This window comes from Paenibacillus dokdonensis (assembly GCF_004916975.1).
Lineage (GTDB): Bacteria > Bacillota > Bacilli > Paenibacillales > Paenibacillaceae > Paenibacillus_AQ > Paenibacillus_AQ dokdonensis.
This window is the reverse complement of sequence record NZ_STGQ01000001.1, coordinates 3,772,740-3,830,410: the sequence shown is the minus strand read 5'-3', so window position 1 is coordinate 3,830,410 and position 57,671 is coordinate 3,772,740. Positions and strand designations below refer to the sequence as shown.

At 47.8% G+C, this 57,671-nt stretch carries 46 protein-coding genes and 1 riboswitch (2 of these 47 cut by a window edge); of the genes, 27 read left to right on the top strand and 19 right to left on the bottom strand.

Annotated features, from left to right (window positions below; genetic code table 11):
• From pulA to E6W40_RS17665, 8 genes are all read left to right on the top strand, one after another.
• On the top strand, nt 1-930 hold the end of the coding sequence (gene pulA, locus E6W40_RS17700; protein ID WP_136606667.1) for a type I pullulanase. 1,413 nt of this gene lie to the left of the window's left edge; only the last 930 of its 2,343 coding nucleotides appear in the window; its start codon lies beyond the left edge, outside the window; the stop codon is at nt 928-930.
• Between the two features lie 75 nt (nt 931-1,005).
• Nucleotides 1,006-1,111, top strand: a riboswitch (TPP riboswitch).
• A 129-nt stretch (nt 1,112-1,240) separates the two neighbouring features.
• Nucleotides 1,241-1,939: a thiaminase II gene (gene tenA, locus E6W40_RS17695; RefSeq protein WP_136606666.1), complete on the top strand. Its 699-nt coding sequence runs from the start codon at nt 1,241-1,243 to the stop codon at nt 1,937-1,939.
• Entirely contained in the window at nt 1,936-2,769 is an 834-nt protein-coding gene (gene thiM / locus E6W40_RS17690; protein ID WP_136606665.1) for a hydroxyethylthiazole kinase, read from the top strand. Before tenA ends, thiM begins: the two co-directional genes overlap by 4 nt.
• Nucleotides 2,766-3,578, top strand: coding sequence for a bifunctional hydroxymethylpyrimidine kinase/phosphomethylpyrimidine kinase (gene thiD, locus E6W40_RS17685; protein WP_136606664.1), 813 nt, complete (start codon nt 2,766-2,768; stop codon nt 3,576-3,578). The genes thiM and thiD overlap by 4 nt, the downstream gene beginning before the upstream one ends.
• Nucleotides 3,575-4,264 carry a thiamine phosphate synthase gene (gene thiE / locus E6W40_RS17680; protein ID WP_136606663.1) on the top strand — a complete coding sequence of 230 codons (690 nt, stop codon included), beginning with the start codon at nt 3,575-3,577 and terminating at the stop codon, nt 4,262-4,264. Before thiD ends, thiE begins: the two co-directional genes overlap by 4 nt.
• 170 nt (nt 4,265-4,434) lie before the next feature.
• Complete coding sequence (locus E6W40_RS17675; RefSeq protein WP_136606662.1) at nt 4,435-5,922, top strand: carboxylesterase/lipase family protein; 1,488 nt, start codon at nt 4,435-4,437, stop codon at nt 5,920-5,922.
• Nucleotides 5,923-6,146: 224 nt separating this feature from the next.
• Nucleotides 6,147-6,599: a cupin domain-containing protein gene (locus E6W40_RS17670; RefSeq protein WP_136606661.1), complete on the top strand. Its 453-nt coding sequence runs from the start codon at nt 6,147-6,149 to the stop codon at nt 6,597-6,599.
• Nucleotides 6,600-6,792: 193 nt separating this feature from the next.
• Nucleotides 6,793-7,416 carry a 50S ribosomal protein L25 gene (locus E6W40_RS17665; protein WP_136606660.1) on the top strand — a complete coding sequence of 208 codons (624 nt, stop codon included), beginning with the start codon at nt 6,793-6,795 and terminating at the stop codon, nt 7,414-7,416.
• A 64-nt stretch (nt 7,417-7,480) separates the two neighbouring features.
• On the opposite strand, the gene abc-f is transcribed toward E6W40_RS17665, so the two are convergent.
• Nucleotides 7,481-9,382: a ribosomal protection-like ABC-F family protein gene (abc-f, locus tag E6W40_RS17660; RefSeq protein ID WP_136606659.1), complete on the bottom strand. Its 1,902-nt coding sequence runs from the start codon at nt 9,380-9,382 to the stop codon at nt 7,481-7,483.
• Between the two features lie 92 nt (nt 9,383-9,474).
• Nucleotides 9,475-9,624 (bottom strand): hypothetical protein, encoded by a 150-nt coding sequence (locus E6W40_RS29545; RefSeq protein WP_168928783.1) that lies wholly within the window; start codon nt 9,622-9,624, stop codon nt 9,475-9,477.
• A gap of 166 nt (nt 9,625-9,790) precedes the next feature.
• Here E6W40_RS29545 and E6W40_RS17655 point away from each other — a divergent pair, with 166 nt between their 5' ends.
• The 6 genes from E6W40_RS17655 (at nt 9,791) to E6W40_RS17630 (ending at nt 19,926) form a co-directional block, all read left to right on the top strand.
• Complete coding sequence (locus E6W40_RS17655; protein WP_136606658.1) at nt 9,791-10,861, top strand: undecaprenyldiphospho-muramoylpentapeptide beta-N-acetylglucosaminyltransferase; 1,071 nt, start codon at nt 9,791-9,793, stop codon at nt 10,859-10,861.
• A 138-nt stretch (nt 10,862-10,999) separates the two neighbouring features.
• Nucleotides 11,000-14,323, top strand: a complete 3,324-nt coding sequence (locus tag E6W40_RS17650; protein ID WP_136606657.1) for a DEAD/DEAH box helicase — start codon at nt 11,000-11,002, stop codon at nt 14,321-14,323.
• Between the two features lie 208 nt (nt 14,324-14,531).
• Nucleotides 14,532-15,518 carry a hypothetical protein gene (locus E6W40_RS17645; protein ID WP_136606656.1) on the top strand — a complete coding sequence of 329 codons (987 nt, stop codon included), beginning with the start codon at nt 14,532-14,534 and terminating at the stop codon, nt 15,516-15,518.
• Between the two features lie 507 nt (nt 15,519-16,025).
• Nucleotides 16,026-17,942, top strand: a complete 1,917-nt coding sequence (locus E6W40_RS17640) for a DUF2207 domain-containing protein (protein WP_136606655.1) — start codon at nt 16,026-16,028, stop codon at nt 17,940-17,942.
• 129 nt (nt 17,943-18,071) lie between these two features.
• Entirely contained in the window at nt 18,072-19,046 is a 975-nt protein-coding gene (locus tag E6W40_RS17635; protein ID WP_136606654.1) for a diaminopimelate dehydrogenase, read from the top strand.
• A 118-nt stretch (nt 19,047-19,164) separates the two neighbouring features.
• Nucleotides 19,165-19,926 carry an AAA family ATPase gene (locus E6W40_RS17630; RefSeq protein WP_136606653.1) on the top strand — a complete coding sequence of 254 codons (762 nt, stop codon included), beginning with the start codon at nt 19,165-19,167 and terminating at the stop codon, nt 19,924-19,926.
• 498 nt (nt 19,927-20,424) lie between these two features.
• On the opposite strand, the gene trhO is transcribed toward E6W40_RS17630, so the two are convergent.
• Nucleotides 20,425-21,324 carry an oxygen-dependent tRNA uridine(34) hydroxylase TrhO gene (gene trhO / locus E6W40_RS17625; protein ID WP_136606652.1) on the bottom strand — a complete coding sequence of 300 codons (900 nt, stop codon included), beginning with the start codon at nt 21,322-21,324 and terminating at the stop codon, nt 20,425-20,427.
• A 256-nt stretch (nt 21,325-21,580) separates the two neighbouring features.
• Between trhO and E6W40_RS17620 the strand changes: the two genes are divergently transcribed.
• Nucleotides 21,581-23,629, top strand: coding sequence for a methyl-accepting chemotaxis protein (locus tag E6W40_RS17620; protein WP_136606651.1), 2,049 nt, complete (start codon nt 21,581-21,583; stop codon nt 23,627-23,629).
• 37 nt (nt 23,630-23,666) lie between these two features.
• Here the strand turns inward: E6W40_RS17620 and E6W40_RS17615 are convergent, their stop codons facing one another.
• The 8 genes from E6W40_RS17615 to E6W40_RS17580 form a co-directional block, all read right to left on the bottom strand.
• Nucleotides 23,667-24,890 carry an MFS transporter gene (locus E6W40_RS17615; RefSeq protein ID WP_136606650.1) on the bottom strand — a complete coding sequence of 408 codons (1,224 nt, stop codon included), beginning with the start codon at nt 24,888-24,890 and terminating at the stop codon, nt 23,667-23,669.
• 132 nt (nt 24,891-25,022) lie between these two features.
• Nucleotides 25,023-25,868 (bottom strand): carbohydrate ABC transporter permease, encoded by an 846-nt coding sequence (locus tag E6W40_RS17610; protein WP_136606649.1) that lies wholly within the window; start codon nt 25,866-25,868, stop codon nt 25,023-25,025.
• A gap of 27 nt (nt 25,869-25,895) precedes the next feature.
• Entirely contained in the window at nt 25,896-26,798 is a 903-nt protein-coding gene (locus tag E6W40_RS17605; protein ID WP_136606648.1) for a carbohydrate ABC transporter permease, read from the bottom strand.
• 95 nt (nt 26,799-26,893) lie between these two features.
• Nucleotides 26,894-28,270, bottom strand: a complete 1,377-nt coding sequence (locus E6W40_RS17600; RefSeq protein ID WP_136606647.1) for an ABC transporter substrate-binding protein — start codon at nt 28,268-28,270, stop codon at nt 26,894-26,896.
• A gap of 310 nt (nt 28,271-28,580) precedes the next feature.
• Complete coding sequence (locus E6W40_RS17595) at nt 28,581-29,882, bottom strand: extracellular solute-binding protein (RefSeq protein ID WP_136606646.1); 1,302 nt, start codon at nt 29,880-29,882, stop codon at nt 28,581-28,583.
• A gap of 37 nt (nt 29,883-29,919) precedes the next feature.
• Entirely contained in the window at nt 29,920-30,903 is a 984-nt protein-coding gene (locus tag E6W40_RS17590; protein WP_136606645.1) for a substrate-binding domain-containing protein, read from the bottom strand.
• A gap of 6 nt (nt 30,904-30,909) precedes the next feature.
• Nucleotides 30,910-32,712 (bottom strand): cache domain-containing sensor histidine kinase, encoded by a 1,803-nt coding sequence (locus E6W40_RS17585; protein WP_136606644.1) that lies wholly within the window; start codon nt 32,710-32,712, stop codon nt 30,910-30,912.
• A gap of 5 nt (nt 32,713-32,717) precedes the next feature.
• Nucleotides 32,718-34,325 (bottom strand): response regulator transcription factor, encoded by a 1,608-nt coding sequence (locus tag E6W40_RS17580; RefSeq protein WP_136606643.1) that lies wholly within the window; start codon nt 34,323-34,325, stop codon nt 32,718-32,720.
• 196 nt (nt 34,326-34,521) lie between these two features.
• Between E6W40_RS17580 and E6W40_RS17575 the strand changes: the two genes are divergently transcribed.
• The 7 genes from E6W40_RS17575 (at nt 34,522) to pgmB (ending at nt 44,124) form a co-directional block, all read left to right on the top strand.
• Nucleotides 34,522-35,532 (top strand): LacI family DNA-binding transcriptional regulator, encoded by a 1,011-nt coding sequence (locus E6W40_RS17575; RefSeq protein ID WP_136606642.1) that lies wholly within the window; start codon nt 34,522-34,524, stop codon nt 35,530-35,532.
• Between the two features lie 107 nt (nt 35,533-35,639).
• Complete coding sequence (locus E6W40_RS17570) at nt 35,640-37,982, top strand: glycoside hydrolase family 65 protein (RefSeq protein WP_136606641.1); 2,343 nt, start codon at nt 35,640-35,642, stop codon at nt 37,980-37,982.
• Nucleotides 37,983-38,007: 25 nt separating this feature from the next.
• Nucleotides 38,008-39,324 carry an ABC transporter substrate-binding protein gene (locus E6W40_RS17565; RefSeq protein ID WP_136606640.1) on the top strand — a complete coding sequence of 439 codons (1,317 nt, stop codon included), beginning with the start codon at nt 38,008-38,010 and terminating at the stop codon, nt 39,322-39,324.
• A 107-nt stretch (nt 39,325-39,431) separates the two neighbouring features.
• Nucleotides 39,432-40,328: a carbohydrate ABC transporter permease gene (locus tag E6W40_RS17560; RefSeq protein ID WP_136606639.1), complete on the top strand. Its 897-nt coding sequence runs from the start codon at nt 39,432-39,434 to the stop codon at nt 40,326-40,328.
• A 14-nt stretch (nt 40,329-40,342) separates the two neighbouring features.
• A complete protein-coding gene (locus E6W40_RS17555) occupies nt 40,343-41,182 on the top strand; it encodes a carbohydrate ABC transporter permease (RefSeq protein WP_136606638.1) in 840 nt (279 codons plus the stop codon).
• Between the two features lie 36 nt (nt 41,183-41,218).
• On the top strand, nt 41,219-43,417 hold the full coding sequence (locus tag E6W40_RS17550) for an alpha-L-rhamnosidase-related protein (protein WP_136606637.1): 2,199 nt from the start codon (nt 41,219-41,221) through the stop codon (nt 43,415-43,417).
• A 38-nt stretch (nt 43,418-43,455) separates the two neighbouring features.
• Nucleotides 43,456-44,124: a beta-phosphoglucomutase gene (gene pgmB / locus E6W40_RS17545; RefSeq protein WP_211147021.1), complete on the top strand. Its 669-nt coding sequence runs from the start codon at nt 43,456-43,458 to the stop codon at nt 44,122-44,124.
• An 85-nt stretch (nt 44,125-44,209) separates the two neighbouring features.
• Here the strand turns inward: pgmB and E6W40_RS17540 are convergent, their stop codons facing one another.
• The 5 genes from E6W40_RS17540 to E6W40_RS17520 all read right to left on the bottom strand — a co-directional run bounded on the left by E6W40_RS17540 (nt 44,210) and on the right by E6W40_RS17520 (nt 51,382).
• Nucleotides 44,210-45,751, bottom strand: a complete 1,542-nt coding sequence (locus tag E6W40_RS17540; RefSeq protein WP_168928960.1) for a response regulator — start codon at nt 45,749-45,751, stop codon at nt 44,210-44,212.
• A gap of 1 nt (nt 45,752) precedes the next feature.
• Nucleotides 45,753-47,660, bottom strand: a complete 1,908-nt coding sequence (locus E6W40_RS17535) for a sensor histidine kinase (RefSeq protein ID WP_168928959.1) — start codon at nt 47,658-47,660, stop codon at nt 45,753-45,755.
• Between the two features lie 98 nt (nt 47,661-47,758).
• Nucleotides 47,759-49,438 carry a type 2 periplasmic-binding domain-containing protein gene (locus E6W40_RS17530; protein WP_136606634.1) on the bottom strand — a complete coding sequence of 560 codons (1,680 nt, stop codon included), beginning with the start codon at nt 49,436-49,438 and terminating at the stop codon, nt 47,759-47,761.
• Nucleotides 49,439-49,505: 67 nt separating this feature from the next.
• Entirely contained in the window at nt 49,506-50,393 is an 888-nt protein-coding gene (locus tag E6W40_RS17525) for a carbohydrate ABC transporter permease (RefSeq protein WP_136606633.1), read from the bottom strand.
• Between the two features lie 20 nt (nt 50,394-50,413).
• The gene (locus E6W40_RS17520) at nt 50,414-51,382 is read right to left on the bottom strand and encodes an ABC transporter permease (protein ID WP_136606632.1); all 969 of its coding nucleotides are present in this window, start codon (nt 51,380-51,382) and stop codon (nt 50,414-50,416) included.
• Nucleotides 51,383-51,665: 283 nt separating this feature from the next.
• Here E6W40_RS17520 and E6W40_RS17515 point away from each other — a divergent pair, with 283 nt between their 5' ends.
• Nucleotides 51,666-52,271, top strand: a complete 606-nt coding sequence (locus E6W40_RS17515; protein WP_136606631.1) for a pentapeptide repeat-containing protein — start codon at nt 51,666-51,668, stop codon at nt 52,269-52,271.
• On the opposite strand, the gene E6W40_RS17510 is transcribed toward E6W40_RS17515, so the two are convergent.
• Entirely contained in the window at nt 52,268-52,681 is a 414-nt protein-coding gene (locus tag E6W40_RS17510) for a GNAT family N-acetyltransferase (RefSeq protein ID WP_136606630.1), read from the bottom strand. The genes E6W40_RS17515 and E6W40_RS17510 overlap by 4 nt on opposite strands.
• Before the next feature lie 106 nt (nt 52,682-52,787).
• Complete coding sequence (locus E6W40_RS17505; RefSeq protein ID WP_136606629.1) at nt 52,788-53,537, bottom strand: SDR family NAD(P)-dependent oxidoreductase; 750 nt, start codon at nt 53,535-53,537, stop codon at nt 52,788-52,790.
• A 245-nt stretch (nt 53,538-53,782) separates the two neighbouring features.
• Here E6W40_RS17505 and tatC point away from each other — a divergent pair, with 245 nt between their 5' ends.
• A complete protein-coding gene (gene tatC / locus E6W40_RS17500) occupies nt 53,783-54,541 on the top strand; it encodes a twin-arginine translocase subunit TatC (RefSeq protein WP_136606628.1) in 759 nt (252 codons plus the stop codon).
• The gene (locus E6W40_RS17495) at nt 54,534-54,734 is read left to right on the top strand and encodes a twin-arginine translocase TatA/TatE family subunit (RefSeq protein ID WP_136606627.1); all 201 of its coding nucleotides are present in this window, start codon (nt 54,534-54,536) and stop codon (nt 54,732-54,734) included. Before tatC ends, E6W40_RS17495 begins: the two co-directional genes overlap by 8 nt.
• 70 nt (nt 54,735-54,804) lie before the next feature.
• Here the strand turns inward: E6W40_RS17495 and E6W40_RS17490 are convergent, their stop codons facing one another.
• The gene (locus E6W40_RS17490; protein ID WP_136606626.1) at nt 54,805-55,521 is read right to left on the bottom strand and encodes a hypothetical protein; all 717 of its coding nucleotides are present in this window, start codon (nt 55,519-55,521) and stop codon (nt 54,805-54,807) included.
• Nucleotides 55,522-55,674: 153 nt separating this feature from the next.
• Here E6W40_RS17490 and E6W40_RS17485 point away from each other — a divergent pair, with 153 nt between their 5' ends.
• Together E6W40_RS17485 and E6W40_RS17480 are read left to right on the top strand one after the other, a co-directional pair.
• Complete coding sequence (locus E6W40_RS17485) at nt 55,675-56,466, top strand: gluconate 2-dehydrogenase subunit 3 family protein (protein ID WP_136606625.1); 792 nt, start codon at nt 55,675-55,677, stop codon at nt 56,464-56,466.
• A 24-nt stretch (nt 56,467-56,490) separates the two neighbouring features.
• On the top strand, nt 56,491-57,671 hold the 5' portion of the coding sequence (locus E6W40_RS17480; protein WP_136606624.1) for a GMC family oxidoreductase. It continues 535 nt past the right edge of the window; only the first 1,181 of its 1,716 coding nucleotides appear in the window; its start codon is at nt 56,491-56,493; the stop codon falls past the right edge of the window.

The following is a 57,671-nucleotide window of genomic DNA, read 5'->3' as shown; positions in this document are numbered from 1 at the left end:
CGGAATGGTGAGCTGACGAACGGGGGAAGCCTGGAGGAAGCTGTGAAGCATTCAGAGCCATACCGAAGCGTAGACAGGGATTATTTGATGAAAAGCGAGTCCGTGAAGAGAGCTATTTTGGCTAATGGAATCGTGCTCACCTCGCAGGGCATTCCCATGATCCAGGCCGGCGATGAGTTGCTGCGCACGAAATACGGCGACCATAACAGCTACCGCAGCGGTGATCTCGTCAATGCGATCCGATGGGAGAATAAGCGGAGATTTAAACCCGTCTTCGATTATTATCGCGGCTTGATCGATCTTCGAAAAACACATCCTGCATTCCGCATGACTTCGAAGGAGCAGATAGAGAAGCATCTGGAGGTACTCCGCTGTCAGGATAACACGGTGGCATATATGCTGAAAGATTTTGCGAATGATGATGTCTGGAAAAATATCGTTGTGATCTATAATGCCAACCATCATGAGATTAAGATGGAGCTCCCTTTCTCCAAAACCGGATGGAAGATTGCGGTGAATGAGGAGCAAGCCGGAAACCAGGCGCTTGATTTTCTGGTGGATGAACAGGTGAGCGTACCGGAATTGTCGATGATGGTGCTGTTCGAAGAAGTCGGTGGTGTGCCGCGGCCAACCAAACGAGTCGAGGTGCAATACGAGCGTCCCGACGGCAAATATGACGGCTGGAACCTGTGGGTATGGGGCACCGGCCTCCGCGAACAGCGGGTTGATTTTGAACGGACGGAAAATGGCAGAGCCGTTGCTTCTTTTACTGTCCCGGCCTATGTGAAGAGAATCGGTTACATCGTGCGTCTGAATGATTGGGAAGCGAAGGATGTGGACCAGGATTGTTTTATTGAGCTAGGCCACAGCCAAAGTGCCATTACTGTTTTAATCCGCAGTGGTTCGGATGATTGGAAGAAGATCAGCTGATGGATCATGATGGAGAATGGGTTTGACAAGATGTATAAACGAAGCTAAAGTATAACGTGAAATCGAACTTCATATGAAATCCACTAGGGGAGCCGCGCTAAGAGCGGCTGAGACAAGGATGCTTGGACCCTTTGAACCTGATCCGGATCATACCGGCGTAGGGAAGTGGAGACGGACTTCACATGTTTCTGATTGATGTTTTTTTCATGATGACTAGGCGAAGCCGCTCCATTTCGGGGCGGCTTTTTTTGTATGCTGCCCCGGTGCTCCCTGTATGGATTTCATCCAAATGTATACGGAGGTGCTCTAAATGACCCGTTTTACCGAAGAACTCAGAAGCGCAGCGGATCCGATCTATCAAGCGATCTTTGATCATCCGTTCGTCCGGGGAATTGCCGATGGAACGTTACGAAAGGAACAGCTGATCCATTATGTGAAGCAGGATTTTGAATATCTGAACGCTTATATCCGAATTTACGGAATTGCGATTTCCAGATGCGAAGACCGTGCAATCATGGCTCTTTTTAATGAACAAATTTCGTTTATCCTCAATAGTGAAACGCATCCGCATCAGAACTTTTGCTGTGCTGCAGGCGTGACCTATGAAGAAATGCAAGGATTTCCTCTTGCCCCATCTGCCAATCATTATATCCGCCATATGCTTAATGTCGCTCATGAGGGAACACTGGAAGACATGATTGCTGCATTGCTGCCATGCCCTTGGACTTATACGGAGATTGGACAAAAATTGCTCAAAGAAGTGAATCCGGATGAATCCCATCCGTTTTATGAATGGATGCATTTTTACGGAGACAGGGAATTTGGAATTACGGAGCAGCTGCGCCGTCTGCTTGATGAGTGGGCAGAGCCTTTACCCCAGGCACGCAAAGACCGGCTGAAGGAACATTTTCTGACCAGCTGTCAGCTGGAATATATGTTCTGGGACATGGCCTTTGCCTTGGAGGCTTGGCCGGTTGACCTGCTGGAAGCAAAAGAGGTGGGACGATGATCTCTGATATGCAGCATCTTCCCCGCATCGTCAAGCAGCAGCGGCCCCTCGTACATAACGTGACGAATGTGGTCGTCACGAATTTCACGGCAAACGGACTGCTTGCAGTGGGTGCGTCACCCGTAATGGCGTACGCCCGCGAGGAAGTAGCAGATATGGCCAAAATAGCGGGTGCCTTGGTGCTGAACCTGGGCACGCTTAGCGCAGAGTTGGTCGAAGCGGCCATTATCGCGGGGCGCTCGGCAAATTTGCATGGCGTCCCTGTGCTCCTTGATCCTGTAGGGGCTGGTGCCACCCCATTCCGGACGATATCAGCTCTGGAGATATTGCGGGAAGTCCGCATCTCCATGGTGCGCGGCAACGCAGCGGAGGTCGCGCACTTGATCGGTGAAGCAGCTGTCATCAAGGGGGTCGATGCGGATGGTCTTGAGGATGAAGCTCCGGTTGATCTTGCCGCGCGGGCTGCAAATCGGATGGGCACCATCGTTGCCATTACAGGAAAGGAAGATGTGATTACGGATGGCATGCAAGGCTATGTGATCCGTGGAGGACATCCGATCATGACTCAGGTAACAGGCACGGGATGTCTGCTGACCTCCATCATGGGTGCGTTTGCCGCCGTAGAACCTGATCTGCTGACAGCTGGAGCTGCTGCTTTGGCTTTTTATGGTGAGGCTGCAGCACGCGCTTATCAGGCAGCCGGCTACCGAGGACCCGGCAGCTTCCAAGCGGCATTCCTGGATGCCTTATCCGAAATAGATCAATATCCGGTTTCGGAAGAGGCGGTAACCTGTCACCGGATTTCCGCGGGAAGGGGATTCTTGCAATGAGCATAGCCAGAGCATTGACGGTTGCAGGCTCAGATAGCGGCGGAGGCGCAGGGATTCAGGCAGATATCAAAACATTTCAGGAGCTGAATGTGTTTGGAATGTCGGCTATTACGGCAGTAACGGTTCAAAATACGCTCGGTGTCCATGGCGTATTTCCTTTAACGGCTGCGGCAGTAGCAGAGCAGATCAACACAGTTGGCACAGATTTGGGTGTCGATGCCATTAAGACAGGTATGCTGTTTAGCGCTGATATTATCGGGGCTGTAGCTGACCAGATTGAAGCTTTCGGATGGAAGAATGTTGTTGTTGATCCCGTTATGGTGGCGAAGGGAGGGGCGGAGCTGCTGCGCAAAGATGCTGCTGATGCGCTGAAGAACAGACTTCTACCGCTAGCTCTGATAGTCACACCTAATATACCGGAGGCGGAAGCACTCGCGGGCATGCCGATAACGACCATGGAAGACCGCCGTGAAGCGGCCATAAAGATATCCGAATATGGTACGCGTACGGTCGTCATTAAGGGTGGTCATGATCCAGTAACGGACAAAGTCGTGGATCTGCTGTATGACGGACACTCATTCACGCTGCTTGAAGGCGGGAGAATTGCAACAAGGCATACTCACGGGACAGGCTGCACTTTCTCAGCAGCCATTACGGCAGAACTCGCTAAAGGTACGAACATGATGCAAGCCGTCCATACGGCCCGGATTTTTATCCAGGCTGCAATTGAGGATACGCTTGGAATTGGAGAAGGCAATGGGCCAACGAATCATTGGGCATACAGCCGCAGAAAGGACTCTGTCCGATGAGCCGTCTTGAAGTATCTCAGTTAAAGGACTCTCTGCGGCTTTATCTTGTGCTCGGCAGTGCAAATTGCAAGATTGATCCCGCGATCGTGGTGGAGGAAGCGATCCGCGGCGGAGTTACGCTGGTACAATTTCGTGAAAAGGGCGGGAATGCACTAAAGGGAGCTGAGAAGGAGGAGCTTGCGAGGCGCATTCAAACCGTATGCCGCAGATTCGGCATCCCGCTTATCATCAATGATGATGTTGACCTCGCCATTGCAATCGATGCCGAGGGAGTTCATATCGGACAGGAGGATGAGCCTGCGGATCAAGTGAGGAAACGAATCGGAGATAAAATATTGGGATTATCGGTTCATTCCATGGAGGAAGCAGAGCTCGCGGATCATCGGATCGTGGATTATTTGGGTGTTGGACCGATCTTTCCGACCTTGTCCAAGGACGATGCCCGGCAGGCTCAGGGAACTGGCGTGATCCGGGAAATGAAGCTGAATAAGGTGACGCTGCCTATAGTAGGCATTGGTGGAATTACGATTGAGCGTGCTGCGGAAGTGATCCATGCTGGAGCAGATGGAATTGCCGTGATTTCCGCGATTACGGGGGCGGATGATCATGGTGCCGCAGCGCAGAAGCTTGTCTGCGAGGTTACCGCTTCTTTAGAACGGCGGGGCAGTTCCCTTTCACATCAATAGGATGATCCAACAGAAATAAGATGAAGGATCTGCCGTGAGGCAGGTTCTTTTTTTATATAGGGCAATCTAGATGTATCTGATAGAAATCAACCGTCAGGTCGACATTGGGTTAGCCTTAAAATTGGTGGTAATATGAAAGTACCATATTTCATTCAGAAAGGATGTTAGGTTTGGACGATCTCATCATTCGCATACATAGCGGTGTAATACAAGGAATTAGACAGCACGGAGTAAAAACATGGAAGGGAATCCCGTACGCTGAACCACCTGTCGGTGAACGGAGATTTCGGAGACCTGCTCCCGTCCAGTCATGGCAGGGAACAAGAAATGCGGATACCCCGGGTCCTCTTGCACCTCAGCCGGTGGACCCGGCAGGAGGAGCCTTCGGTCTGAAGCGCGGTGATATTCCCCAGTCGGAAGACTGCCTGTATGTCAATGTCTGGGCGCCGGATCATCCGTCGAAGGAGCCGCTGCCGGTCATGGTATGGATACACGGTGGAGCTTTCGTTACGGGTGGCGGCGGTCTGCCGATCTATGATGGTTCTGTACTCGCAAGGCGGGGCGGCTTGATTGTTGTCACCTTGAGCTACCGGCTTGGTCCGCTTGGATTTGCGCATTGGGCACCTTATGCCAATGGAGAAGAAGACGGGTATGTCAGCAATGCCGGACTGCTGGATCAGATCGCGGCGCTGGAGTGGGTTCAGGGCAATATAGCCGCTTTCGGCGGGGATCCGCAGCAGGTGACGGTATTCGGTGAATCGGCCGGCAGCATGAGTATTGCGGCACTATTGGCGATGCCCGCGGCTAAGGGGCTGTTCAGCCGGGCTATTATGCAGAGCGGTGCTTCACAGGCTATTCCGGATCAGCAGGGACGGCTTCTGGTGAAGGCATTGCTTGATATGCTTGACGTATCGGACGATGGATTGGAAAAGCTCACATCTGTGCCGACCGAAGAGATTTTGCGGGCAGGGGACAGGCTGAAACAGGCTGCAGGTGCCAGTGCAGTCATGCTATTTCAGCCTGTTATTGACGGTAAGGAATTACCCCTTTCTCCTCTGCAGGCAATCTCCCAAGGTTCAGCGGCTGGAGTAGAGATCATCATTGGTATTAACAAGGACGAAGGGGCTCTGTTTATTAAGGATGGCGCACCGCTCTTATCTATGGAGGAAAATGCCAAAGCATATACTGCAATGACGGGAACGCCAGAAGCAGCTTCTTGGATTGAAGATTATGCGGTTACGGTTGAAGGCCAGCGTCAGGCGATGACGGATCTGTACTTCTTAAGATCAGCACTGCTATTTGCCGATGCCCAGCGCAGTCACGCGTCAGTGTGGATGTATCGCTATGATTTTGCAATGATTCCCGGACATCCTTTGCTGGGCAAAGCATTCCATTCAGCGGAAATTCCATTTGTGCTTAACAACTTGGAGCTTCTTCAAGCAGCGGGGCTTCCTGTCGATGAGAGAATGCGGGCTATGGCTGAACAGATGCAGGATGCATGGGTGGCTTTTGCGAAGAGAGGTAATCCGTCAACGGAAACATTGGAATGGCCAGCTTATGACAGCGACAAGCGTTGGACCATGCTGTTTGCTGAAGAAAGCCGGGTTGATGCGGATCCGGAAGCCGGAAAACGGCGTAAGCTGACAGCAGGAAACTAAACCATATGAACAGGGTGGACAAGCGCGCACAGCAGCTAGTTTTTGAAAAAAGGAGAAAAAACGGGGAATCATAAATGAAGGGGCTAAGCACCTTCATCATAATTGGAATCTGACGATTTACAACCTTGTACCACATTTGATAAAGTAAATGGCAGATTCCCTGTCGGGACAGGGTTACTTACATGAGGATTTTGCAAAATCCTGACACAGAAAGAAGGCAGAACATGACTGAGACATTATTGTCCCCCTTGATAAAGACATTGGATCTTCAGCCCCATCCTGAAGGCGGCTGGTACAAGAGGCTTTGGGAGGCGTCGTTTGAAATACCCAAGGAAGTACTGGATCCCAAATATTCCGGCCCCCGTCCGGCAGCGACATCCATTTATTTTTTGCTGCATCCGCAGGAATTTTCCAAATGGCATCGGGTTTACTCCGATGAATTATGGATGTGGCATGCTGGAAGTCCGCTGATGCTTGCGCTTGGCGGCGACGGAGAGGACCCGGCTGAGCGGCAGGAAATCATTCTCGGCATGGATTTGGAAAACGGCCAGGTTCCTCAGGCCTTGGTTCCGGCCAATGTGTGGCAGGAAGCCCGTCCACTTGGAGATGAACCGGTTCTCGTGTCCTGCGTTGTATCTCCGGGTTTTCATTTTGATGACTTTACCATGATTGACTAAACTAGCCATTCTACTGTTTATTGACAAAAACCCTGCTGTGAGCATTTCGCAGCAGGGTTTTTGCGTAAAGATAAGCCTTATGGGGAATCCTTTCTGGCAGAAACGTTTGTATTGTCTCTGGAATGGGTAATACATAGATATGCCGTCTAACTTGCGGCAACAGATATGCAACTATCAAAGGAGGTTATTCAAGATGTCATCTCATTCACTTACAGCAGAACGAAGAAACGACAACAAACATTCGAGCTTGCGCAACCTCAGAGAAAGCGGTCGTATTCCCGCCGTTGTGTACGGATCACAAACCGAGAACATTCCGCTTAGCGTGGACGCTAAGGAACTCGTGAAGATTGCCAGAACGGGCCGTACGGAAATGTTCAAGCTTAAAGTAGAGGGCTCCTCTGATCTGAATGTTATTATCAAGGATTTCCAGAAAAAAGGCGGGGTATGGAGCCACGTCGACTTTTTGCAAATTTCCGCTAATAAGCCGCTTAAGGTTCGTGTTCCGATTGAATTCCACGGAACTGCGGAAGGAACCAAGTCGGGTGGCGTGATTCAGCATCTGGAAACAGAACTTGAGGTTGAAGCATTACCGGCGAACCTACCAGCTTCCATCGAAGTGGACGTTAGCCATCTGAACATGGGCGACAAACTTGTGGCATCAGAAATCAAGCTGCCTGAAGGTGTAACGTTGATCGCTTCTCCTGAAGAGCTGATTGCACATGTAACTGCTCCTCGTGCGGTTCTGGAAGCACAAGGCGATGAGGGAACCGAAGAAGAAGCAGCTCCGGAAGCTTCTGCAGAAGAATCGAAGGAATAACTTATAACGTTAATATACATGTCTAAAAGCCCGGCCATTTGGCCGGGCTTTTTATTAAATGCATTTATTCCGCGGAACTCATCCAGGCTTCGTACAGTTTCTGAATCTGTTCTTTTAGCTGTTCGCTCTCCTCATGAAGCTCCGCAAGTTGTTTTGCATCGCAGGCGATGGTCTCATCCATCATCTGCGTTTCCAGCTCCTGCAGCCTTTGCTCTGCTTCCAGGATATCCTTTTCCGAGTATATCGGTGCGGATTTTGGTGTGGACAAGCGTTGCTTCCCGGAAACGGGGGCGGAAGGGACAGTCTTCGCTTCTGGTATCACTTGTGCATTTTCATAACGTGTACGTGTTTGGTATTCATCAAATCCACCCGCGATCATCCGCAGCTTCCCCTGCTCCAGATTCCATATCGTATCGGCGAGCCGGTTTATGAAATAGCGGTCGTGAGATACCGAAAGGATGGTCCCAGGAAACTCCTCTAGTGCTTCCTCGAGCACCTCCCGGGAGTCAATATCCAGGTGGTTGGTCGGTTCATCGAGAATCAGCAAGTTTGGCTTCAGTTCCATCAATATGGCAAATCGCAGACGCGTCCATTCGCCTCCGGAGAGGCTGGAGACACCTTTGAACACATCGGCTCCATAAAACAGAAAACGTGCAAGCTTGCCACGGGCTTCTCCTTCTTCGATCCCTGCATGCTCACGATAAAATTGAAGCACAGATTGCCGCGTGTTCTCCGGATGCTCCTGCTGAGCTAGATAGCCTATAAGGACGCGGGAGCCCAGGGTAATGGCTCCTTCTGAAACTTCTTCTTTCCCAAGAATCATTTGAAGCAGTGTGCTTTTGCCGCAGCCGTTTGGCCCCAGGAGCATGACGGTTTCCCCGTAACGGAGCAGTCCGTTGACATCGTGGAACAGGTAACGGTCCCCGAAAGCTTTACCCACTTGATCAAAGAGAAGCACCTGCTTGCCGGATCGGTCATCCTGCTGCAGTTGCAGATCCATTTTCTTGCGTTCGAGCAGAGGCCGTTTCAGCTTGACCATGCGGTCCAGTGCTTTCTGCATGGATGCTGCCCGGCGGTGGAAGCCCGCATTCGGCGGATTGGCCTCGTTACCCCATTGAATCAGCTGTTTGATGCTCTCCTGCATTTGCTTAATCTTTTTCTGCTGTTCCTGGTAATGTGCAATCTGCAGCAGGAGACGTTCTTCCTTTTCCTTTTGATAACCGCTGTAGTTGGTATGATAGATGAGGGCTTCTCCATCCTCGATTTCAATTACTTTGGTTACGAGCCTGTCGAGAAAGAAACGGTCATGAGAGATAGCCAATACGGTACCGTTATATTCAGCGAGAAACTGCTCCAGCCATTCAATGGCGGCCATGTCCAGGTGATTGGTCGGTTCATCCAGCAATAGGACATCAGGCTTTTCAAGCAGCAGTGCCGCCAGTCCAATTTTTGTTTTCTCCCCGCCGGACAGGGAGGGGAAAGGTTGCGAAAACTGCTGGAAGGGAATGCCCAGTCCGCCTGCCACACGGGCGATGGCAGACTCGATCTCATATCCGTCTGCTCTTTCGAACAATTCCTGCAGCTTGCCGTATTCCTCTAGCAAGCTTGTGAGGATTGCGGGATCACCGGCCTCGGCAGGATTTGACATGAGCATTTCCAGCGAGCGCATCCGGCTCTGCCATTCGAGTACGGCTGCAAAAGGCCTGAGAAGCACTTCATACACCGTTTCTTGAGCGGATGCCTCCGGAATCTGCGCGAGGAGACCGACACGCGCTCCCTTTTGGATAGCAATGCTCCCTTGATCGGGGGCATCTTCTCCCTTTAATAAATGGAATAAGGTCGTCTTGCCGCAGCCGTTGCGTCCAATGAGAGCGGCCTTTTCCCCATTTGCAATTTCGAAGCTGATATCTGACAGCACCAACTGGGCGCCGTGGTATTTTTGCACATTTTTACATTGAATCATCATTGTTTTTCCTCCATAGATGCCGGAACTACAGAAAAAAAGCCGCAGGGAAATGTCCCTGCGGCTGAACGTTCAACGCTTATTTTCCGTTGAAGTTAAGGTAGGAGCGGCATTTCACATTTTTTTAGAACAACCGGATATTTAAAATTGGACAGACGGATCCCGTTGAGTGCTGCTCTGTAAAAAATGCCGGATAACGTCATCGGAAGCTGATCAATCCGGTTGTTCGAAAAATGTTGTGCCACTGCTACCTCACCTCCTGTTTAAAAAAGTTATGTTTATTCTATATGTTTTGCCCTCAGATAGCAAGGGGCAGTCATCAGGCATGGGTGAAGGAGCCACCGGTACTTATATAAAATTCAGCTGTATAATACAATAAAATAACAAGAAGTCAACGAGCAGGAGGTACTTATGAAGAAGGTTATGTTTACCGGCGGCGGCTCCGCAGGCCATGTTACCGTTAATATGGCGTTGATGCCGCTTTTTCTGGATGAGGGCTGGTCTGTGGAATATATAGGTTCTGCACAGGGAATTGAGAGACAGCTTGTCAGCTCCCTTCCCAATGTGGACTATTTTCCAATATCAACAGGCAAATTGCGCAGGTATTTGGACTTTCAAAACATGAAGGATCCGTTCAAGATCGCCAAAGGAGTATTTCAAGCCTATCGATTGATAAACAGACGGAAGCCGCAGGTGTTATTTTCAAAAGGGGGATTCGTATCTGTTCCGGTCGTCATAGGGGCATGGTTAAATAAAGTACCTGTTATCATTCATGAATCAGATATTACGCCCGGCCTTGCAAACCGTATATCCATTCCGCTCGCGGCTGCCGTATGCACGACTTTTCCAGAAACAGCAGAACAAATCAGCAAGGCAAAAACTCGCTATGTAGGTGCTGTTATTCGAAAGGAACTTCATCAGGGTCATGCGGATAAAGGAAGAAAGTATTGCGGATTTCATGCGAATAAGCCTGTTCTTCTGATTATGGGTGGAAGCCTCGGAGCCCGTAAAATCAATGAAGCCGTCAGAACTGCTCTCACAGATCTCTTGGAGCGGTTCCAGATTGTCCATCTATGCGGAAAAGGTCAGTTGGACACGAGTATAAGACTCAGTGGATACCAGCAGTATGAATACATAAACGAAGAACTGCCGGATGTTTTAGCTATGTCTGATATGGTGATTTCCCGGGCTGGTTCCAATTCCATATTTGAGTTTTTGTCGCTTCAAAAGCCAATGCTTCTCATTCCGCTGACCAAGCAGCAGAGCAGGGGCGATCAAATCCTGAATGCTCGTTCTTTCGAAAAATCCGGATACTGCAAGGTTTTGGAAGAGGAAGAGATGACCGTGATTTCTCTTGTTGCTGGCGTGATGGAAGTATATAACAAACGTGAAGGTTTCATTGGCAATATGAGAAAAAATAAACAATCTGAAGCCCTTTCCTCTGTATTCCAATTAATCAAGGAGACGGCAAGACATAGATAAATGAGGGAACGGGAGTTCTCTATTTTTCGCTTCCTTTGATCTGTTTATGGTATATTGAAAAGATAATCAAAATATTAAGGCAGGCTTTCTTTTGCTCAATTTATATAGGAATATGGATATTTCGGAAAGGACAGATACATGCTGGCATTTACCGCTCAACGAATCAAGACTCTTTGCGGAGTCACAGGCTTCAAACGCGGAGAGACGATGGTAGAGCAGGGACAGGTTATGGTATTGGAACGCGACGAAGAGGAGCGCTGCCAGAAGGCTGTTGTGCAGGACCAGGAGGTCTTTCATGTTCATATCGATATTGACGGGGCAGATTTTAGTGCGGAATGCGAATGTGCCGCATATGGGGGTTACTATCCGTACTGCAAACATATTGCAGCCGTGATGATCAACATGCTTGAGGAAGAGAAAAACGGAGTGGAGGAGGGCCATCGCAGAGGCGAGGTATTGCCCCTTCCCACACCCGGTATTACTTCCCGTGATATCCGTCTGGCTGGTGGCTTAATTGAATTGTTTGACAAAGCTGCAGATCACAATCGCATCAAAGCGGGGCAGCGGCTAGCAAATGCCCTGAAGGAAACACTCAGCGTCGAATTTGTTTGCAAAATTACGGATGAATACCTGCCCGATCCCAAGTTCAGGATTGAAATGAAGGTAGGACTGAAACGGCTGTATGTCGTGCAGAACATTCGGCAGCTGCTGCTTCATATCGAGGAAGGAAAGCAGCTTCCGTTCACCAAGCTGTTCACTTACGATCCAAGCCTGCATACATTCCGGGATGAGGACTGGTCAGTCATAGAACAACTGATGTGTATCGCAGACAGCGAATTTGCTTATGACGAGACGGGGAGGTTCTACGGCGGTTTCTCATCTTCCGGGAATCAGCGTCTCTTGACCGTACCCCCTCTTGCCTGGGGGGCGTTGCTGCCGCGTTTGATTGCCGCAGAAGCTCTTCTGGAGCGGGACATCGGCGAACCGGTCCTGATGGTAGCGGCAGAGGACAAGCTGCCAATCTCTTTTGAAATCAGCAGTGGAAACGGCGATGCTTACGGTCTTGAAATTCGGGGACTAAAAAAGGTCATGGTGATGAACGCCTACAGTTGTGCCGTTCTGGAAGGGAAGATATTTCTTCTTGCGGAACGGGAGCTTTATCTTCTGTCGGAGATGAAGTCTATGCTGTACCGCCAGGATCATACCAAGATTCAGGTTTCCCCTCATCAAATGGATGCCCTGATGGAAAGGGTTGTTCCCGGCCTCCGTAAAATCGGAAGAGTATCGGTGGATTCGGCTATTCGTGACCGAATTGTGCAGCCTGCACTGTCTGCCAAGCTTTATCTGGACCGGGATGAAACATCCCTTTTCGCCAGAGTGGAATTTGTGTACGGTGGGATTGTCATTGATGCGCTCGCCGATGATTGGGAAGCTCGCAAAGATATAGACCTGATTTTGGTAAGAGATACGGAAAAGGAGAAAAGGCTGCTGGACATGCTGAATGCGAGCGAGTTTATCCGTTTCGACAAGGAGTGGTCGCTCGATCTTTCCGAGGAGGAAAGCATGTACGATGTGTTATTCCATATGCTGCCGAAGCTTGATGCCTGGGTTGAGGTTTACGCAACGGACAGAGTAAAACAGATAATGCATACGGGCCGAAAGGCTCCCAAAATCAAGGCGGATACGGACCAGACGACGAACTGGCTGGAGATCAGCTTTGAGCTGGACGGAATCAGCGAAAAGGATATCCGCAAGATTCTGCTGAGCATTGTGGAGAAGAAGAAATTTTACCGACTTCCTGAGGGATCATACCTGTCGCTTGAAGGCGATGCCTTCCAGTTGTTCGGTGAGCTGTACGATGAGATGGGAATGAAAAAAGGGGATATCACCGGCAGCCGAATGCAGCTTCCTGTATTCAGGGGACTCCAGCTTAGGGACCGAGATAGCGGCAGTCTCCAGCTCGGAAAATCACTGCGCGGTTTGCTGGATCATATGCTGCGTCCTGAGCATGGGGAATTTCCTATTCCGGCAGAGCTTACTAATGTGCTTCGTGATTATCAAAAGGAAGGCTACCAGTGGCTAAAAACGCTTGGATCATACCGCTTTGGCGGAATTCTGGCGGATGATATGGGGCTGGGAAAAACGCTTCAGAGTATTGCTTTTATTCTATCAGAAATTCGTGAGCAGCCGACGCGTCAACCTGTGCTGATTGTTGCCCCTGCGTCGCTCGTCTACAATTGGGAAAATGAGTTTCACCGGTTTGCTCCAACCCTTAACATTCAAGTGGCTCTGGGAGCGAAGAAAGAACGGAATGACATGCTTTTGCGTATGGCGGATGCGGAGGCAGGTCCTGAAGCGGATGATGAAGACAGAGACAACATGCCTGACTATGATGCGGATGTCATCATTACATCCTATCCATCACTGCGCAAGGATATCCGAATCTACCGGGAAATGACATTCAGTACACTGATTCTGGACGAAGCTCAAGCCATCAAAAATTCATCTACCCAAACGGCTCAGGCTGTGCGGGAAGTAACGGCAGGGCGCAGATTTGCGCTGACCGGAACGCCAATTGAAAATTCCGTTGATGAGCTGTGGTCCATATTCGATGCTGTATTTCCGGGGCTCTTTACCGGACTTAAAAACTTTCGTGGTCTCTCGCGTGACCGGATAGCACGGATTGTGCAGCCCTTCATTCTGCGGCGGCTGCGTGCTGATGTGCTGGAAGAGCTGCCTGAGCGGATCGAGACGGTGCAGCAGTCCGAGCTCAGCAAGGAACAGAAGAAGCTCTATGCTGCATATCTGGAGGAATTTAAGGAAGAAACGATGCGTGATCTAGAATTCGAGGGCTTCCAGCGGAGCCGGATGAAAATATTGGCCGGTATTACGAGACTTCGCCAACTGTGCTGCCATCCTGCCTTGTTTGTTGACGGCTATGAAGGTGAGTCCGGGAAGCTGCAGCAGCTGCTGGAGGTTGCCCAGGATTGCCTGGACAGCGGCAGACGAATAATGATTTTCTCCCAATTCACCAGCATGCTGCGCATGATCCGGAGTGAGCTCAGCAAGCTGGGCATTCCGGTTTTTTATCTCGATGGACAGACACCGGCCAAAGAACGTGTGGATACCTGTGCACGCTTCAACAGCGGGGAGAATGATGTGTTCCTTATTTCACTCAAAGCCGGAGGTACGGGACTGAACCTTACTGGGGCGGATACTGTTATTTTATATGATCTATGGTGGAATCCAGCTGTTGAAGAGCAGGCTGCAGGGCGGGCTCACCGGATGGGACAGAAGAATGTCGTTCAGGTCATCCGGTTGGTGACGAAAGGTACGGTGGAGGAAAAAATGCTGGAGCTCCAGAAACGGAAAAAAGATTTGATTCGCGAAGTGATGGAGCCTGGCGAAGAGGTGCAGACTGCACTCTCGGAACAGGAAATCCGCGAGCTGCTTGCTCTGTAAGAACTGCTCTGCATAAATAAGGAGGAAAAATCCTGTTTCGACATTGGGTTTTTCCTCTTTTTTGTTCATATGTAATCGAATTATTTTTCCTTATAAGGATTTGTGAAGGATTTCCGGAGGGAATGGCGAAATTTACCTACATAGCACTAGTATATTTGACCTATTATCTGTGATCAATTCATGGATTTGTTGTGAGGAGAAGAATGATATGGGATATAGATACGATGAAGCGGCAGTGTCAGGTGTATCGTTCATGCAGCCATTTCTCGACCGTAGAGTCCAAAGCAGCGCTTGTTTGAAACGTCAGGAGTTGATATTCAAAAGAAATGTCAGACAAAAAGAACAGGCTGATTGGAGCGAAGCCGAGAAATCGGCGTTTGAAGTTGAATGGTACGAAAATCAGTTGGAATGGATTACATCCATCCATCAAATATGCGGGGAACCGATTTCTTGGGATCAGATTGCGGCCGCGGCTGCGCCGTTCCGAAGAGGAGAGGCGGGACCGCGCGAAAAGCTGGCCGAGGAGAACTACAGGGATTTCAAACCGACACGGATGCAAAAGCTTCTGAAACAGGATGCCGGAATGATGCAGGAGCTAAGTGATCAGATAACGCAGGCCAGAGAGCAGGATCAGCAAGATTATCTGCAGTGGAAAAATCTGACGGATTTTGCCCACAGCATTCTCGAGGGAAACCGAACGGCATACCTGCGTGTGCTTGAAGAAATGGCTCCGCTGGAAGATCTGCTGACCTTGGGAAGCGGTCTGGAGTTTAACGTTCTGAATGCGGCCGCAGTAGAGGTTGAGATGGATGTGAACTCAGGGCAGATGATTCCAGTAGAGTCGAAGCAGCTGACTGAGGAAGGGATCCTGACGGCGAGTCCGCTTAACATAGAGGAACAGCATGAAATGGAGCGTAAATATGTATGCGGTTCCGTATTGCGGATTGCCAGGGAGCTGTTCGCCGTGCTGCCGCTGGATACGGTACTCGTTCATGCCAGGGATACGAAGGTTGTACGGGATACGGGGCAGGAGGAATATGTGACTGTGCTCTCAGTTGAATTTGAACGGGGCATGTTGTCCAATGTGGATATGGAGCAGGAGGCATGTCCACAGCTGCTGGAGCAATTTCGACATCATATCAAATACGATTCTTCCACAGGCTTTGGTCCGGTAGAGCAGCTGACATGGCCCTGAAAAAAATAAATAATCACGCCGCTGTTTTGTGGTATTTAGCCTGATAGGTATATCAGAGAGGCAAATACACACATGGCAGCGGCTTTTTTACGGTAAAGCAGACCATGATGAGAATGATTTGAAAAGTCTGCAGGTCATGATCGGACCGATTCACCGTACTCTGATTATTCACGGCTTCTGTTATAAACAGCTCACGGATGTGAAACAGGAAATTTTGGAATGCTCACCTATGACCGTGTGCCTAAAGTTCGGTTTGGGCAGATCCCAATATTACTATGAATCGATAATGCGGTTAACCCGCCAAACTGCGTCCCTGTACCGCTGCAAAAGGAATGAATGCAGTGTGCGGGGCTTTTCTTTTTTGGTGTTTGGAAGAGGATGGTTGATTATCGCATATTGGTACCTTATCCTCTTGATTCACCATAGGTATCATTTGTTAATATATAAAGAAACATTAAATAAAACCAGAGAGAAAAACACCGAGAGTACTGGAATAGGAGTGAGTGGATGAAGAAATGGATGCTGGCGATGGTATGTCTTGTTTTCATATTGGTCATGACAGGCTGTGGCGACAAAAAAAGCTTCTCCATGGATCAGGTTGATACGAGAGCTTATGTCATGCCCGATGGGGATTTATATGTGGAGGAATTATTCACATACAATTTCAAAGGCAATTTTCAAGGCACCAGCAGGTATATCGATCAGGGCGAACAGAATGGGATCGAGTTTTTTGAAGCCTATGTTCCGCCGCCAGGCAAGAAGCTGGGTGAATTCAACGATGAAAATCTGGAGCCCCTGAATGTGAAATGGGATGGAGATAACGATACTTATTATATTTACAATGCTGCTAATGATGAGATGAAGCAGGTCTATTACCGGTATCGCATCGACCAGGCTGCTGTTAGATATAGTGATGCAGGTAAGCTGGATTATAGCTTTTTTAAGAAAAGCAATCAGGACATTCATCATGTCAAAGTAGATGTATATCTGCCGTCTGATTACAAAAAATCCGATGTGCATGCCTATCTGCATGATCGAACGGGAGGAAGTATTACGACCGCAGAAGAACCCGCGGTTCATTACGAAAACGAAAATCTTTCGAAGTATGGGGATGCCCAGATGCTGGTCCTCTTCCCGCAAGATCAGTTAACTCAAATGAAAAGTAACCAGAAGGATATATCTCTAAAACAGCTGCTCGCGAATGAACAGAAGCGGGAAGACCGGATGCAGCTCCGGGAGGGGAGAATGCAGGAAGCGGTTAAGGTCATTCAGGTGCTGACAATTATTTCCCTTCTGGGTTCAATTCTGTACCTGTTGTCATGGAAAAGAATATCAGCCTGGTCAAGCCGCCGTCAGGTTACCAAGGATGAGCTGGAGAAGCTGGATCCCCTGTTGAAAACGTATATTCTTCGCAAGAGCAAGCTGAAGCAGAAAGACTTTATCGCAGGCCTTCTGTCCCTGCGCAGGCGTGGACTCGTTACGGTCCGGGAAGTGCCGTCATCAAAACGTTTTTTGGAGGAGCCGACAGCGCCGGACACAACTCTGATGTTCACTTTTCAAGGTAATGTGGAGCAGCTGAATGAGGCCGACCGTCTGTTGGTCGAATGGCTGTTTAACGAGGAAAATGTATTCCGGCTGGACTCCGTCGCAGGGCCCACATTTAAAGAAAAGCAGGATTCGAAGCTGATTGCGCAATACCGCAAAAAGTCGGAGGAGCATGCCAAGCAGTTTAGAACTTGGAGCAAAACATTAGCAGACACAGAGCCATATGCGGAAGAGGTGCGAACGAACAAGCTGCTCAGACTGCTGATTCCACTGATGGTTATCATTCTTTATCTTATGCTGATTTATCTTTACTACGTGGATGTCGCTTCCCGCTTAAGCATACTCCTGACTGCTATTTTTCTGGGCGCCGGAGGGATTTGGACCTGCCTCAAATATAAATCCAAGCTATGGATTCTGCTTTACCATGCTGCCTGCTTAGCGGTCGGAACCCAGATCGTCCATGAGGAAGCTTGCAGCTCCTACATGCTTCTAGTTATATGTTCCGCATTCTTCGCCGCGCTTCTTCCGAGATACCTCATGTCCAGGAAGACACAGCAGTATCGGTATGCTCTCAAGACTTGGAGAAGAGAGCTTGGACGAGGCAGAGATACAGCAGAATGGGATCCGGCCCATACAGAACGGGATGCAGAACACGCTGTTCTGCTTGGTGTCATTCCTCGATATGTAAAGCGGATGAAGGAAGAGGGCAATACCGCAGCTTACGCCGCTGCCATTCCTCTTTTATTCAGCGCCGATATTCTGTCGTCCATGATGTACACGCAAAGTCATCTCGGCTTCATTGCTTCGAGTTCATCGAACTCCAACAGCAGCAGCTTCAGCGGTGGAGGAGGGGGCGGTGGAGGTACAGGGGCTTTTTAGTCCCTGTATTATTATACGGAAAATTTGTGCTTTTTCTCACATCGGATGACATGTATCCACAAATCTGTTTATAATAGAAAACAGAAAGAATGAGAAAAGACACTATATTGAGTGCTTTGGGAGGATTATATGAAACAGATTACGGTAGGTATTGTTGGATACGGAAACTTGGGCAAAGGTGTGGAAAAGGCGATCCGTCAAAATCAGGATATGCAGCTTGAAGCCATCTTCACCCGCCGCGAGCCAAAGGGCGTAGAGGCTGGCGTGCCTGTTGTACATATTTCGGAAGCGGAAAAATACATCGGTAAAATCGATGTGATGATTCTATGCGGTGGTTCCGCTACAGATTTGCCAGAACAAGGTCCGGAGTTTGCCAAAATGTTCAACACGGTCGACAGCTTTGATACGCATGCGCGTATTCCTGAGTATTTTGCTACTGTGGACGCGGAGGCTTCTGCAGCTGGGCATGTTAGTGTCATCTCTACGGGCTGGGATCCAGGTCTCTTCTCACTGAACCGGATGCTGGCAGAGGCTATCCTGCCTGAAGGCAAGGAATATACCTTCTGGGGCCGCGGCGTCAGCCAAGGGCATTCCGATGCGATCCGCCGCGTTGAAGGCGTAAAAAATGGCGTCCAGTATACCATTCCTGTTGAAGATGCGGTTGCCAAAGTACGCGCCGGCGAAAATCCGGAGCTGACCACCCGTCAAAAGCATTTGCGTGAGTGCTTCGTGGTGACAGAAGAAGGAGCGGATCAAGCCCGCATCGAAAAAGAAATTAAAGAAATGCCAAATTACTTCTCTGACTATGACACAACCGTGAATTTTATCAGTGAAGATGAGCTGAAGGCTAACCACTCCGCTATGCCTCACGGCGGTACCGTGCTGCGCAGCGGACGCACTGGTGAGAACAGCACCCAAATCATCGAATTCGGCCTGAAGCTGGACAGCAACCCTGAATTTACTGCCAGCGTACTGGTAGCTTATGCTCGTGCGGCTGCGAAGCTGTCTGCACAGGGAGATAAAGGCGCCAAGACCGTATTTGACATTCCGTTTGGACTGCTGTCGCCTAAATCTGCAGAGCAGCTCCGCAAGAAATTGCTGTAATTTTAACTGGACAAGTCGTATCAAGGGCATCATTCCATCCATAATAAGGTTGGATGATGTCCTTTTCTGATCATGTATACAGTGTGATAAGTAAGAGACATAAGGAGCTGAAGTCCTCATGTTAGACCCGCGTTCATTATATTTGCGGAGTATGATGCTGAAAAGGGAGGAGGTACCTTCCTTCCGGACCTATCCCTTTAGTCTGCCGGCAGTTCACGATTTCTACAGTCTCTCGTTTCAAAAGCCGGTGACATTCATTATCGGGGAGAACGGATCGGGAAAGTCTACGCTTCTTGAGGCGATGGCTGTTGCCTGGGGCTTTAATCCTGAAGGTGGAACGCTGAACTTCTCTTTCGAAACCAAGTCATCACATTCGGAGCTGTACCGCTATATGCGGCTCGCCAAGGGAGTAGTTCGTCCACGGGACGGTTTCTTTTTTCGTGCGGAGAGCTATTATAACGTGGCAACCAACATTGATCAGCTCGATGCCGAGTGGGGATCCGGACCTCTCATCAGGGATTCATATGGCGGCAAATCTCTTCATGAACAGTCTCATGGCGAATCTTTTTTCGCGACCTTTATGAATCGTTTCGGAGGTCGGGGACTTTATCTCATGGACGAACCGGAGGCAGCCTTGTCGCCCCTGAAGCAGCTGTCTATGCTGACGCGCATGCATCAGCTGGTCACCAAACAGTCGCAATTCGTGATCGCTACGCATTCACCGATCTTGATGACTTACCCGCATGCCGAGATCTGGCTGCTGGACGAAGAGGGTATGCGCCAGGTTGCTCTGGAGGAAACAGAGCATTACATTATTACCCGGAAAATGATGAATGACCGTGAGCAAATGCTGGAGATTTTGCTGGAGGAAGAGACATAGAGTTGTATGCGAAAAGGCTGTCCCGTAACTAACGGGACAGCCTTTATTTTTGTAGTGTACATATTGCTAAGAAGTTAACATTAGAATGAAATGGCTCTTTAAATAGGACTTAGCGCTTGATGAGACGCTCCGAGTACGAAACGTTCCTACAATCGCTGTTGTCATCAAATTTCCTGAATTAATTTATCTGAAGTAGAAATTTGATGACAAAGGCGACCGCTACGCTTTTTCGGAATCGTTTCGTTCTCTCCGCTACTATGCGGTACTACCGAATGCTATAAAGAATGGGTATTCTCGAAGTAGCGAAGAGGACAGACGAATGCGGACAAGCGGCAGCGGTCGCCTTTGTCTCCGGATTGACAACAGCGATGGGAGCATCGTCTGACCTCGCAGCGCTCCAAACGCTCCACATGCTCCAAACAAAAAACAGGTGGCCATCCCGAAGGAATCAAAACATTCCCACAGTACAGCCACCTGATTATTTAGCGAACTTGTAATTTACGCCTGCACAGCCAAAACAGCTTCTCTGCACTCATCCGAGCAGAAGGATTGATGCTCTTCTTCACAATCGGTGCAGCAAACATGCTGTTTGTTACATACCGGATTCGCACAATTGATGTAACGGTCTTCTGTTGTGCCGCAGTGAAGGCATTTGGCGATAATCGTATCCTCTTCCGTGCGGTTGATCGGCACCGAAATGCGCTCATCGAACACGTAGCATTTGCCGTCCCATAAATGGCCTTGAACCTCAGGGTCCTTACCATAGGTGACAATGCCGCCTTCCAACTGGGATACATCCTGGAAGCCTTCTTTAATCAAGAAGCCGGTCAGCTTTTCACAGCGGATGCCGCCTGTGCAGTAAGTGAGTACCGTTTTGTCCTTGTATTCACTCATGTTGTTGCGAATCCATTCAGGGAACTCGCGGAACGAACCAACATCAGGACGGATGGCGCCTCTGAAATGGCCGATTTCATACTCATAATCATTACGGCCATCAATGACAACAACGTCTTCCTTCTGCAGCATTTCATGCCATTCTGCCGGAGACAGTCTCTTGCCACCGATGACATTGGGGTCAAGCTCTTCTTCATAACGGAAAGTGACCAGTTCCTTCTTGTAGCGCACAAAAATTTTCTTGAACGCATGTCCTTCGGACTCATCGATTTTGAAGACGGTGTCGGCGAACAATGGATTGGCCTTCATATCATTCATATATTTTTCGGTTTGTTCCACAGTGCCGGACAAAGTTCCGTTAATGCCTTCCGAAGCTATCAAAATGCGTCCTTTGACGCCAAGATCCTTACAATATTGAAGGTGCTCAGCTGTAAACTGTTCTGGATCAGGAATGCTTACAAATTTATAATATAGCAAAATACGGTAATCATTGGATGCTGTCATTATTTTTTCACCTGTCTTGTAAATTTATCATATTTCATTGTAGATGAATCTGCCGCACATAGTCAACTTAAAAAGTATGGAACATTTCCATTATCGGCAACGAAACAAAGGTTTAATCGATTTCGAATGAACGGATCGGTAAGAGAATAATTTCAAGAAAATGAAGAAGATAATCCATAGAGAGCGCCCGTAAAGACCGATATAGTAAGATTATACCATTTAAATAGACTGTACGGTAATATAGGGGGACTTGCCAATGCATGGGAAATCTATAAGAGAACCGTTCCGATGGAACCCGCTGCGGTCAATCGGAACGAAGATTGCGCTGATTATTGTCGCAGCCATCATTGCTTTTGTGGCGGTTACAGGCGTAGTATCTTATCAAATCTCCAAGAGAGCGTTAGAACGTGAAGTCACCAGTGCTTATCTGGAGACCGCTTTGCAAACGAGTCAGAAGCTCGATTTTCTGTACAATTCATTTAATAAGATTTTGCTGCAGATGATGGTCGACAAACCGATGCAGAATACAGTCCTTGAAATGTTAGATCAAAGGGATAATCCTGCTGAATATACGCAGCTTGCGGATACACTGGATACCATACTGCAATCGTACATGTTTTCAGATACTTATATTACTTCCATTGAAGTGCTGCAAACCGATGGGACGATCGTTCCAACGCTATCCGGACTCCTGGCGAGTAAAAATTACAGCAGTGAAGACTGGTTTAAGAAAATCATGGGGAGCGGCGGACAATCCGTTTGGATCGATCACAATCTGGATGGAAACCGGAATACGAATCCGACCATTACGCTGGGCAGAGTGATTTCCGGGGAAGGAGTATCCACCGGATATTGTGTCATTCTTATTGATATCGACCTGGCAGCCATTAAGGAACAGGTAGAGAATGTGCATATGGGTGACGGAGGCGCCATTCAGGTCATTAGCCCCCAGAACCAGATTATTTACAGTAACGCATCCTCACAGCTTGGTAAAAAGTCCGGTATTTCACTTCCTCCCGAAGGGATGAGCAATCCAAAGTATTCTTTTCTCACTCCGGATAAATCCAAACAGGTTGTGATGGCTAAATCAGAAACGAACGGATGGTTCACCATCGGAATGATTCCGGTGAGTGAGATGCTGAAGGATACAAAGCTGATTTTCCAAGCAACGCTGTGGGTGGTTGGCTGTGCGTTTATTCTGGCTATTCTGATGGGCTGGCTGGTGGCCAGAATGATTGGTAAACCGCTAAACAGTCTGCGGGAGCTGATGAAACAGGGGGCCGACGGCAACCTGCAGGTCAGAACCAATGCGTCATCGAAGGACGAAATCGGCCAGGTAGGCAGAAGCTTTGATGAAATGATGCTGCATTTAACCGATCTAGTGCATCATACAGGAGACTCTGCTGCTGAGATGCTGGCAATGGCTAGTGAACTTTCTCATGTATCCCTGAATACAGAAGAGACTGCAAAGGAAATTGCATCTGCCACCTCAGATATCGCCAAAGGCGGCGAAGGGCTGGCAAGCGATGCAGAGCATGGCAAACTGTTGGCGCAAAGGTCTAAGGAACAGACGGCAACCCTTGTCCAGACCAGCAGGGAAATGCAGAATCTTGCGGAGGATGTAAATGGAACCAGCCGTATGGGAACGGAGTATATGGACGAGCTGATTCAGAAAACCGGGGATATGGAGGAACGAATTAGCTCCATCACCGGCAAGGTTTCGAAGCTGCAGAAAAGCACGGAGTCTATTTCCGAGGTACTGGAAATGCTGACACAATTGATGAAGCAAACAAACGTATTGTCCCTGAATGCTACGATTGAAGCAGCCAGAGCGGGGAGTTATGGCAACGGCTTCAGAGTGGTGGCTGACGAAATACGTGCCCTGTCCGAGCAGGCCAAGCGGTCGGTAGATGCCGTTGGTCAGATCACAGAAGCCATTCAACAGGATATAGAGGAAACCGCCTTGGTGTTAAGTGATTCAAGCCCTATCTTTATGCAGCAAATCTCATCGGTGAAAAACGCCGACATGCTCTTTAATCAGGTAGGTTCGCAAATGGGTGAGCTGATGAGTCATTTAGCGCTTGTTAACAGTTCTATCCTTGATCTGGAGCAGTCCCAACTGCTGCTGTCAGATGCGATGATGGGTGTCAGTATCGTATCGGATCAATCACTGGCTACCTCTGAAGAAGTAGCATCACTCAGTAACGAACAGCTTGGCATCAGCACAGGTCTGGTTCATCTGTCCAAGAAGCTTCAAGTACTTTCCGGAGTGTTAAAAGACTCCCTGTCCCGGTTTAAGATTTAACTCCGGGCGGGAGTCTTTTTTTCGTTTATAAACCAATCTACACTGTCATTTGCTCGGTTTTACTGGAGTTAGGTGTTTGATTCATTTTACTGTTCTCACGTCCGGCAAGCCTCTGGAATACAGGGATAGCGACCAGGCACGCAATCGTGATCATCACGATGATACCGAAGGCCATGCCCCGCATTTCGGTCAGCGAAAAGGTCAGGCTTAGCAGCAGACAGCGTGTAAATACGAGAATACATTCTCTCCACACGAGAAAGGTTCGCTTGGTGGCGGGGCTCAGATGCTTGATATATTTGAACTGCTGCGCGTTCCATACGATAGAAAAGTAGAACATGCCGACGGAGGTAAAGACATTGGATGCGATCAGCATGATGGGATTGTGAAGAAGAGCGATCAGAAACCCGAAGGCAAGCAGCAGCGTCCCTATCCAAAGCCACTTCATTTCATTGAATTTGATACGGCGGTACAGCAAAAGTCCAAGCAGGGAAGACAGGGTATAGAGTAGATTCAATAATGAAATCCATAGTTTGTTCTGTGTGACGGAAAAGGTGAACAGAAGGGCGAACAAATTCTGAAACTGGAGAAAGATTCCGGCTGCAAGCAGCGAAAGCAGAACCCATTTGGCACCAGGATAGCCAAAGGCCGATCGGAAGCCTAAGGTATAGATAGGTTCACGTATCTCGATGGCCGAAGCCTGAGGGGGCAGATAGATCCGCGGCATTCTCGACGAATAGATAAGCATCACAATGATAAAGATCAACATTGTAATAAATGATCCCCTATAGCCAAAACCTTGGATGACCGCAGCAGAAAGGATGGGAACGGCCATATTCAGCGCCTGTGATGTAATATTAACAGCGGCAAAGTAGGGCGCGAGCTCGTTTTCCTTTCCCTGCATGGCGATTCCTAAGTTCTGCGAGGATTGGGAAAATCCGAACATCATGCCAACCGGAATCCCGAGCAGCGTGATCCAGAGCAGCCGGTTATCGAGATGAACGGTCATTAAATAGATGAACGCCAAGGCTCCGCATACAGCTGATATCGCAAGCAGCACCCGGATGGAATATCTGTTGATGAGCTTTGAGGCTAGCGCAAACGTCAACCCCCAGCATATGTACATGGACAGATTATAAAGGGAAACTTCACCGATTCCATGATTGGACTCCCATATATACAAATTAACGAAGATGGCGATATATATGGAGATGATCGAGCTGATGATGTTCATGATCAGCAGTTTTCGTATATCGTTTGACACGTTGCCCGCTCCCTTTTCATGATGGAGATAAATGTAAATTAAGCCCCGAAAAAACAATAACCTTAGCATGGATTCACCAGACTAAGGTTTGTTCAATATGATATTCATGGCTAGTAATCAGCCGTATTCCGGCTATTTCACGGCGCCTGCCGTAATTCCGCTGGCAATCTGCTTCTGGAAGAACATATACATAACCAGTATAGGAACGATCGTGATAAGTAGTCCTGCAAAGAGTGGACCCCATTCCGTACGGTATTGCATCTGTGCCTGCATCATAGCGATGCCGACAGGCAAGGTGTAGTGTACAGGATCATTCACCAGTATGGTTCCGATGATATATTCATTCCATATATTCAGAACATTGACGATGCCGACGGTGATCAGTCCAGGCTGGGAAAGAGGGAGCATAACTCTGAAAAATATTCCGTAGTATGATGCACCATCAATAGAAGCCGCTTCTTCTAATTCCTTAGGCAAGCTCTTGAAAAAACCAACCAATACGAAGATACCAAAGGCGATCAGGGTAGACGCATATACCAGAGTCAGACCAAAGGAAGAGTTCGTCAGGTGCATGGAATTTAACAAGAAGAATAAAGGAATCAATGCCAAGCTGAAAGGAATCATCATGGAAGAAATATACAGCAGGAAAAGCGCAGAGCTTCCTTTAAAAGGATAGCGTGCCAAAACATAAGCGGTTGAGGCTGCCAGAAACAATCCTAGCAGAGTCGAACCAAGGGTAACGACAACCGAATTCGTGAAGTACGTACCGAAGCTGAATTCGCTCCACACATAAGTAAAGTTACTCCAGAGCAGCGGGAAGTCCGGCAGCGACCATGGCATTTTCCGGAAAAATTGATCGTTGTTCTTAAGGGCATCCAGCAGCGTCCAAAGAAGCGGATAAAGAACGGAAATTCCCCATATCACTAGAATGGCATAGAATATGATTTTGATAATCGGGTTTGAAATGCCTGATTTCATAATTGGTTCCTCCTGGGCATTTGGAAATCAGCTGACCTCAATAGTTTCCTGATGCATTAATTTTTGCATGATAACGGTTGTAATGAGTGAAGCGATCAATATCAATACGCCGATAGCTGCACCATAACCGAAGTGGTACTGGCTAAACGCCATTTGATATAGGTAGGAACCCATGACCTGTGTCGAATTGTCGGGTCCGCCATTTGTCATAATCAAAACGATGACAAAGGATCCGTTTAGCGTTGTCATCATAATATTCAAAATAGATACTTTCATTTGCTCCCAGATCAGCGGCAGGGTGATGTAACGGAACTGTGTCCATTGACCTGCGCCTTCCAGACCCGATGCCTCATAATAGGATTCCGGAATGCTTTGAATGGCTGCGATCAGGAGAATCATATAAAAGCCGATCCCGGCCCAGATGGCCGGCGGCAGCAGCATCCAAATCGTATGATTCGTGAAGCCGAGCCAAGTAATGTCTACCTTATCCTTCGTAAACAAGGAGAGGAAAGAATTCAAAAATCCGATCTGAGGGTTATAAATGAAGTTCCAAAGTACGCCGATAACGACAACGGAAATAACATTCGGAATAAAAAAGATGGACCGAAAAAAATTCGAAAGCTTAAAGCGAAACCGGGTCAATGCTATGGCAAAAAAGGTTGCCAGAATCATAATGCCGATAATTTTCCCGATGACGAGGAAGTAATCATTGCCCATCGCGTTCCATACAATGGGGTCGTGAATCATTTCTTTGAAGTTGTCCAGACCGATAAACTTTTTGTTATCCGACGATCCGGACCAGTCAAACAATGAATAATACATCGCCTGTGCAACGGGATATATTGTAAACACGCAGAAGAACAGAAACGTAGGCAGTATGAAGGTTGCGATAAACAGGTTACGCTGCCACTTGGTTGTTCCCAATTTCATCCGGTTAAACCTGCCTTTCCAAAATAATTTAAGGAGGATGACCGAAGAGTATATCCTCGTCATCCTCCGTCTCTATCGTCTGTAGCTATTTATGATTATTTAGCTGCCTTTTTTGCTACTTCTACTACACGTTCAACCCATTGTTCTGGGGTGATTTTGCTGATAGTCAAAGCGTCGGTAGCATCCTGCATTGCTTTATCAACATCGGCGTTGAACGTGATGGCAGGTACAACGACAGTGTTAGCATCGGTCAGGTATTTAGCTGCGTCTTTAACATGGCTAGGCGCGTTGGAAGCACTGATATCGCCTTTGATGTTGGAAGGAGCGCCGCTAAGCTCTGCCCATTGGGAAGCTTGAGCTTTGGAGAATACGAATTGTAAGAATGCTTTTGCTGCATCTTTGTTTTTCGCATTTTTCGCAATAGCTACGTTAGCCGTGGAAGTGTTCGCAACGACTTTGCCGCCGGCATCTTGAGTAACCGAAGGAATGAAGCCGAAGGAGAATCCGCCTGGAATGTCTTTAGCCATTTCGTTTGGCAGCCAGAGGCCGTTCGGAATGAAAGCATCTTTATGCTGCAGGAACAGCATTTGGGAATCCGTATGGTTGATTTGGATGGAAGCTTTGTCAATGAACCCTTTATCGCGAAGCTCCACGATTTTTTTCAATGCTGTCAGCACGGCTGGTTGTTGGAACGCTTCGACTTTGGAAGCAGCCATGTCCTGAAGGATTGAAATGTCGTTGTTATTAGCAGAAACGATAGCCGGATACAGAATAGCACCGTTGATGTAATAAGGATATTTACCTGTATGGATGAAAGGTGTCGTTCCGGCGGCTTTGATCTTATCGCTCACAGCCAGGAAGGACTGCCAGTCGGTTGGCTCTTCCCATCCTTTTTCTTGAAAGAGTGCCTTATCCCAAAATACGCCCCAAGAGTTTAGTACGAGAGGGATGTCAAACACCTTACCGTCAAACTCCTGAGCAGGTTGTGCCAGAATATCCGTGATTTTCTCACCATCGATATTTTTGGCATCCTTCAGCCAGTCGGTCAGATCTTCGAGCTGTCCGTCTTCAACCATTTGGCGGTCGTTCAAGTTAGGTCCGTCGATGTATACGAAATCCGGCGGATTGCCTCCAACCCAGCGGGGCTTCATTTGATCGTTGATTTTAGGGCCGCCGCTTTCTTTGATCTTCAGATCCGGGTTTGCAGCTTGGAAATCAGCGATGACTTTCTTCCACCATTTGTCGCCGTAACCGCCAACAAAGTACTGGATTTCAAAATCACCTGTCAGTTTCTTCGCGCCGTCGTCAGTTGCTGTTTTCGTTCCTTCATCCGTTGTTTTAGCCGGTTCTTCTGATTTTGCGGGTTCCGGTTGTTTGGTAGCTTCGTCTTTGGAACTTCCGCAGCCTGCAAGTGGAGCTACAGCCAACAAAGCCGCAATACCCAGCGCAGCCAATCTTGTTTTTGAAACCATAAAGGCTAACCTCCCTTAGATAATGTTCAACGCTATATTTGTCTACTGTCTTGAATTACAGCGCCTACATTTATCATAGTGAGACTGGACGTGCGGCTCCATCGAAATTCTTCCACGAATTCTTTGTTATTTTCTTTTCTCGAAAATTTTCCGTATAAATCTACTCATAACTTATTCGGGACAATCCAAAATAGAAGGGATGCTGAAAAAAGCTCGTAAGAACACGAAAAAAGAGCCGGACGTTTGTCCGGCTCTTTTAGAGATTCATGAAGAATGCAGCGTATGAAGAACGGTCGATAGATGCCTTTCCTTACTGCCGATGATGGCTTTTAATCTCCTGCTGCTCCTCTTCGGCAAACTTCTGAAGCTGATCCAACGCCTGCTGGGGCGAAACATGATCATGGAGGACCGCATCTCCCATTTTCCGTGCCGTATCCATCACGGCTTGCCATTCGGGCTGTTGGATTGGATAGTAGCTCGCGCTTCGCAAAGCGGCTAAATCTGCCTTCATATCCATATTGGCTGATCCCAAACGCTCGCCCGTAAGCTGAGTTACAGGCAAGAAGCCTTCTTGCTGGATAATTTCCTCATAGATCGGGCTGGAGTACAGATAGTCCAGAAATTTGGAAAGGGCCTGCTTGTTCGTATGATCGGTTTTGAAGGAAACCAACGTGTCTTGGACACCAAAATTAATCGGCTTGACCCCATCCTTTACGGGGATCGGTCCTTTATCGTATTCTAAATCCGGAAATTCACGGGGAACGACCAAATTGAAATAATTACCCGAGATCATCATCCCAAGCTTCCCGTCACCAAGCACGCGCTGCTTCTCGTCCCGGGTGGTCACTGTTGGATCGGAATCGGTTAAGCCTTCAACATACATGTCCCTTAGGAAAGTCAGTCCTTCCACATTTTCAGGCGAATTGATGGTCCACTTTCCGTCTTTGATCCAGCCGCCGCCTGCGCCGAGGAAAAAGTATGAGAGATAGGCCTGGATTTCATTGTCGGTCAAATCAACCCCAAAGCCACGGGCCTTGCCGGTCTTTTTGATTTTGCCGGCATCCACTTTAAGCTCGGACCATGTTTTCGGAGATGAGGCAATGCCCGCTTCACGGAAGAGTTCCTTATTGTAATACAGCTTTCGGGTCGAAGATACATAAGGAATGGCATACTGCTTTCCGTTCCAGCTGTCCAGCTTCAGCAGATCAGGATAAAACTTGTTCTTCAACTCGGGTGAGATGATATCATCCATGTCATTCAGCAGACCATCATTGGCGAAATGAGTGTAGACATTCGTATTGAGGAGATCCGGCGGCTGATTTTTGCTGATCATGGTGGTATAGATGATATCGAGAATATCCCAGTTCGCAACCTGAAGGTTAATCACGATATCCGGATTTTTAAGCATGAAGTCCTGTACCAGATTTTCGAGCAGTGGTCTGGTTTGCGAGCTGTATTCCGATGCCACAAAGTTAATGAGCGCCGGCGGATCCTCTTTTGGCTTCACTGTTTGTTTAGATTGATCCGTGCTTGAGCAGGAGAGGAGCATTGGTGGTATGACCAAGAGGAAGAAGGATAACTTTGCCAGGCTGGTTAGCAGGCGGGAGTTCATCTGGCTCACACCCCTTTCTTTTAGGATCCATGGATGGTTATTTATCGATAAAAGGGAATAACAGCTTTTGATTTTCCTGAGAATACATATTTTCCTTCGTAACAACGATCGAGTTCGTGTAGGTTACCGGCTTGACCCTTTTTCCGTCCAGAAGATCCAGCACGGTCTGTACTCCCAAATAACCGATGTTGAACGGCTGCTGTACTATGGTCGCATTCAGCGTATTTTCCTCCAGCAGGCGAATCTCATAAATAGATGTATCGAAGCCAATGAGCTTGACAAGACCGGTTTTATTGGCATCTTTAATGGCTTTGGCAGCTCCCAGTGCCGCCGATTCGTTCAGGGCGATAATCGCGTTCAGATCACTATGATCTTTCATCATCATTTTGGCAATCATATAGGCGCGTTCCTCGGAATCTGAGCAGTAATAAGTGCCGTATACGCTTTCAGTATAGGGGAGAAGAGCCTTGTGGACACCTTTTTCCCTCTCCTTGGATACACCCGAAGTGACGAAATCACTGATGATGACCGATTTAGGATGGTTTGCGGTCTGCTCTAGCGTCACTTTTCCTGCCTGCATGCCTGCAGCAATATGGTCATTGGAGACTATGGCCGGGGCGGCGTTCAGACTAACCGGTGTATCAATGATGACCAGCGGTATTTTGGCCTCTTGAATCTTATTTAATTCCGTTGTGACCCGGTCATCATTGATCGGTGCGATCACGACAGCCTGCGGTTTTCGCTCCAGAACCTCTTCCAAAAGCCTGATTTGTGCTTCGATATCGGTTTCCTGAAGCGGGCCGGTAATCGTAATTTCTGCTCCGGATACCTTGGCAGCCGCTTCGGCCCCGGCACTTACGGTCTGCCAAAAATCCGAATGGATATTATGCTCCTTAAGGATCACTGTGATATTGCGCTCCTGCTCCGGAGTCGGGATAAACAGCTTGAAGTACAAAATGATATAGACAACAGATGCAATAAAAATGATTGTCATGAGTAGAGTGGCACGTTGTATTCGCATAGGCTGCTACTCCTTTATTTTCGGAATGGTGATGGTCACGGTCGTACCCTCTTCCGGCTCGCTCTGGATTTGAATACCATACATGCTGCCAAAGAACAGCTTGACCCTCTCGTTCACGTTACCGATTCCGATTCCGCTTGTCGTCTTCGTTCTGTGCTCTTTGTCATGTATCGTCCAGATGCCTTCCAGCTGTTCCGGAGTCATGCCCATGCCGTCATCCTCGACTTCAAAAATGATAACCTGATCCTTCTCGCACCCGCGAATCGTAATTTTACCCGGTTCCGCCTTATTGCGCACGCCATGGTAAATCGCGTTTTCCACAAATGGCTGCAAAAGGATTTTCAGGGTCTTGTAATGCATAATATCTTCAGAAATATCGATCTCGTATTCAAGCTGCTCGTCATACCTGATTTTCTGAATCAAAAGATAGTTGGTGATATGCTCCACTTCCACCCGGATGGGAACAAGCTCCTTATCCTTGGTAATGCTTGCACGGAAAAGCTTTGCCAAAGCCGAAGTCATCAGTACGACTTCTTCATTCTTTTTCTGTTCGCCCATCCAGATGATCGAGTCGAGTGTATTGTACAGGAAATGGGGATTGATCTGAGATTGGAGGAGCATAAGCTCGCTTTTTCTTTTGCTTTCCTGATTGTTGATGATCTCCTGCATCAAATTCTTGATCTGCGCGAGCATCAAATTGAAAGAACGTCCGAGCTGGCCGATTTCGTTAATGGGTTCAATATTGGTCCGGACATCGAAATTGCCTCGTTCAACCTTCTTCATATCACGCTGCAATATCCGCAAAGGCTTGGACATGCGGTACGATAGGAACAGTGATAATAAAAGTGAAAAAAGGATACCGATAATGGCGTACATTACAATCGAATTGCGGATCGTGCCTTCATTGGCAATCAAGTCTTCCGTATAAGCAACGCCAACAATTTTCCAGCCGAAATTCGTGTCTTGGACAGAATAAATGCGTTTGCCTTTATCATCATCGACGGTAAAAGAGGTGCCGCTCTTGGCCGCAGCCGCCCTCGAAATCTGTTCAGAACGTAAATTACTGTATATTAGCTGCTGCTGCGGATGATAAACAATATTGCCGTTGTTGTCGACGATAAAGACATAACCCTTTTTGCCCATATTGATCTGGTTGCAAATGTCGTTGATGATGCTAAGGTTCAAATCGACGAGAAAGATACCTTCACCGCGGATCCCGTCCGTGCTTTTCAGCTCCCGGCTCAGGGATACGACCCAGCGGTACTCATTTTGGATAATGTTTTGGACATGCGGAGGAGAGATGACCGATTGGCCGCCCTTGCTCTTCGCTTCCTTGTACCAGGACTGCTCTTCGAGCTTAGTGTACGGATTAAGGAGGGTGATCCTTCGATCCGAAACGGAAAAGCCGTTATAACCGAAGACCATAATAGCCGAGATGTCCTTGCGCGAATATAGGATGGCCTGGAATAAGTCCGAGATCCGTTTCTCGTAAGGCCTGCGGTCGCTTTTGCTGATAAAGCTGTTGTTTGAAATATAGTATTTGACGTCTTTATTGGTCATCGCCAGAATACTGATATTTTCCATGTTGTCGATGTAGGACTGAATATTGGAATTAACCTGCTTGATAATTTCCTGCACATAGCTTTGAGAATTTGTTTCAACCGCATCAACGGATAAATGATAGCTGTTCAAACTGATGACCATGACCGTAACCAGAATAAGACAGGAGAAAGTAAAAAAAATGCTCGACTGAATGCTCTTGAACGGCAGGAAGGGAATGAAGGAGGCTCGTTTTTTATATTTGGACATCAGGCTCAGCTCTCCTTGGCGTGCCGGTCACGGTACTCCCTTGGTGTCATGCCGGCATGCTTTTTGAACAGAATGCTGAAATAATTCGGGTCCCCGTAGCCGACCTTCCCGGCAATTTCGTAAAACTTCATGGTTGTGTGCTGGAGCATTTCCTTGGCCTTCTCCATCCGGATCCGGGTCAGATATTCGACAAAGGTTTCGCCGGTATGCTGCTTGAACACCAGACTGAAATAGCTGGTACTCATCAACACATGGCGGCATAGATCCTGCAGCGACATTTTTTCTTCAGCATAATGGGTTTCGATATATTCAACCGCTCTGCGGATTTGTGTCAGGGTGTAGTGGTTGCGGTTATCCGCGATGGATGTCATGACGGAGGATACCGTCTCTTCAAGCCAAACTTCGATCTCGTCCAAGGTCTTGAATTTATACACATCAGTCAGTTGGATCTGGCGACTGCCCTCAAGACCCAGCTCCCGTGTCGTATTCATCAGTGAAAGGATCACCTTCTGAATATGCAAAAGACAGGAGTCGAGCGGCGCCATGCTTTCTTTTAGATCCGCTACAAATTCATGAATGAGCTGATGAACCTCCTGCACGGAGCCAGTCTTGACCACGGAGGCCAATTGCCGGTCCCAATCGCTCCGGGAATGGTTCTCAAATGCCGGCCTGCCTTCAAAGTCCAAAATGCTGAGCACGCGGTTTTTGCCAAGCAAAAAACGGTAATCCAGCGCGGAAAGGGCGCTTCGATATGAAAGTGGCAGCTCCTCAGCCGACCTGCAGGCTTGTCCGACACCGATACTGACGGTGAATTTTAAAAATTTATCGATATAAAACCGGGCTTCTTCAGCAATTTGATAGGATCGCTCGTAGAGAGCGCTTTCCTCTGCCTCACCGGAGAACACCAAAACCAGCCGCTCTTCCCGTGTCCGAAAAAGCAGCAAATTCTCACGGATGGCTATTTCCTCGAAAACATTAAATGCGGCATAGCGCAGAATTTCGGTATCATGTCCGGTATCGGTCCGGATGGTTCGCATGCCGAAATCATCGATATCTGCCACCATCACGAGCTGAAGCGGAGAAAGCGGGGCGAGACCGAAATATTGAAAACGTTCTTCGATCTCTGAAGTCCTGAGGCCATTCACGACAAGCCGCTCCAAAAAGCGCTCCTTAAGCAGTGGCAGACTTTGCTTCAGCTGATGGTACAGACGGCTTAAGTCCTCATGCTGCTGGGCTACCTCGTCCATTTCACGCTTGACCTTGTGCAGCAAATCTCTCATTTCATGAGCCGTAATCGGTTTCAAAATGAAATCGGACACCTTCAGCCGGATGGCCTGCTGTGCATATTCAAACTCATCAAAGCCGGTAAGGATAATCATCTTCACATATGGATATTTTCTCGACACGGCGGCAGCGAGCTCCAGACCATCCATAAACGGCATGGATATATCGGATATGATCACATCCGGTACCATATGTTCCATGACATCGAGCGCTTCGCGTCCATTCGCATAGTCTCCGATGAGCTCAAAGCCATGCTCCTGCCAGTTGATCGTTCTTTTTAACCCATCCCGGACAACCGCTTCATCATCGACGATAAAAACCTTGTACATCGGTGTCCCCCCTTGTCTATTTGCGATTTCGTAAGGCTTCATCTGGAATAATTATACTTTAAAAGGAGATTTGTGAATACTGGATTTCTCAGCTATACCATGCTTGCATTTTCAATTTTGACAGGATATCGGCACTATGATTTAATATGTGAATATGTGATCAATGCACAAATTCTGAATACAGGAGGTGAACCTCATGACAACCATCAAAGATGTGGCAAAGCATGCGAATGTATCGACTACCGTCGTTTCCAAAGCATTAAACGGATATACCGATGTAAGTGAAGAGACAAGGAAGAAAGTGCTGAGGGCCGTTGAGGAGCTGAACTATTCTCCGAATATGCTGGCCAAAAATCTGAAGCAAAAGGTAACAAAATCCATTGCACTTATATTCTCTAATTTTGAGTATTCCAACGGCAAAGATGGCGTTTTGTTCAAGATGATGACGGGGATTTTTGAGGCGGCGTCACATTACAATTATGAAGTATTGCTCTACACCCGCAGCTTGTCTGAACAGCAGGATAAATCCTACTGGCAGTTCTGCAAAGAGCATAAGGTATCCGGAGCCGTCATTACCGGGTTAAAGACGACAGATCCGTATTTTCTGGAAATCGTGGACAGCAATTTTCCTTGCGTCGTTATTGATGCGGATATTACCGGGACTCATACCGGCTCCATAATGACTGATAACGTTGAAGCGGCAAAATGCGCCGTAAAGCATTTGATCAACCATGGTCACCGCCATATCGGTATGGTGAACGGACACAACTATGCAGTTGTAAGTAAGGAGCGTCAGGAAGGATACCGTCAGGCACTGGAACAAAGCGGCATAGCTTACGATTCATCTCTTGTCGTGAATGGTGATTATACCGAGGAATATGCTTATGAATTGACTGAAACCTATCTGCAGGCCCATCCAGAGATGACGGCTGTTTTTTTTGCCAGTGATTTGATGGCGATCGGATTCATGAGCAGGTGTCGTGAACTTCATATTCATGTTCCTGAGAAATTATCTATCGTCGGCTTCGATGACATCGTTTTATCCAGCTATACAACTCCAAGGCTTACAACCATTCATCAGGATTTTCAACACATGGCTTTTATGGCTTTCGAGCAGGTTATTCGTATCCTTGAAAAGAAGGAAGCAGGACGGCATCAGAGAATTTCCTATCAGCTGGTTGACAGGGAATCTGTGGCGATGCTATAATCTCACCGGAAGCGCTTTCAGAATAAGTGAATATTTTTTTGAGGGATTCGAAATCGATTTCGATTTAATGGGATCAAGGCTTTAGACACAGACAGGAGTTGAGACACATGCTTAGCTACAATGCCATACAGAGGTCCGAACTGGAGCAGTGGAGCTTTACGGAGACGGAATTTAATTCACTGGCTCAAGGCAAATGCGAATCGGTCATGTCCCTTGGCAATGGATATATGGGCCTTCGTTCGGCAACAGAGGAAGCCTATATAGGGGCAACCCGGAATTTGTTTGTGAACGGAACGTTCAACAGATTTGACGAATTGGAGGTAACGGAGCTTCCGAATGCAGCAGATGTGACGCAGGTGGAACTGTTCATTGACGGGCAGCGGTTCTCCCTGGAGACCGGAAATGTCACCGATTATAACCGCACACTGAATCTGCGTGATGCCGAGCTGATCCGTACCTTCGTATGGAGGAGTGATAAGGGAAAGAGAATCCAATTTGAGTTCAGGCGTTTTGTCTCAAAGCATGATCTTCATCTGATTGGAATAAAGCTTCAGGTCACACCGCTGGATGAAGGTATAACGCTCCGCCTGGCATCTGGTATTAATGCACAGATGAGCAACTCGGGCAGCCAGCATTTTCATGAAGGCGAAAAGCGCATATTTAATAAAAAATATCTCCAGCTGGTTCAGACGACGACGGAATCCAAGGTTGATTTTGTTCTGAGCGCCCTGCATCAGTTCTGGATTGACGGATGCCAAGCTGATCTGGAACCGCAAATGGAGATTGAACGCCGCAAGATGGAAATGGCATACACCATGGAACTGAAGGCCGGGCAGACACTTGAGATGCACAAGCTGGTCCAGGTTCATACCAGCCGCGATTCGGATTCCCATGCATCTGCAAATCTCGAAAGTCTTCGCAGCTGTTCGCTGGAAGCGCTTAAGCAGGCAGAAGCGGCGGGGTATGACAGGTTGTTTGAACAGCATCAGCAGGAATGGGCGGCAATATGGGACAGATACAGCTTTGAGATTGATTCCACGAACCGCTTTGATTTGCTGGCCCTCAGATTCGCCATCTATCATTTGATGGTGATGACTCCGGTACATGATCACCGTATGGGAATCGGAGCCAAGGGGCTCAGCGGCGAAGGTTATAAAGGGCATTCCTTCTGGGACACCGAGATCTTTATCCTTCCATTCTTTATTTACAGTGAGCCGAAAATTGCTAGATCGCTCCTTGAATACAGATATCTTGGTCTTGAGGGTGCGAGAAGGAAGGCAAAGGAGAACGGATTTGAAGGAGCAATGTATCCTTGGGAAGTGGCCTGGCCAAGCGATGGAGAAGTGACACCCGTATGGGGTGCTGTAGATATCGTTACAGGTAAACAGACCAAGATATGGTCAGGTTTTATCGAACAGCATATCACATCTGATATTGCGTATGCAGTATGGCATTATTATCAGGCTAGCGGGGATCAGAGTTTCATGGATGAATGCGGTTACGAGATGATCTTCGATACGGCTACCTTCTGGGCCAGCCGTTTGGAATGGAATGAAGAGGCTTCCAGATATGAGATCAACGAGGTTATCGGTCCGGATGAATACAAGGAGCATGTGGACAACAATGCGTTTACAAATTATATGGCGCATTTTAATATGCAGCTAGCGCTCCACTATTATGATGAGCTGAAGACCCGTAATCCAGAGCTGCTTAGCCGCTTGGATTCCATACTCAATCTGGCGCATTCTTCACAAGAATGGCAGGAGAAGGCGGATGCGATTTACCTTCCGAAGCCGGATGAACGGGGAATTATTGCTCAGGATGACAACTATCTGCAGAAGCAGCTTCTTGATCTGACACCGTATAAATCGCAGAGCAAGGTCGGATCGTTATTCCAGGACTACAGTCTTGATCAGGTTAATGAAATGCAGGTATCCAAGCAGGCTGACATTCTGATGTTGTTTTATCTGCTGGAGAACCGGTTTGCACCCGAACTGAAGCGGGCGAATTATGATTATTACGAACCCAAAACGCTGCATGATTCCTCATTATCTTTTTCGACACACAGTATTCTGGCAAGCGATTTTGATGATAAAAGATTGGCGTATGAGCTTTTCCGCAGGGCTACCGAAATCGATTTGGGACCGCATGAGCACTCATCAGATGCTGGCGTTCATGCCGCTTCCCTCGGCGGGATTTGGCAATGCGTTGTTATGGGATTCGCAGGCGTACGAATGCTGGATGGAGAGCTTCACCTTCATCCGAGAATGCCTGAATCATGGCATCGGCTCGCCTTTCCACTGTATTGGAAGGGATCGAAGCTGGAGTGTATCATCACGAAGAATCAGCTGGAGATCAAAACCGATTGCACAGACGAAGTACATCTTGTCATTTATGGAAAAAAGGTGAGTTTTACCGGGCAGCTGCAATTTGAAATGATACACATTTAATTATCATTCGGGGAGGTCAATTTTTATGAAAAAATGGTCTGCAGGTCTCGCATTTATTTTAATGTTCAGCGTGGTGCTGAGCGCATGTTCATCCGGAACTTCCAAAGAAGCCGGCTCTGGCAAGGATGACAAAAATGATGGTGGTACTGATAAAGTCGTTGAATTGAAATTTACGACTTGGGGAGAGCTCACAGCCGATTCAGTAGAGAAAAAGCTGGCTGATCAATTTAATGACTCCCATCCCAATATCAAGGTTACCTTTGAGCCGGTACCAGGTGACGGTTACGGAACAAAGCTGACGACATCGCTCGCAGCAGGCCAGGCACCTGATGTCTTCCTGATCGGCGAAGGCGATTACTTCAAATATGTTGATAAGGGCGTTGTTGAGCCATTAGACGATTACTTAAAATCAGACAGTTCATTCAAGACGGATATCTTCCAGCCTGATCTGATTAATATGGGCAAGATCAATGATAAGCTCTACTATCTGCCAAAAGACTTTAACCCGCTTGCTCTCTGGTATAACAAGCGGATGTTCGATGAGGCGAAAATCCCTTATCCGGATGCTAAATGGACTTGGGATGATATGATCAGCGCGGCGAAGAAGCTGACCAAGAAGGATGATAAAGGCAAGGTTAAGGAATTCGGCTTCAATGCGACGAAATGGGAATATCCAATCTACATTTATCTGTGGCTGAATGGTACGGATATCGGTAATGAGGATGGAACAAAAGCGGAAGGCTTCATGAACAGTGACAAAACGGTTGCAGCGATGGAGAAATATGTGGCGATGACAAAGGGAGATGACCGCGTATCTCCAACTCCGCAGGATACCGAGACGCTTGGCGGGGATTCCTCCATGTTCATGACGGATAAGCTGGCCATGATGGTTACGGGACGCTGGGTTAAGGGTGATCTCGATAAGTCGGATGTACAGTACGGATCAGCTCTCATTCCTACGGGTGAGGGAGGCGAGCGCGCCAGCATTATCGCAGCAGCCGGCTGGGCTATGAATGCCAACGGCAAGCATAAGAAGGAAGCCTTTGAGCTGATGAAATGGTTGTCCGGCACTGAAGCACAGAAGGCCCGTTCCGAAAAAGGTCAAGTGCTGCCTGCTACCGTTGCTGAGCTTGATCAAGTGAAGAGCAAGGAAGTCGTCGACAAGCCTGTCATCGAGATGATGGATTATGCGAAAAAACCGATTTCCATGCGTTCTGCCAATGCTCCAATCTTTACAGAAGAATTCAATAAAGCGATTGAAAAAGTACTGCTCGATAAATCCACGGTCAAGGATGCATTGGATGAAGCAGCTAAAACAGTAGATAGCAAAATTAAGAAATAGGGCGGCAGGGTGAAGCGGCGGTAAAACCGTTTCACCCTTTGCGCTACTTTGGATGAGGCGGTCCGTATCTGGACCGTTACTGCATCTGTACAGTCAAGGAGGTCTCCATGCGAAATTCACGATCAGAGAGAGCTGGCTACTTATTCATTCTTCCTTGGTTTCTCGGATTATTAATATTTACACTAGGACCGATGCTGTTTTCTCTTGTACTCTCCTTCAGCAAATGGGACATCATCACGGGGATTGGCTCCATCGAGTTTGTAGGACTGGATAATTTCAAGGCGATTTTTCATGATGAGTTATTCTACCAATCGCTTAAAGTCACGTTTATCTTTGCACTGGTGTCGGTGCCGCTGTACCAAGTCGTTTCGATTCTGATTGCATTACTGCTTAATATGCGCACGCGGGGTATGAAGATTTTCAGAATGATTTATTTTATGCCTTCCGTTATCCCAGCCGTGGCCGTTTCCATGATGTGGATCATGATTTTTAATCCGGAGTATGGCATCCTGAACCGTGCGCTGGAATGGTTCGGCATCGACGGGCCAGCATGGCTGCAGGATCCAAGCTATGCGCTCGGGGCATTAATCGTTATGGGAATTTGGGGCGTGGGCAATACCATCATCATATATTTGTCCGGTCTCCAAGGCGTTCCGGATGAGCTGTATGAGGCAGCTCAGCTCGACGGTGCGGGTCCGATCCGGCGATTTATGAGCGTAACCGTGCCAATGATTTCGCCGACGATCTTTTTCAACCTCATCATGGGGATTATCGGCGGGTTTCAATACTTCACGCAGGCCTTTGTTATGACCAACGGTGGGCCGCTGAATTCAACACTCTTTTATAACCTGTATTTGTACAACAAGGCGTTCGTGAGCTATGAAATGGGTTATGCCTCGGCATTATCCTGGATATTGTTCGCTATCATCATGATCTTCACCCTCATTGTCATCCGCAGCTCTTCCATGTGGGTCTACTACAATGGCGATGATGAACGAGACTAAGGAGGGGAAACGCTATGCATACCATACATCATAAGTGGAGTTTGGCACGGATCATTACACTTCTTCTATTGCTTACGGGGGCCGCGATTGTTCTTGTTCCACTGCTCTGGACGGTGTCTACCTCGCTGAAATCACCGGCGGAAGTGTTCCAGGACTCTTTCATTCCGAAGATATGGCACTGGGATAACTATAAAAATGCGGTTACAGCCGTTCCATTTTTTCTGTTCCTTAAAAATACGGTGTTGATCCTCATTCCGGTCATGATCGGAACGGTGTTTTCTTCAGCGCTGTGCGGTTACGGTTTTGCTCGTTTCAAATTTAGAGGGAAGAAGTTTTTGTTCCTGGTCCTGCTCGCGACAATGATGCTGCCAGGACAGGTCACCATGATCCCGATGTTTATCATGTTCAAGGAAGTCGGCTGGGTGGACACCTTCTTGCCGCTGATCATTCCGGCGTTCTTTGGGGGAGGGGCATTTAACATCTTCCTGATCCGTCAGTTCATGCGCGGCATTCCTAAGGACCTCGATGAAGCAGCATTCATGGATGGGGCATCTCGCTGGAGCATCTTCACACGGATAATGCTGCCGCTGAGCAAGCCTCCGCTGATTGCGGTTTCCATCTTTACCTTTATGGGTGTGTGGAATGACTTCCAGGGACCGCTCATTTATCTGAATACGAATACAAAGTATACACTTGCACTCGGCTTATCCATGTTCAAGGGCTTGTACAATGTGGAATGGAATATGTTGATGGCGGCAACGGTGCTGATTATGCTCCCGGCCATTATCGTATTTTTCTTCCTACAGAAATACTTTATCGAAGGTATTTCCTTGTCGTCAGCCATGAAGGGATAGGCTGTGAAATGATTACGGAGAGAAGAGGGGAATTTGATGAAGCAGGTGAGCAGCAGACATCCGTTTCCGGTTTATTTAACGTCAGGAGAATATATCAAAACCATCGGGACGCAGGATGGATATTTCCCGGATTTCGGGCATCATCTTGCAGGAGAAATGGGCGGTATTTGGCTTCATCCGATCAAGCTGCTGGACGGCTTCTGGCTTCGGGTAAAAGATAAAAAACGTGATATTTCCGTGTGGGCAAAAGCCGATGAATTCATTAATTACGCGTGGGGAAGTGAATTCCGCTACGACCATGGCCTCGGGCATATTCCGATTTCGATTAAACGAACCCAGTTTGCACCGGAGCTTGAAAAGGGCATGGTCGTACGCTACGAACTTCATAACTATTCGGATCAGCCTACGGAGCTTGAGCTTGAACTGCTTTGCCGAACCGACCTCCGGCCTGTATGGTTTTCAGAGGAAATCGGAATTCAGGACGGGCAGAAGGATAGCCTTGTAGCGGCATCCGATTGGACCGGAATGGCTAAAGACAGTGGAAATGAATGGTACGTTATGGTTGGAGCAGATATGCCTGGTGTCACGGGGCAGCAGCTGAACTCGGGGGATGATCTGATTGGACCGGAATGGACAGCGGGCAAAGGAACGGGGCTATCAATCACATCAGAGATAACACTTGCACCAGGTACGGTGTACACATTTTATATTTATATTGCCGGATCTTATACCTCAAGGGATGATTGTGAAGCCACGTATGCCCGATTGCAGAGCCATGAACAGCTGTTCGCCGAAAAGATGGAGAAGTACGAGCAAGTTGACTCGATGTCCCATTTTGAGGTGGAAGGCGAGAGTCGGCTCAATGATATTTTCAGTTGGGTAAAATGGAACACCCAGTGGCTCGTACAGCGTGTGGACTTTATTGGAAGGGGGCTGACCGCTGGTTCACCGCATTATCCTTGGTGGTTTGGCTGTGACAACTCTTATTCCATTCAAGGGCTGATGGCTATCGGGGATTTCCAGCTTGCGAAAGATACCGTGGATATTCTGCGCAGGATGTCTTGGGAAACCAACGGCAACGGGAGGATTGTCCATGAAATTACGACGATGGGTGCCGTAGCGAATCCTGGAAACACGCAGGAAACGGCTCATTTTATTGCATTGATCTGGGATATGTTCTGCTGGACGGGAGATATCGCCTTTTTGCAGGAAAATTACCAGATTTGCGTCAAAGGTTTTGACTGGCTGCTTCAGGAAATGGATCCGGACCAGGATTTATTCCCTTCGGGCTACGGCATCATCGAAATCTCCGGACTTAACATGGAATTGATTGACTCCGCAGTATATACGGCACAAGCAGCAGGGGCATTATCTCAAATGAGCCGGACGCTCGGGGATACAGGGAATGCTGATGAATATGAAGCACTCGCAAACCGGATGAAAACAGCAATTAACGATATGTACTGGTTAGAAGGCGAAGGCCTCTTCGCTGATGCGGTCGCTCCGAAAAAGGATATTATTCCGAAGGTGGATCACCTGGTCCGTATTGCTGAAAAACATGGTATTTCGGGATATCGTGAGTATTTGGAAGGGCTGCTCGGCGGTCATGAAGATGAGAATGCTGACCGCGGCTGGCTTCTCAACAAAAACTGGGTCATCGTGACTCCGATGGAAACGGGAATTGCTGACAAAGAGAAGGGAAGACGTGCTCTGGAGCGGATGCGCACCGGTGAGTTTATCGGAAATTACGGCACGTATTTATCCGGGTTATACCAGAATGAGATCATGACGATCTCTACAGGAGTGCATGCCGCCGCGGAGGCTGCTTACGGCAATGCGGATGCAGCTCTGGATTTGCTGCAGCGGATGATGGACACATTCTCCATGGCTTTGCCAGGTTCCATGAACGAAATGTCACCGGATTATGGCTGTGCAGTGCAGGCTTGGACGGTGTACGCGATGGCGGTTCCGCTCATTCGTCATTTTATAGGGATCAAGCCGATGGCACATATGCGTACGCTGCATATTGCACCGCTGATCCCAACGGAATGGGAAGGCAAAAAAATTGCGTTAAAACATATGCGGATCGGAGACGCAACGGTTGATATTATGCTGTTGTGTAATCAGGGAACGCTGCAGGCGGATATCATCAATTCATCCGGATACAAGATTGTTCTGGAGTGGAATGGTCACACTTATATATCGGAAGAGACGCAGATGTCGATTACGCTGTAAAGCCTAGATGTGGGGTAGGCAATCAAGGAGGCATAACAATGAAATTGCAGGCTGTATTATTCGATCTGGATGGGGTCATCACCGACACAGCAAAATATCATTTTACAGCATGGAAGCAGATGGCGGATCGGATCGGAATAGAGATTGATAGTGATTTTAATGAGTCGCTTAAAGGCATCGAGCGTATGCAGTCACTGGAGCGGATCTTGATTCACGGGCAGCAGGAGCAGAAGTATTCACAGGCTGAGAAGGAAGGCCTTGCCCGGGAAAAAAATGATGAGTATGTATCTCTTTTGGCAAACCTTACGCCTGAAGATACTTACCCTGGGATTAAGGAGCTTCTTCTAGAACTTCGGGAGAACAAGGTTACGGCAGTGATTGCGTCGGCCAGTAAAAATGCACCGCTGATTCTGGAGGCACTGCAGCTGAATACTTATTTTCATTCCATTGTAGATCCAAGCGGGGTTCCCGGCAAACCAAAGCCGGATATCTTCTTGAAGGGTGCAGAGCAGGCAGGAGCCAAGCCGTCATTTTGCATCGGGATTGAGGATTCCCAGGCTGGTATTGAGGCTATCAAAACAGCCGGCATGTATGCGGTAGGAATTGGCGATGACAGAATTCTCAAGCCGTCTGGAGCCGATATCGTCTTTCGATCCACTGAGGAGCTTACTCTTCAGCGGCTGCTTGCTGCAGCCCATATGATATAGAGCCTTCAAGAAAAGGCAGTCCAAGACATTTTGACTTGGGACTGCCTTTTTGTTTTCTCTAATGTATTCATAGGATCGTATTCAATCAATTTGAGGAATGAAGCCATACTTTTTCACGGTATTCCATGGGAGAGTTTCCTTCGAGTTCACGGAATACCCGGTTGAACTGCTTGACATTCTCGAACCCGACCTGCTCCGCAATTTCATATACCTTCCAGTGTGTTCCCTCCAGCAAGCTTTTGGCTTTATCAATTCGGACTTTTTTCAGATAAGGGACAAAGCTCATTCCTGTAACATGCTTAAAGGTTTCACTAAAGTAGGAGTAATTCAGCGACACATGATTGGAGACGGTGGCCATGTTGAGCGGCTTATCGTAATTTTGCCCGATATAATCGATGGCTGCTTTCATTTCGGCATGCCCGATATGCGCATCCTTAATGTCTTTGATATAACCGTCCAGCCGCAGCAGCAGATCCCCCACATCGTGAATATAGCAGCTAATGGTCTCGTTGTGATATAGATAGCCTATTTTTTTATAGCTTTTCAGAATTTCTACCGAGGCTTCACCATAGCTTGTGAACACCTGGTCAAACACCAGCTCATTGAGCAGACGGCTGAGATTCTCAAGATAGGAGATGGCGTTGCGTTTGATTTCCTGCAGGTCCATAATCTCATGCCAAAGTTCTTGGATTTCCTGCTTTCTTCCAGTTCCCAGCAAATTGGCCAGCCTGCGGATTTTCTCCTCTGGAAGCTCCTGCGGTATGGAGAGATAGTGGATATCCGAATAATAGAACAGGGCGGTGCCTGGCTTCGTTTGCAGAATTTTATATTTTAGAGCCTGCTTCGCCTGAATATAGCTGTATTTAACCTGTCCCGGTCCTGCGGTCTTTGCACTGATACCGATCCAGACAAGGAGCCGTTTGTCATGCTGATGTTCAGTAAAGGCGGGAAAAGCAGCCTCATCGGAAGTGATAACGATCAGGTTTTGATCTTTATCCTCGAAGCAGATGGAATGATCATGGTTAAAATACTCAGACCAAAGCTTTTTCAAGACATTGTTCTGCTGCTGCTCACCCTTCATAACGGCTGTGAAATAAGGCTGATTGAAGAACTGAAGGCCGGCTTTGGCAACACGGCGCTTAATTTCAAACTCTGGAAGATCCGGATGAAGAAATATATAGTTCAGCTGGTCAGCCGCATGTTCTTCCCGGTGTTTACTCATTTCCTCCCGTTCACGGTTTAAAGCCTGAATCTGCTGCAACTCACCCGTAATCCGGTTTAAAGCCTGATGTAATTCTTCGCGAACAATAGGTTTCAACAAATATTCTCGGACTTTATATGTGATAGCTTCTTTTGCATATTGAAAATCATCATAACCGCTTAAAATCATGAACGCCGGAGGCAAGGCTTCACGATTCAGCTCCTGGATCAGCTCCAAGCCATCCATGCCTGGCATCCGTATATCGGTAATAATAATATCCGCCTTTTCCCCGCGATACAGTTCAAGCGCCTCAGATCCTCCAGCGGCCAGCCTGATGCTGAACTTGGAAGGGTACTCTCTCTCAATCATGCCCTTCAGGCCTGTTCGAATGTTTCTCTCGTCATCGACGATTAGAAGTCCGTACATATCAGGATGCGCCTCCATTCAAGTTGAAGTAGGGGATTCTCATCATAACCCGCGTGTATTTTCCTTCCTCACTCTCGACCCACAAGCCGTACTCATGACCGTAGAATAGCTGCAGCCTTTGGTGAACATTGCGTAAGCCGATACCGTTGCCGCCGCGCATGCCGTGTGGGGAAGAACTTGTCTCCATCAATGAGGTAACCGGATCATCGGTCTCCAAGGAACGGATTTTATTGTTTAACAGTTTGGTCTTCCCTGATGACATTCCTGCTCCATCATCCTCAATGACAATGACCTGTGTCCTGTTGACGGCAAAGGTTCTTAGCGAGATGTTCAAATCGTCATTGCCTGAAGCACTGCTGCGCAGGCCGTGTTTAACCGCATTTTCAATGATTGGCTGCAGGGACATTTTCAGAACCTCAAGGTCGAGATCCTGCTCCTGCAGTTCCGTATGGAAATAAATCCGCTGGTCAAAACGCAGGTTCATCAAAGCAATATAATGGCGGATATGACTCATTTCCTCACGTAAACGCACATACTCGCTGCTCCATCTCAGATTATAACGCATCATGCTTCCAAGAGAGGTCAAAGCGTCGGATATCGGCCGCTGATCTTCCACCTCGGCCATCATTTTGATATTTTCCAGCGTGTTGTAAAGAAAATGAGAATCGATCTGATTTTTCAGTGTTTTTAGTTCGGCTTCTTTCGTAGCGGATTGCTTATTGACGGCATCGGCAATTAATTCATTGATCTTGTTGATCATTTTTCGGAAGTGATGGGTGAGCTCACCGACTTCGCTGCCCCCGCCCACCGGGAGCTGGATATTGAAATCGCCGAGACGAATTTTTTTCATGGAAAGCGTCAGCTGCCGCAATTTCTTCAAAATCAGTGAATTGAGAAAAAAGGTGGAGACAGACAGGATCGCAATCAGGATTACATTCACGAGCAAAATGGTATTGCGTGTATTATTCAGCTCAGCCAGCACGGCCTGCATGGATGTCATATGCACCACGTACGCTTGGATGCTGTCTATGTACGTATAAACGACGAGATAAGGCTTGCCGGACAAGCTCAGTTTAAAGTGGGACAAGGTCTTCTCGTCTGTATGGTAGAGCTTCTCATTAAGCTTCGCATCAGCAAGTTCAGTGACGGTAAGCAGGGGATGATCATCAGCGTAATACAACCGTCCGGCGTCATTCATGATGAGCATTTGCGATTGCTCGCTATCGTGAATCTTATAGGTACTCGGAAAAAAACTAGTCAGCAGCATATCAATCTGGATCAAGCCCACATGTTTTCCTTTGGGATATTCAAGTTCGCGTAGCAGGGAGATTTTCTGGCGGAATTCTTTTTCATCCAGAATGAGATTATGAATGGGTTCCTTATCCCGTTCGGAGATTTGCCATAAACCAGCCCCATCCAGACGGTTCAGCTCCTCATGCCAAGGCTCAATTTGAACGCGGCTTTCTTTCAAAAAAACCGGCCAAATCTCGCTGATGAACGGGTTATCCGAGAAAATGCGGATATGCTCAATATCCGGATTATTGAATTGGAGCCGCAAAATATTGTTCACGGTGCTGTTACTGAACTCAATCAACTCAGATGTATCCGGCTCACTCGAACGGTCGAGATAATACATGACCTCACGGTCGGAAAGAACCAGCTGCACTGCCCGTTCCATCGTTTCCATGTTGTTCCTGATGTTGGTTTTCTCAATTTCGATCGAACTCTCGCTTTTGCGTACCACTTCCTTGGTGAAGCTTTCATTCAGCTGCCTGAAAATAATCAGTGAGAACACAATGCTCGGAATCAAAATGATGATGATATAGGAGAAAAAAAGGCGCTGCTGTAGAGAATAATGCTCAAGCCTTTGTATGAAATACTGTACCAATGAGCGTAAGCGTCTGAGCAATATCATCACATCCGGGAGAATATTTGGGATTACAAGACGAAAATCCAAAAAGCCCACGCAAAAATGGGGCTTTTTGGATGATGTTTATTGTTAACAAATTATTTCAGAAACTCCTGAAGCTTGCTTACGTTATCCTCAAACTTGGTTTGCTTGAAGGCTTCAACTTTATCGAAGCCTGCTTTATCCCGCTTTTCGAGGAAATCACTGAAGGTCTTATCGAAATCTTCATCCGATTTGCTGAGCAGAAGCTTCGGCAGCGTTTTGCCCCAGGTTTGGGCAATTTTATTGCTGGCGACGCCTTCCTCAGAGTTTCCTGTCGGATTAATATTATCGTATTGGGAGAAGCTCTTCGTTTTACCTTTGGTCCAGTCCTCCATTTGCTTGAATGGTTCGACACTTTGCGGCTGCCATTGCAAAATCATGTTTGTATCCTGCATCATCCAGAAGGTGAGGGAGGAACCGTATTTTTTGTCAAAAGCAGAGCGGTCTTTGTTCAGCAGCTCCAGCACTTCGGGCTTAAATTGGTCCTTGCCGTCAATGTTGTCGTAGCTGACGCCTTTTTCACCGAGGAAGAGGTCTTTTTGGCCTTCTTCACTGATCAAGTATTCCAGGAAGCTGATCGCTCTGGCTTTGTCTTTTACTTTTTTCGAGATCAGCGTTACCGTCCAACCGGAGATGCCAGGGCCAGCCAAGGTAGGCGGATCCATCTTCGAGTTGGCAGGGCCGTCAACCGCGATGTAAACGGAATTCGGATCTTTCGCGTACAAAGCATTCTCCTGAGCTGTCAGGTCGCTGCGCTGGTACATCATGGCGAAGTAGCGGCCTTGAGCCATTTTTTCTTCCATTTGCGGACGCTTGTCGATAAAGACGTCTTTCGCGAGCAGACCTTGCTCGTTGGCCTGACGGAAGGTTTTCAGCCAGCGGATATATTCCGGATCGGTCGTGCGGTCGTACAGCTTGCCGTCTTTCTCATACGGGATAGCCATGAAGTTCTGCAGATAGCCTTCAAGGCTGCCATTGCCCGTGTCGCCGAATTCGGTCAAACCGAATGGAATCAGCGGCTGGCCTTCAACTTCAGGGTATTTTTCCTTCGCGGCTTTCAGCGCGTTCAGGAAGCCTTCCGGCGTGCGCATATCCGGTTTGCCGAGCGCCTCGTACATATCCTTACGGACAAGGAAGGTTTGGTTCGACAGATATTCTCCCGAATATTTTTCAAAATCCTTTGGCGAAGAGGAGGAGTTCGGATAAACGTACGTATTGCCGTCATCCTGCTTATACCAAGACATTTTGGCCGGATCAGCCACCTTCATGAAATAAGGATCGTATTCATCCGCGAGCTTGTTCAGCGGGAGCACCAGATCGCCTTCGATCATGGATTTCACGCCGTCTTCCCACCAGCCGAGCGTAATGAAGTCAGGCAGACTTCCGGAAGCGATCATGGTGTTCAGCTTCTCGTTTTCGTTACCGGCAGGCACGATAAAGTTAAGATTGACGCCGGTTTTCTTCGTAACATATTGGGAGGTCGGATCGACACCCCATTTGTTGGCGAACCAGGAGAAGTTGAGGTACCAGTCAAATGTGATCGGTGATGTGTCGGCCTTCCAGCCCGGCTCATCTGCCGATACTGTTTTCGTTTCAGCTGCCGGTTCGGTTTTGTTTTCCGGCTGCTCTGCAGCTTTGGGTTCATCCTTGGAAGAACCGCCGCATGCGGCGAGCGACAGCATCAGTGTGAAGGCAACGAGCAGTATGCTGCTTTTGCGGAAATAGCTTTTTCTCATCTTATTTACCCCTCTTGATATATTTGGTGATTCCTGTGTTACCGTCCAGGTAAAAAATTCCTTATTCTTATCCTTTTATCGAACCGATCATGAGACCTTTAACAAAATATTTCTGCAGGAATGGATAGGCAAGAACGATTGGCATGGTCGTAACAACCATGGTAGCCAGCTTAATGGATTGCGACGTAACGTTTTTTGAAATTCCGCCAGGCATCGCAGCAGCCATCTGATTCGAACTGGACTGGGCAACGATCCGGTACAAATACGTCTGGATCGGCTGCAGGTCCATATTATTGATATAAATCATACCGGTGAAGTAATCATTCCATTGATATACCCCGTGAAAGAGGGCAATGGTAGCGATTACAGGCATGGATACCGGAATAATAATACGAACAAAGATCGACAGATCATTGGCACCGTCAATTCTTGCGGCCTCTTCCAGGCCATCTGGAATCTCCCGGAAGAATGTCATGAATATGATTAGGTCAAAAAAGTTGAACATAGCCGGGATGATATAGACTAAGAAGTTATCCAGCAAATGCAAATCACGGATGAGCAGATAATAAGGAATCAGGCCTCCGTTGAAGAACAGCGTCACTGTACCGAGCAAGATATACACCTTCTGCCCAACGAGCTCCCTACGAGAGAAGGCGTAGGCAACCATGGCGGTGAAAAACACATGGAGGGCTGTGCCCAGCAGTGTCTTGGCTACCGTTACACCCATCGCGGTCATAATACCGCTGCTCTTGAATACCGCTTGATAGCTCTCGATACTGAATACACGCGGCCACCAGTAAATTCCACCCCGCATGGCATCTTGTCCTTCATTGAAGGAGTTAACCAGCACATACCAGATCGGGTAGAGCGTGATAAAGCATACCGCAAGCATGATAATCACGTTGATGGCATCAAACGTTGCATCCCCGGCGGTTCTTCGATTCAGTTTAAGCATGGGGTTCCAACCACCTTTTCTCAGAATAGGGATGTGTCATTTAACTTTTTGGATACAGAATTGGCGATCAGAAGCAGTACCAATGCAATTAGCGATTTGATTAACCCGACGGCCGCCGAATAGGAGTATCTGCTGTTCACGAGGCCTGTTTGATACACGTAGATGTCGATAACATTACTCGCGCTTTCATTTAGCGAGTTACGAAGTACCAGGATCTGGTCGAAGTTCGAATTCAGAACGCCACTGATTGCCAAGATGAAAAGGATCGAGACCGTTCCCTTGATGCCCGGTAGAGTCACATACCACATTTTCTGAAAACGCCCTGCACCATCGATGGTGGCTGCTTCATACAGGTCGGGTGACACTCCGGCGATGGCTGCGAGATAGATGATCGCCGACCAACCAAGCTCCTTCCAGATATCCGAGGTAATAATGATACTCCAGAAATAGCTGGGCTCTGCAAGATAACTGATTGGCTCCTTGATGATGTGGAGACCCATAAGGATGTGATTGATAATCCCGACATCCGCGAGCCAGGTAGCAAGTATGCCGCCAAGAATAACCCAGGACAGAAAATGGGGCAGATACGAGATCGTCTGCACCGCCTTCTTCAGACGGAGTGACCTCAGTTCATTCAGAAACAGTGCAAACAGAATCGGAAGAGGAAATCCGATGAGGAGCTTAAAAAAACTCATGCCGAGCGTGTTCCATATGACTTTCGGCAGTTCATCGTCATCCAGAAAAGCTTTGAAGTTTTCAAGTCCTACCCATGGTGCATCAGATATGGAATGGGTGATAACGTACTGTTTGAATGCGATAATGACCCCGTACATGGGTATGTAGCTAAAAATAATGATCCAGGCGACGCCGAGCAGTGCCATCACCTGCAAATACTTCTGACTCAGCAGCCTTCGCAGCAATGTTCTCTGTTTGCCTTCAGAGATATGGGGTTGGGGCTGCGTGAGCTCAGCGCCTAGTTTGGCACTCATGGGATTCATCCTCCTGTGTGGGATAATGCTAACGCCGCTTTGTAAACCGCCTAATGGCATTTTTGCAAAATCCTAGTGTAAGTGCTTTCATTATGTACTTTCCATTGTAGGCTGGGATGGAAGGAAGAAACAGGTGTGAAATTTCGTTTTTAGGGTTGCATTTTTCGGGTCTTGCAAAAATAATATGCCGGATACGTCATTGTGGAAGGAACGTATGTTTGTTACGATGAAGAAAAAGATCGAAAAAATACAGGTTCATGAATAATGAGGAGTGAAAATTATTATGTTCCAATACATAGACCAGGAATATGAGAGAGTGGATTTCAATCAGTCAGATTTGAAGAATGGAGAACTGAAGGGCTGCACCTTTATAAAATGTATCTTCCGCGGCACGGAGATGGATGAAATATGGACAAGAGGCTGCCAGTTTATTGAATGTGATTTTGGCGGAGCGACTTTTAATGCATCCTTACATGCGCGTTCTGCTTTTACAAACTGCCGGTTTGCTGGAACCAATCTATTCGTAGCCAAATTTGAGGACTGCAAGATGATCGGCAGTGATTTCTCCGGGGCTCAATTGGACGGGATTACGATTCAAGGGGGAGACTGGTCATACACGAATCTGCGGCAGGTGAATTTGTCCAAGCAGCAGCTGAAGGGGATCCGATTGATAGAAGCAGACCTCTGTGAGAGCAATCTTCAAAAGGCTGATTTGCGAGAGGCTGATCTGACAGGGGCCAAGCTCTCCAAGGCGGTGTTAAAAGGAGCCGATCTCAGAGGGGCGAAGATGGATAGGATAGACTATCGTGCGTTTGATCTTACCGGTGTGCGGATCGATTTGGAGCAGGCCGTGAATGTGGCCCGCTCCTATGGGGCCAAGGTGGATTAAGGGTATTTTTTATACATGCCGACGGACGCAGGCGCTCCGTATTCAAAGCCGAATTGCTGGTACAAGCGGTCTGCAGGTACGTCTGCCATTAAGCTGACGTAAGCCCCTTTGGTCGCATTCCGGTCCAGGTAGGCGGTAATCTCAGACATCACCCTTTTACCAAGCCCTTTGCCTTGATACGCAGGAGATACGGCGATATCAACGACGTGAAACATGCAGCCGCCGTCGCCGATGACCCGGCCCATGCCGATCAGCTCGCCGCCCAGTCTGAGGGTAACGGCGAACAGGGAATTAGACAGTCCGCGGCGGGATGCCCCCATATCTTTGCCGCTTAAGCCTGCCTTGAGGCGCAGATCTACATACTCTTCCGCTTCTGGAGGCTCATAGCCAACTGTAATCTGTTCATTCATGATGCAGCATCCTCTCTTCACATATATGATTCATCATAAAACAAAGGCATCCAGTCTGTCATCAGAGACCGGATGCCTTTGTTTTTAATCGTGGAAGCCTGTAAGTTTAGCGCATCATGACGCTTCCGCCGTCAACCATAATCGTTTGGCCTGTCATGAATTTGGCATCTTTACTCAGGAGGAAGCAAACAACGCGGCCGATATCCTGCTCCGGATCGCCGAGTCGGCGGACCGGAATCGCGCTCACCATTTGATCGTAGGCTTCAGCATTGTGCTCTCTCCATTCTGCAACGCCTTCCGAATTGGCGATCGGGCACACGATGTTGATGTTAATGTTGTCTGGACCCCATTCGTTCGCTGCAACGCGGGAAATGCCGCGAATGGCTTCTTTGGCTGCGGCGTATGACGTTTGTGTTAACATGCCCTTCAGCCCTGCGCCGGAAGCGAAGTTGACGATCGAACCTTCGTTTTCTTTTAAGTGTGGATAGCTAAGCTTCATAAGATGGAATGTTGGCCAGAAACCTGTGCCGAAGGCAAGCTCGAATTCTTTTTCCGTAGTGTCCAAGAAAGGTACATTTTTGGATGCTTGTGCGCAGTTTACGAGACCATGAATGGTCTTATATTTATCAATCACCTTTTGAAAGCCTGCTACGACGTCGTCTTTCTCCATCAAGTTCACTTTTACAAACATGCACTCGGAAATTTTGCTGATTTCCTCTTCAGTAGCTTTACCCTTTTCCTCATTAATATCAAAGAAAACAACGCGTGCTCCTTCTTTAGCCAGTGCTGTGACGATACCTTTACCAATACCGCCTGCGCCGCCGGTAACAAGGATTGTTTTGTCTGTAAATTTCATGTACAGGCCTCCTCAAAAAATAGATAATTAAGTAACTTACTTGTTTATTGTAATGTTACTTATCAGTAAATCAAATCTGTGGAGAACCTGTGACATCACTGGACATCGCGTTAATCATATGTCTCGCGTATTTCCGACATATTCAGCTATAATTCTGCAAATTTTGGATACAATATACATTATCGCTGAGCGCCAGACCTCGACTGAATCTTGTCACGGCAGGCGCTACAAGAGGAGGCGGTTCATTGATTAACAGTGATGAGTGGATCACCCACCTGACAGAGCTTCGAAAACGTCTGATCTGGGTGATGCTCTTTTTTATCCTGACACTGGCTGCGGGCTTGTATATGTCGCCTAAAGTGCTGCTGTACATTAAAAACCGGCCTGCTGCCACGGATATCGCATGGAATGTGTTTTCCTTGACGGATGGCATGTTCATTTACATGAAATGCGGCTTTCTGGTGGCTGTGTTTTTCACCGTTCCGCTGGCGCTTTATCATGTATGGGCATTTGTCCGGCCCGGTCTGACCGATGATGAGGCAAGAAAAACCTTCTGGTTTGTTCCGATGGCTTTTGTTTTGTTTTCCGTCGGGGTGGCATTCAGCTTTTATGTCGCATTTCCAATGATGGTTTCTTTTCTATCCAAGATGAACAAAACGGTTGGAGCGGTGGAGACCTATGGAATGGACAGGTATTTTTCACTGATGTTCAGCGTCGTGTTTCCACTCGCTTTGGCTTTTGAAATGCCGGCAGTTGTCCTGTTCCTGACCCGGCTTGGCATTCTCAGGCCTGCATTGCTGAGAAAAGCCAGGAAATATGTCTATCTAGCTCTCGCTGTTGTCGGCTCAATGATTTCACCCCCAGATTTTGTTTCCCATCTGTCCGTGACCATTCCGCTGATTATGCTGTTTGAACTCAGTATTCTTGTTTCCCGGTGGTACCTGCACCGGAAGGAGATGGAGAATCCACTAATTGATCCGAAAGGAGGCACCAACCATGTTTAACAATATCGGATTACCGGGGCTGCTTATTATTCTGACGATTGCTCTGGTTGTATTCGGTCCATCCAAGCTTCCACAACTCGGAAGGGCTGTAGGAGATACATTGCGGGAATTCCGTTCATCGACAAAAGGCGTTGTCGAGGAAATTACAAACGAGGCATCGATTGAACCCGAAAAGCTAGCTGAGAAAAATTAAATTATCAAAAAGAAAAACACCTCCTCATAACGCCCTTTGCGCTAGAGGAGGTGTTCATGTATCAAGCCCGCTATTTGCTGGTATGCAAATTGGCATTCTTTTTGATGGTTTGCAGCTCACCGTTCATTTTATTAACCGGAGTTCCTGCGCGCATCGCCGTTTTGATCTTTTCAATGGCCTTGATCGCCTTGGCATCGTGAACCGTGTAAATTTTCACTTTTTTGCCGTAGACGCCTTCAACTTCCTGACGGATCAAGCTCAGGTTAGTTTCAGTGATGTCACGCTGACCGATAGAGTAGCCGGTTCCCTTTTGGCTCATATAGCCTTTGCCTGATGCACCTTCATTCGGGCTCAGAACCTTATGGGGTTGGGGCTTGGAGTTTTTCGTATGCGTATGCTTTTCAGGATCACCAATGTATACGGAGTCTCCGAGCGTTAGCACATTAATTCCTGTAAGGCCTGCCGCCTCTAGTCGATTTTCAAGCGTTTTGGATTCGGGAGTATCATGCAGGCTGGATGTGCCGATGCGGCTGTAGATCCCCGAGCCCATACCACTGTAAGTCGTTCCATTCTTGTTGGTCGTGCGGACCTTTTCTCCATCAAATCTTGGAATCACCTTGATGCTGTTTACATGAGGATGGCTTTCCGTAATGTTCGTATGATGCGTGTTGGATTGAATTCTGACAGGTTTTGTTTGCGCCTTCTGATGCATGTTGGTGTTACAGCCGGTCATGGCAATCGCAATACAGAAAGCGGGAACGGCCATTTTTGCCCAAGATCCTTTCATTTGAAATCCCTCCCTGGATATGTTGAAGATATGATTATGATTATCTTTCGGAAGATGTATTATTTGTGGGATATTTCGACAAAATAACAAAAAAATGATGTTAAACCCAATCAGTATTGGAAAACACTCACATTAAGCAGGAGGTTGACTTTTATGGCTAACGAAACCGAAGAACAGGATTTGAAGGATCATAGAGAACCGGATCATTCACGTCGGAATTTCTTGAAAAATTCTGGATATGCCGTGGGTGGTCTCATTGTCGGCGGAGTTGTAGGCAGTTTGCTGCGCTCTCCAAACAAATCCACAACCAATAACAATAATGGAAATACGACAGAAAAAGCCCCTGCCAATGAAGCGGTCAATTTTAACCAGGCGCTTATGCATTTCACCCAGGAGCAATTTCTGATCATGGAAGCTGCTACAGAACGTATTTTCCCTGCGGATGATAATGGACCCGGGGCCAAAGAGCTTGGGGTTGCTTACTTTATCGATCACCAACTGGCTGGAGAATGGGGACTCAACGGCAGAGAATATATGCAAGGGCCGTTTTTCAAAGGCGAAACTACGCAAGGATATCAGGGCCGCCTGAAGCGCAGAGAGATCTTTGATATTGGACTTCAGGAAATGCAGAACTACAGCAATAAGAAATTCCAGAAAAAATTCAAGGATCTTACGCCTGAGCAGCAGGATACCGTGCTCAAAGCCTTTGAAACGGATGAGGTCAAGCTCACCACGATTTCCGCAAGCGGATTTTTCAAAACGATTTTCGGAAGCACCATGGAAGGGGCCTATGCGGATCCACTGTACGGTGGAAACGGCAACATGGGAGGCTGGAAGCTTAAGAATTTCCCCGGCAACCAGATGTCCTATACGAAAATCATCGAGCAGGATAAATTCGAGAAAATGCAGCCTGTCAGCTTGAGAGAACATCTACCACATTCCTAAATTTGAAAATCAGAGGTGATATGAATGGCAACCAAACTGCCTAAAACAGATGTCGTCATTGTAGGTGTCGGCTGGGGCGGCGGGATTATCGCGTCGGAGCTGACGAAAGGCGGCTTGTCCGTCGTGGGTCTGGAGCGAGGCAAGGAGCGGAAAACAGAAGACTACTATATGGTTCACGATGAACTTCGTTATGCGCTGCGGTACGAGATGTTCCAGGATTTATCCCGGGAAACGATTACGTTCCGCGGAAATGAAAAGATCAAAGCGCTGCCTATGCGCTCTTACGGCTCTTTCTTGCTTGGCGACGGGCTTGGGGGTTCTGGAGTGCACTGGAATGGACAAACCTTCAGGTTCTTACCATATGATTTTGAGATTAAATCGAAGACGATTGAACGTTATGGTAAAAGTAAAATTCCGGATGGCATGACGATTCAGGACTGGGGCATTACGTATGATAAGCTCGAGCCTTATTTCAACAAATTTGAGAAAATGACTGGCATATCCGGAGATGAAAATCCGCTCGGTGGTAAACGGTCGGAAAAGTATCCGACCCCTCCGATGAAAACAACACCCGGCATGAAGATGTTCAGCGACTCCTGCAAAGGCTTGAATTACCATCCGTATCACATGCCGTCAGCGAACCTGTCGGAACAGTACACGAATCCGGACGGAATTGCACGTGCAGCATGCCAATACTGCGGATACTGTGAACGTTTCGGCTGCGAATACGGCGCCAAGGCGGATCCGGTCGTTACGGTTATACCGGTAGCTAAGAATACCGGCAAGTTTGAGCTTCGCACGCATTCGAATGTAAGACGGATTCTACATAAGGGCGGCAAAGCGACGGGTGTCCTTTACATTGATACGACCACAGGTGAAGAATACGAGCAGCCTGCAGACATTGTCGTGATGACAAGCTATGTCTTCAACAATACGCGTCTGCTGCTCATGTCCAATATTGGCAAGCCGTATGATCCAAAGACCGGAACGGGCGTTATCGGCAGAAACTATGCCTACCAGGTGCTTAAGGGAGCGGGTGTCGGATTTTTCGAGGACAAGGAATTCAACATCTTCGCTGGCGCGGGCTCACTGGGCATGTGTATCGATGACTTCAATGGGGACAATTTCGATCATAAGGATCTGAAGTTTATCCATGGGGCTAACATCTCATACAGCCAAACGGGTGCACGGCCAATCCAGAACAA

What these genes read in the sequence shown, in the direction of transcription:
- tenA (WP_136606666.1), top strand. Translation starts at nt 1,241, where the DNA reads ATGACCCGTTTTACCGAAGAACTCAGAAGCGCAGCGGATCCGATCTAT.
- thiM (WP_136606665.1), top strand. Translation starts at nt 1,936, where the DNA reads ATGATCTCTGATATGCAGCATCTTCCCCGCATCGTCAAGCAGCAGCGG.
- thiD (WP_136606664.1), top strand. Translation starts at nt 2,766, where the DNA reads ATGAGCATAGCCAGAGCATTGACGGTTGCAGGCTCAGATAGCGGCGGA.
- thiE (WP_136606663.1), top strand. Translation starts at nt 3,575, where the DNA reads ATGAGCCGTCTTGAAGTATCTCAGTTAAAGGACTCTCTGCGGCTTTAT.
- E6W40_RS17670 (WP_136606661.1), top strand. Translation starts at nt 6,147, where the DNA reads ATGACTGAGACATTATTGTCCCCCTTGATAAAGACATTGGATCTTCAG.
- E6W40_RS17665 (WP_136606660.1), top strand. Translation starts at nt 6,793, where the DNA reads ATGTCATCTCATTCACTTACAGCAGAACGAAGAAACGACAACAAACAT.
- abc-f (WP_136606659.1), bottom strand. Translation starts at nt 9,382, where the DNA reads ATGATGATTCAATGTAAAAATGTGCAAAAATACCACGGCGCCCAGTTG.
- E6W40_RS17655 (WP_136606658.1), top strand. Translation starts at nt 9,791, where the DNA reads ATGAAGAAGGTTATGTTTACCGGCGGCGGCTCCGCAGGCCATGTTACC.
- E6W40_RS17650 (WP_136606657.1), top strand. Translation starts at nt 11,000, where the DNA reads ATGCTGGCATTTACCGCTCAACGAATCAAGACTCTTTGCGGAGTCACA.
- E6W40_RS17645 (WP_136606656.1), top strand. Translation starts at nt 14,532, where the DNA reads ATGGGATATAGATACGATGAAGCGGCAGTGTCAGGTGTATCGTTCATG.
- E6W40_RS17640 (WP_136606655.1), top strand. Translation starts at nt 16,026, where the DNA reads ATGAAGAAATGGATGCTGGCGATGGTATGTCTTGTTTTCATATTGGTC.
- E6W40_RS17635 (WP_136606654.1), top strand. Translation starts at nt 18,072, where the DNA reads ATGAAACAGATTACGGTAGGTATTGTTGGATACGGAAACTTGGGCAAA.
- E6W40_RS17630 (WP_136606653.1), top strand. Translation starts at nt 19,165, where the DNA reads ATGTTAGACCCGCGTTCATTATATTTGCGGAGTATGATGCTGAAAAGG.
- trhO (WP_136606652.1), bottom strand. Translation starts at nt 21,324, where the DNA reads ATGACAGCATCCAATGATTACCGTATTTTGCTATATTATAAATTTGTA.
- E6W40_RS17620 (WP_136606651.1), top strand. Translation starts at nt 21,581, where the DNA reads ATGCATGGGAAATCTATAAGAGAACCGTTCCGATGGAACCCGCTGCGG.
- E6W40_RS17610 (WP_136606649.1), bottom strand. Translation starts at nt 25,868, where the DNA reads ATGAAATCAGGCATTTCAAACCCGATTATCAAAATCATATTCTATGCC.
- E6W40_RS17605 (WP_136606648.1), bottom strand. Translation starts at nt 26,798, where the DNA reads ATGAAATTGGGAACAACCAAGTGGCAGCGTAACCTGTTTATCGCAACC.
- E6W40_RS17600 (WP_136606647.1), bottom strand. Translation starts at nt 28,270, where the DNA reads ATGGTTTCAAAAACAAGATTGGCTGCGCTGGGTATTGCGGCTTTGTTG.
- E6W40_RS17595 (WP_136606646.1), bottom strand. Translation starts at nt 29,882, where the DNA reads ATGAACTCCCGCCTGCTAACCAGCCTGGCAAAGTTATCCTTCTTCCTC.
- E6W40_RS17590 (WP_136606645.1), bottom strand. Translation starts at nt 30,903, where the DNA reads ATGCGAATACAACGTGCCACTCTACTCATGACAATCATTTTTATTGCA.
- E6W40_RS17585 (WP_136606644.1), bottom strand. Translation starts at nt 32,712, where the DNA reads ATGTCCAAATATAAAAAACGAGCCTCCTTCATTCCCTTCCTGCCGTTC.
- E6W40_RS17580 (WP_136606643.1), bottom strand. Translation starts at nt 34,325, where the DNA reads ATGTACAAGGTTTTTATCGTCGATGATGAAGCGGTTGTCCGGGATGGG.
- E6W40_RS17575 (WP_136606642.1), top strand. Translation starts at nt 34,522, where the DNA reads ATGACAACCATCAAAGATGTGGCAAAGCATGCGAATGTATCGACTACC.
- E6W40_RS17570 (WP_136606641.1), top strand. Translation starts at nt 35,640, where the DNA reads ATGCTTAGCTACAATGCCATACAGAGGTCCGAACTGGAGCAGTGGAGC.
- E6W40_RS17565 (WP_136606640.1), top strand. Translation starts at nt 38,008, where the DNA reads ATGAAAAAATGGTCTGCAGGTCTCGCATTTATTTTAATGTTCAGCGTG.
- E6W40_RS17560 (WP_136606639.1), top strand. Translation starts at nt 39,432, where the DNA reads ATGCGAAATTCACGATCAGAGAGAGCTGGCTACTTATTCATTCTTCCT.
- E6W40_RS17555 (WP_136606638.1), top strand. Translation starts at nt 40,343, where the DNA reads ATGCATACCATACATCATAAGTGGAGTTTGGCACGGATCATTACACTT.
- E6W40_RS17550 (WP_136606637.1), top strand. Translation starts at nt 41,219, where the DNA reads ATGAAGCAGGTGAGCAGCAGACATCCGTTTCCGGTTTATTTAACGTCA.
- pgmB (WP_211147021.1), top strand. Translation starts at nt 43,456, where the DNA reads ATGAAATTGCAGGCTGTATTATTCGATCTGGATGGGGTCATCACCGAC.
- E6W40_RS17540 (WP_168928960.1), bottom strand. Translation starts at nt 45,751, where the DNA reads ATGTACGGACTTCTAATCGTCGATGACGAGAGAAACATTCGAACAGGC.
- E6W40_RS17530 (WP_136606634.1), bottom strand. Translation starts at nt 49,438, where the DNA reads ATGAGAAAAAGCTATTTCCGCAAAAGCAGCATACTGCTCGTTGCCTTC.
- E6W40_RS17525 (WP_136606633.1), bottom strand. Translation starts at nt 50,393, where the DNA reads ATGCTTAAACTGAATCGAAGAACCGCCGGGGATGCAACGTTTGATGCC.
- E6W40_RS17520 (WP_136606632.1), bottom strand. Translation starts at nt 51,382, where the DNA reads ATGAGTGCCAAACTAGGCGCTGAGCTCACGCAGCCCCAACCCCATATC.
- E6W40_RS17515 (WP_136606631.1), top strand. Translation starts at nt 51,666, where the DNA reads ATGTTCCAATACATAGACCAGGAATATGAGAGAGTGGATTTCAATCAG.
- E6W40_RS17510 (WP_136606630.1), bottom strand. Translation starts at nt 52,681, where the DNA reads ATGAATGAACAGATTACAGTTGGCTATGAGCCTCCAGAAGCGGAAGAG.
- E6W40_RS17505 (WP_136606629.1), bottom strand. Translation starts at nt 53,537, where the DNA reads ATGAAATTTACAGACAAAACAATCCTTGTTACCGGCGGCGCAGGCGGT.
- E6W40_RS17495 (WP_136606627.1), top strand. Translation starts at nt 54,534, where the DNA reads ATGTTTAACAATATCGGATTACCGGGGCTGCTTATTATTCTGACGATT.
- E6W40_RS17490 (WP_136606626.1), bottom strand. Translation starts at nt 55,521, where the DNA reads ATGAAAGGATCTTGGGCAAAAATGGCCGTTCCCGCTTTCTGTATTGCG.
- E6W40_RS17485 (WP_136606625.1), top strand. Translation starts at nt 55,675, where the DNA reads ATGGCTAACGAAACCGAAGAACAGGATTTGAAGGATCATAGAGAACCG.